At 71.9% G+C, this 57,671-nt stretch carries 44 protein-coding genes and 2 tRNA genes (1 of these 46 running past the window's edge); 8 read left to right on the top strand and 38 right to left on the bottom strand.

What is annotated here, in order from left to right:
• Together A3Q37_RS17885 and A3Q37_RS17880 are read right to left on the bottom strand one after the other, a co-directional pair.
• Positions 1–1,220 carry the 5' portion of an ATP-binding SpoIIE family protein phosphatase gene (locus A3Q37_RS17885; RefSeq protein ID WP_065485620.1) on the bottom strand. 802 nt of this gene lie to the left of the window's left edge, so 1,220 of the gene's 2,022 nt are visible here — the first part of the coding sequence; the start codon lies at positions 1,218–1,220; its stop codon lies beyond the left edge, outside the window.
• A 138-nt stretch (positions 1,221–1,358) separates the two neighbouring features.
• Positions 1,359–1,847: a DedA family protein gene (locus A3Q37_RS17880; protein ID WP_065485868.1), complete on the bottom strand. Its 489-nt coding sequence runs from the start codon at positions 1,845–1,847 to the stop codon at positions 1,359–1,361.
• A gap of 251 nt (positions 1,848–2,098) precedes the next feature.
• On the opposite strand from A3Q37_RS17880, the gene A3Q37_RS17875 reads away from it, so the two are divergent.
• Entirely contained in the window at positions 2,099–3,367 is a 1,269-nt protein-coding gene (locus tag A3Q37_RS17875; RefSeq protein ID WP_065485618.1) for an MFS transporter, read from the top strand.
• Between the two features lie 185 nt (positions 3,368–3,552).
• Here the strand turns inward: A3Q37_RS17875 and A3Q37_RS17870 are convergent, their stop codons facing one another.
• Entirely contained in the window at positions 3,553–5,442 is a 1,890-nt protein-coding gene (locus tag A3Q37_RS17870) for a long-chain fatty acid--CoA ligase (RefSeq protein WP_065485617.1), read from the bottom strand.
• Between the two features lie 255 nt (positions 5,443–5,697).
• Complete coding sequence (gene lepA / locus A3Q37_RS17865) at positions 5,698–7,572, bottom strand: translation elongation factor 4 (protein WP_065485616.1); 1,875 nt, start codon at positions 7,570–7,572, stop codon at positions 5,698–5,700.
• Positions 7,573–7,800: 228 nt separating this feature from the next.
• On the opposite strand from lepA, the gene rpsT reads away from it, so the two are divergent.
• Positions 7,801–8,067, top strand: coding sequence for a 30S ribosomal protein S20 (gene rpsT, locus A3Q37_RS17860; RefSeq protein WP_065485615.1), 267 nt, complete (start codon positions 7,801–7,803; stop codon positions 8,065–8,067).
• 576 nt (positions 8,068–8,643) lie between these two features.
• Here rpsT and holA read toward each other — a convergent pair.
• A complete protein-coding gene (gene holA, locus A3Q37_RS17855; RefSeq protein WP_065485614.1) occupies positions 8,644–9,630 on the bottom strand; it encodes a DNA polymerase III subunit delta in 987 nt (328 codons plus the stop codon).
• A 92-nt stretch (positions 9,631–9,722) separates the two neighbouring features.
• On the opposite strand from holA, the gene A3Q37_RS17850 reads away from it, so the two are divergent.
• Positions 9,723–9,968 (top strand): hypothetical protein, encoded by a 246-nt coding sequence (locus tag A3Q37_RS17850; RefSeq protein WP_065485613.1) that lies wholly within the window; start codon positions 9,723–9,725, stop codon positions 9,966–9,968.
• Between the two features lie 27 nt (positions 9,969–9,995).
• Here A3Q37_RS17850 and A3Q37_RS17845 read toward each other — a convergent pair whose 3' ends face one another.
• Complete coding sequence (locus tag A3Q37_RS17845) at positions 9,996–10,877, bottom strand: YceI family protein (RefSeq protein WP_065485611.1); 882 nt, start codon at positions 10,875–10,877, stop codon at positions 9,996–9,998.
• A gap of 244 nt (positions 10,878–11,121) precedes the next feature.
• On the opposite strand from A3Q37_RS17845, the gene A3Q37_RS17840 reads away from it, so the two are divergent.
• The gene (locus A3Q37_RS17840; RefSeq protein ID WP_065485866.1) at positions 11,122–11,583 is read left to right on the top strand and encodes a pyridoxamine 5'-phosphate oxidase family protein; all 462 of its coding nucleotides are present in this window, start codon (positions 11,122–11,124) and stop codon (positions 11,581–11,583) included.
• An 87-nt stretch (positions 11,584–11,670) separates the two neighbouring features.
• On the opposite strand, the gene A3Q37_RS17835 is transcribed toward A3Q37_RS17840, so the two are convergent.
• The 5 genes from A3Q37_RS17835 to leuS form a co-directional block, all read right to left on the bottom strand.
• Positions 11,671–14,427, bottom strand: coding sequence for a ComEC/Rec2 family competence protein (locus A3Q37_RS17835; RefSeq protein ID WP_255311844.1), 2,757 nt, complete (start codon positions 14,425–14,427; stop codon positions 11,671–11,673).
• Positions 14,424–15,560, bottom strand: a complete 1,137-nt coding sequence (locus tag A3Q37_RS37845; protein ID WP_255311843.1) for a ComEA family DNA-binding protein — start codon at positions 15,558–15,560, stop codon at positions 14,424–14,426. The genes A3Q37_RS17835 and A3Q37_RS37845 overlap by 4 nt, the downstream gene beginning before the upstream one ends.
• A gap of 101 nt (positions 15,561–15,661) precedes the next feature.
• The gene (locus A3Q37_RS17825) at positions 15,662–16,507 is read right to left on the bottom strand and encodes a DegV family protein (RefSeq protein ID WP_065485605.1); all 846 of its coding nucleotides are present in this window, start codon (positions 16,505–16,507) and stop codon (positions 15,662–15,664) included.
• Between the two features lie 111 nt (positions 16,508–16,618).
• The gene (locus A3Q37_RS17820; RefSeq protein WP_065485602.1) at positions 16,619–17,404 is read right to left on the bottom strand and encodes a hypothetical protein; all 786 of its coding nucleotides are present in this window, start codon (positions 17,402–17,404) and stop codon (positions 16,619–16,621) included.
• 150 nt (positions 17,405–17,554) lie between these two features.
• Positions 17,555–20,422 (bottom strand): leucine--tRNA ligase, encoded by a 2,868-nt coding sequence (gene leuS / locus A3Q37_RS17815; protein ID WP_065485600.1) that lies wholly within the window; start codon positions 20,420–20,422, stop codon positions 17,555–17,557.
• A 533-nt stretch (positions 20,423–20,955) separates the two neighbouring features.
• Here leuS and A3Q37_RS17810 point away from each other — a divergent pair.
• Positions 20,956–22,524, top strand: coding sequence for a hypothetical protein (locus A3Q37_RS17810; RefSeq protein ID WP_065485596.1), 1,569 nt, complete (start codon positions 20,956–20,958; stop codon positions 22,522–22,524).
• A complete protein-coding gene (locus A3Q37_RS17805) occupies positions 22,524–24,104 on the top strand; it encodes an NADH-quinone oxidoreductase subunit NuoF family protein (RefSeq protein ID WP_065485594.1) in 1,581 nt (526 codons plus the stop codon). The genes A3Q37_RS17810 and A3Q37_RS17805 overlap by 1 nt, the downstream gene beginning before the upstream one ends.
• Positions 24,105–24,155: 51 nt before the next feature.
• Here the strand turns inward: A3Q37_RS17805 and A3Q37_RS17800 are convergent.
• From A3Q37_RS17800 to A3Q37_RS37265, 9 genes are all read right to left on the bottom strand, one after another.
• Positions 24,156–24,228: transfer RNA gene (locus A3Q37_RS17800), tRNA-Ala, on the bottom strand.
• A gap of 168 nt (positions 24,229–24,396) precedes the next feature.
• Positions 24,397–24,630, bottom strand: coding sequence for a hypothetical protein (locus A3Q37_RS17795; RefSeq protein ID WP_003969224.1), 234 nt, complete (start codon positions 24,628–24,630; stop codon positions 24,397–24,399).
• Between the two features lie 333 nt (positions 24,631–24,963).
• A tRNA-Ala gene (locus A3Q37_RS17790) sits at positions 24,964–25,036 on the bottom strand.
• 149 nt (positions 25,037–25,185) lie between these two features.
• A complete protein-coding gene (locus tag A3Q37_RS17785; RefSeq protein ID WP_065485592.1) occupies positions 25,186–25,839 on the bottom strand; it encodes a histidine phosphatase family protein in 654 nt (217 codons plus the stop codon).
• Positions 25,836–26,267, bottom strand: coding sequence for a ribosome silencing factor (gene rsfS / locus A3Q37_RS17780; RefSeq protein ID WP_010062919.1), 432 nt, complete (start codon positions 26,265–26,267; stop codon positions 25,836–25,838). Before rsfS ends, A3Q37_RS17785 begins: the two co-directional genes overlap by 4 nt.
• A gap of 141 nt (positions 26,268–26,408) precedes the next feature.
• Positions 26,409–28,217 carry an LCP family protein gene (locus A3Q37_RS17775; protein WP_065485589.1) on the bottom strand — a complete coding sequence of 603 codons (1,809 nt, stop codon included), beginning with the start codon at positions 28,215–28,217 and terminating at the stop codon, positions 26,409–26,411.
• A 19-nt stretch (positions 28,218–28,236) separates the two neighbouring features.
• Positions 28,237–28,854, bottom strand: coding sequence for a nicotinate-nucleotide adenylyltransferase (nadD, locus tag A3Q37_RS17770; RefSeq protein ID WP_026291102.1), 618 nt, complete (start codon positions 28,852–28,854; stop codon positions 28,237–28,239).
• Between the two features lie 38 nt (positions 28,855–28,892).
• Positions 28,893–29,054: a hypothetical protein gene (locus tag A3Q37_RS37270; protein WP_010062923.1), complete on the bottom strand. Its 162-nt coding sequence runs from the start codon at positions 29,052–29,054 to the stop codon at positions 28,893–28,895.
• 84 nt (positions 29,055–29,138) lie between these two features.
• A complete protein-coding gene (locus A3Q37_RS37265; RefSeq protein WP_176711446.1) occupies positions 29,139–29,291 on the bottom strand; it encodes a hypothetical protein in 153 nt (50 codons plus the stop codon).
• Positions 29,292–29,402: 111 nt separating this feature from the next.
• Between A3Q37_RS37265 and A3Q37_RS17765 the strand changes: the two genes are divergently transcribed.
• The gene (locus A3Q37_RS17765; RefSeq protein ID WP_065485588.1) at positions 29,403–30,512 is read left to right on the top strand and encodes a M48 family metallopeptidase; all 1,110 of its coding nucleotides are present in this window, start codon (positions 29,403–29,405) and stop codon (positions 30,510–30,512) included.
• Here the strand turns inward: A3Q37_RS17765 and A3Q37_RS17760 are convergent.
• The 12 genes from A3Q37_RS17760 to rplU all read right to left on the bottom strand — a co-directional run bounded on the left by A3Q37_RS17760 (position 30,439) and on the right by rplU (position 46,757).
• Complete coding sequence (locus tag A3Q37_RS17760; RefSeq protein ID WP_065485586.1) at positions 30,439–31,575, bottom strand: hypothetical protein; 1,137 nt, start codon at positions 31,573–31,575, stop codon at positions 30,439–30,441. The two genes, A3Q37_RS17765 and A3Q37_RS17760, sit on opposite strands and share 74 nt — an antisense overlap.
• Before the next feature lie 262 nt (positions 31,576–31,837).
• Positions 31,838–32,419, bottom strand: coding sequence for a hypothetical protein (locus tag A3Q37_RS17755; RefSeq protein WP_065485585.1), 582 nt, complete (start codon positions 32,417–32,419; stop codon positions 31,838–31,840).
• A 292-nt stretch (positions 32,420–32,711) separates the two neighbouring features.
• Complete coding sequence (locus A3Q37_RS17750; RefSeq protein WP_065485583.1) at positions 32,712–33,995, bottom strand: glutamate-5-semialdehyde dehydrogenase; 1,284 nt, start codon at positions 33,993–33,995, stop codon at positions 32,712–32,714.
• Between the two features lie 104 nt (positions 33,996–34,099).
• A complete protein-coding gene (locus A3Q37_RS17745) occupies positions 34,100–34,591 on the bottom strand; it encodes a hypothetical protein (RefSeq protein ID WP_065485582.1) in 492 nt (163 codons plus the stop codon).
• Between the two features lie 127 nt (positions 34,592–34,718).
• Entirely contained in the window at positions 34,719–35,873 is a 1,155-nt protein-coding gene (gene proB, locus A3Q37_RS17740; protein WP_176711445.1) for a glutamate 5-kinase, read from the bottom strand.
• Positions 35,874–36,069: 196 nt separating this feature from the next.
• Entirely contained in the window at positions 36,070–38,838 is a 2,769-nt protein-coding gene (locus A3Q37_RS17735) for a CDP-glycerol glycerophosphotransferase family protein (protein ID WP_065485580.1), read from the bottom strand.
• Positions 38,839–39,023: 185 nt separating this feature from the next.
• Positions 39,024–40,262, bottom strand: coding sequence for a glycosyltransferase family 2 protein (locus tag A3Q37_RS17730; protein WP_065485578.1), 1,239 nt, complete (start codon positions 40,260–40,262; stop codon positions 39,024–39,026).
• A gap of 161 nt (positions 40,263–40,423) precedes the next feature.
• Positions 40,424–42,529 carry a hypothetical protein gene (locus A3Q37_RS17725; RefSeq protein ID WP_255311842.1) on the bottom strand — a complete coding sequence of 702 codons (2,106 nt, stop codon included), beginning with the start codon at positions 42,527–42,529 and terminating at the stop codon, positions 40,424–40,426.
• Positions 42,530–42,757: 228 nt separating this feature from the next.
• Complete coding sequence (locus A3Q37_RS17720; protein ID WP_065485574.1) at positions 42,758–44,257, bottom strand: bifunctional cytidylyltransferase/SDR family oxidoreductase; 1,500 nt, start codon at positions 44,255–44,257, stop codon at positions 42,758–42,760.
• A gap of 311 nt (positions 44,258–44,568) precedes the next feature.
• Positions 44,569–46,005: a GTPase ObgE gene (gene obgE, locus A3Q37_RS17715; protein ID WP_065485572.1), complete on the bottom strand. Its 1,437-nt coding sequence runs from the start codon at positions 46,003–46,005 to the stop codon at positions 44,569–44,571.
• Positions 46,006–46,164: 159 nt separating this feature from the next.
• Positions 46,165–46,422: a 50S ribosomal protein L27 gene (rpmA, locus tag A3Q37_RS17710; protein ID WP_006124388.1), complete on the bottom strand. Its 258-nt coding sequence runs from the start codon at positions 46,420–46,422 to the stop codon at positions 46,165–46,167.
• A gap of 14 nt (positions 46,423–46,436) precedes the next feature.
• Positions 46,437–46,757 carry a 50S ribosomal protein L21 gene (rplU, locus tag A3Q37_RS17705; RefSeq protein WP_006124389.1) on the bottom strand — a complete coding sequence of 107 codons (321 nt, stop codon included), beginning with the start codon at positions 46,755–46,757 and terminating at the stop codon, positions 46,437–46,439.
• 247 nt (positions 46,758–47,004) lie between these two features.
• Between rplU and A3Q37_RS17700 the strand changes: the two genes are divergently transcribed.
• Positions 47,005–47,622 carry an acyltransferase gene (locus tag A3Q37_RS17700; protein ID WP_065485566.1) on the top strand — a complete coding sequence of 206 codons (618 nt, stop codon included), beginning with the start codon at positions 47,005–47,007 and terminating at the stop codon, positions 47,620–47,622.
• Between the two features lie 18 nt (positions 47,623–47,640).
• Here the strand turns inward: A3Q37_RS17700 and A3Q37_RS17695 are convergent, their stop codons facing one another.
• The 6 genes from A3Q37_RS17695 to A3Q37_RS17670 form a co-directional block, all read right to left on the bottom strand.
• On the bottom strand, positions 47,641–48,924 hold the full coding sequence (locus tag A3Q37_RS17695; protein ID WP_065485564.1) for a nucleotide sugar dehydrogenase: 1,284 nt from the start codon (positions 48,922–48,924) through the stop codon (positions 47,641–47,643).
• Positions 48,921–50,594 (bottom strand): glycosyltransferase family 2 protein, encoded by a 1,674-nt coding sequence (locus A3Q37_RS17690; protein ID WP_079137851.1) that lies wholly within the window; start codon positions 50,592–50,594, stop codon positions 48,921–48,923. Before A3Q37_RS17690 ends, A3Q37_RS17695 begins: the two co-directional genes overlap by 4 nt.
• Positions 50,591–52,114, bottom strand: a complete 1,524-nt coding sequence (locus tag A3Q37_RS17685) for a glycosyltransferase family 4 protein (RefSeq protein ID WP_065485858.1) — start codon at positions 52,112–52,114, stop codon at positions 50,591–50,593. The genes A3Q37_RS17690 and A3Q37_RS17685 overlap by 4 nt, the downstream gene beginning before the upstream one ends.
• A 76-nt stretch (positions 52,115–52,190) precedes the next feature.
• Positions 52,191–53,210: a Gfo/Idh/MocA family protein gene (locus A3Q37_RS17680; protein WP_079137849.1), complete on the bottom strand. Its 1,020-nt coding sequence runs from the start codon at positions 53,208–53,210 to the stop codon at positions 52,191–52,193.
• Positions 53,207–54,325 (bottom strand): DegT/DnrJ/EryC1/StrS aminotransferase family protein, encoded by a 1,119-nt coding sequence (locus A3Q37_RS17675; protein ID WP_065485562.1) that lies wholly within the window; start codon positions 54,323–54,325, stop codon positions 53,207–53,209. The genes A3Q37_RS17680 and A3Q37_RS17675 overlap by 4 nt, the downstream gene beginning before the upstream one ends.
• Positions 54,326–54,528: 203 nt before the next feature.
• Positions 54,529–57,671 (bottom strand): ribonuclease E/G (locus A3Q37_RS17670; RefSeq protein ID WP_065485559.1); only part of this gene is annotated, 3,143 nt, incomplete at its 5' end.

The raw sequence follows: 57,671 nt of genomic DNA, 5'->3' as shown, positions 1-57,671 counted from the left end.
GCGCGGGCGGCGCCGACGGCGAGGCCGAGGCGGCGGACGAAGTCCTCGATCAGCGAGGAGACGGCCTCGGGCACCTGGGTGACGCCCTCGCGGCCGACGAGAACGGTCCCGAGCGCCCGGCCCCCGGCGGTGATCCGGAACGCGAGCGCGGCCCCGTCGCGACTGCCGGGGTGCGGGGCGTGTTGGCTGTGCGAGGCGTCCTGCTGGGTGTCTTGCGGGGCGTGTTCGGTGTGCGGGCCTCCGTCTTCGGTCTGCGGGGCGTGGTGCGCCGGCCACGGTACGGGTACGGGGACGGGTCCCGAGCCGACGTCGGCGGGAAGGCGGAAGGGTTCCCGCTCCAGGGCCGTACGCAGCGGCTCGGTGCCGGTCTCGTCGCTGTGCCAGACCCGGGCGAGCCGGGGTTCGGCGCCCGGTCCCCCGCTCTCCGCCTCCAGCCAGATCGCGCACCAGTCCGCGAGCCGAGGTACCAGCAGCTGGCCCGCTATCGCCGCCACCAGGTCCTCGTCGAGCTGCCCGGCGAGGAGGTCGGAGGCCTCGGCGAGGAAGGCCGGGGCGCCCCGGCTGTCCCAGACCGCGTCGTCGCGTTCGGTGCGCCGGGCGGCGGGGGCGAGGATCTCGGCGGCGCGCAGGCCGCGCCGGAGGGCCTCCCCGTCGGGCGGGGCGGGCGGGGCGCTCCAGTCGTCGACGGGGAGGCGGGCCCAGACGGTCTTGAGGCCGGTGCGGTAGGTGATGCCCCAGGAGTCGGCGAGGGTGGCGACGAGCTGGAGGCCCCGGCCGTACTCGGCGGGGTCCGGCAGCTCCCCGGCGACCGCCCGGCCCGGTTCGGGGGCGGGCTCCGGCTCGTCGCCGCTGACCGGGCGGGCCGGGTGGTGGTCGGTGACCTCCAGGACGAGGGCGGCGGACGGCTCGTCGCCGCCCTCCTCCTCCAGCCTGAGGACCAGGTCGACGGTGGTGCCGGCGTGCACGACGGCGTTGGTGACCAGCTCGTTGGTGACGGTCACGGCGTCGTCGGCCAGCCGGTCGCTGAAGCCCACGGCGGCGGGCACCCCGAGCCCGGTCCACTCCGCGAGCGCGGCCCGCACGAACCGCCGGGCGGCGGACGGGGCGAGCGGTATCCCGGGCAGGCTGGTGCGGCTGGCCAGGCGCGGGCCGTGCGCGCCCCCGGCACGGGTGGTGCCGGGGCGCTGCACGGTGTCCCGCTGCAAGGGAATGGGCGCCACGGGGCGGCTCCTACGGTCGGACGACACCGACAGAGTGACAGACCGGCCGCATCCATAAGCACCGAGTTACGGAAGTGAGCAGAAAATCGAGCGGATTCGAACGCGCGGGACGGGTTGGGGGACGCGCTGCGGGACGGTTTACGCCTTGTCGGAAGCGGCGTCACCGGAGGACGGGACGGCCACCGCGCGCCGTCTGCGGTACACCAGCGCCCCGCCGGCCGCGAGCAGGAGGACGACCACGGCGGAGACCCCGTAGGCCGGCTGCTCGGCGAAGAGCCGCCCCAGCCCCTTGAGGACGCCGAAGCCGGCGGTCGCGTAGATCAGCGCCCAGGCGGCTCCGCCGACGAACAGGGCGGGGAGGTAGCGGGACAGGGGCATACGCATGCTGCCCGCGAGGAAGTTGGCGGCGGTCTGGAACCCGACCGTCAGGAAGGAGACGGCCACCACCGGCGCGCCCCACCGCTGGATCGCCCGCTCGGCGCGCCGGAACTTCGCCGAGGAGGTCCGCGCGGCGAACCTGCTGCGCCGGGCGCCGGCTCCGGCGAGCCATCCGACGGCGAACGTCCCGCCGGCGCGCAGCAGGACGATGACGTACAGGGCTCCGGCCGCGAGCGCGATCTTATCCACGACGCCCCGCCCCGGGCGCACGTCGGGCAGGAGCCCGGTCACCGTCTCTCACCTGCGCCCCGCCTCTGACTGTTCCGTATGCCCGGATACCACACCAGGCAAGGTCAGCCTAACCGGACGCGCATGCGGTGGACAGCGGCCCCCCTGGTCCGGTGGACAGCGCCCCCCTGGTCATCGACGCGCCGGCGGGGGACGACCCGGGCCGCCAGAAGGAGTGTACGTTCGTACGCTCTGGGGTTAGGGTCACCCGCATGACCGTCGACACCGAGACACGGCCTCTCCTCGCCGCGCGCCACGCGCGGGCCGCCGTAGCCGTCCTGTTCTTCACGAACGGGGCCCTGTTCGCCAACCTGCTGCCGAGGTATCCGCAGATCAAGGAGGACCTGGCGATCGGCAACGGCGCCTACGGCCTCGCGGTCGCCGCGTTCCCGGCGGGGGCGGTCACGGCCGGCCTGGCGGCGGGGGTGCTCGTCCGCCGGATGGGCTCGGCGCGGGTCGCGGTGCTCGGGACCCTGCTGACGGGTGCGGGGATCCTGGCCGCCGGTGTGGCCCCGTCGGTCGCCCTGTTCGCGACGGCCCTGTTCCTGGCCGGGGCGATGGACGCGCTCACGGACGTCGCGCAGAACGCGCACGGGCTTCGGGTACAGCGGCTCTATGGACGGTCCATTCTGAATTCCTTCCACGCCATCTGGTCGATCGGTGCGGTCACCGGTGGGCTGATGGCGGCGGGGGCGATGTCGCTGGACCTGTCGCTCGGCGTCCACCTCACGGTCTCGGCGGTCGTCCTCGTCGCCGCCGCGGTGGCCGCGCTGCGCTTCTGTCTTCCGGGCCCGGACAGCGAACCGGAGGAGGCAGGGCCGGAGCGGAGCGAGGCGGAGGGGGCACGGGGTACGGAGAGGGCACCCGGTGCGGAAGAAGCGCGGCGCGCAGAGAGGGCACTCGGTGCGGAAGGGGCGCGGGGCACCTCGCGCGTCGGGTTCGTGCTGGCGGCCCTCGTCCTGATCGCCACGGCCGGGACGCTCGTGGAGGACGCGGGGAACTCCTGGGCCGCCCTCTATCTGGGCGACGCGCTGCACGCCTCCGCGGCCCTCGCCGCCTGGGGCTTCATCGCCCTGGTGGGCGCCCAGTTCATCGGGCGCATCATCGGGGACCGCCTCGTCGACCGTTTCGGGCAGCGTGCCGTGGCCCGGTCCGGCGGACTGATCACCGCGGTCGGCATGGGCCTTGCCCTGGCGGTGCCGACGCTGCCCGGCACCGTCCTGGGCTTCGCCCTGGCCGGGTTCGGGGTGGCGACCCTGGTACCCGCGGCGATGCACGAGGCCGACGCACTGCCCGGTCTCAAGCCCGGCTCGGGTCTGACGCTCGTCTCCTGGCTCATGCGCCTGGGCTTCCTGCTGTCGCCGCCGATCGTCGGCCAGGTCGCCGACGCGGCCGGCCTGCGCACGGGCCTGCTGGTGATCCCCGCCGCCGGGGTGCTGGTGGTACTGCTCGCGGGGGTCCTGCGGGCCCGGCGCGGCTGATACGGCGGGGGGGGCGGGCTCGCGGTCCTGCCCCCGCCGCGACGCGACGCAAACAAACGGGCGGGGAGCCCGGGCCCGTGAGGGTCCGTACTCCCCGCCCGTGCCCGTCCGGGGCCGAGCCCCCGGACGGGTTCACGCGCGCAGCCGCTGAGCCTCGCGCGAGCCTGCGTACATCTCGTCGTGCATCAGGCCTCTCGCGAGCCTGCGTACATCTCGTCGATCAGCCCCTGGTACTCGCGCTCGACGACCGGCCGCTTCAGCTTGAGGCTGGGGGTCAGCTCGCCGTGCTCGACGTCCAGGTCGCGCGGCAGAAGGCGGAACTTCTTGATGGTCTGCCAGCGCTGAAGGCCCTCGTTGAGGCGCGTGACGTATCCGTCGATCAGCTCGACGGTCTGCGGGGCGGCGACGACCTCCGCGTACGACTTGCCCTCCAGGCCGTTCTCGGCGGCCCAGCCGAGGATGGTGGGCTCGTCGAGGGCGATGAGCGCGGTGCAGAAGTTACGGTCCGCGCCGTGCACCAGGATGTTGGAGACGAACGGGCAGACCGCCTTGAACTGGCCCTCGACCTCCGCCGGGGCGACGTACTTGCCGCCCGACGTCTTGATCAGGTCCTTCTTGCGGTCGGTGATGCGCAGATAGCCGTCGGCCGACAGCTCGCCGATGTCGCCGGTGTGGAACCAGCCGTCCGACTCCAGGACCTCCTCGGTCTTGTCGGGCAGCTTGTGGTAGCCCTCCATGATGCCGGGGCCGCGCAGCAGGATCTCGCCGTCGTCCGCGATGCGCACCTCGGTGCCGGGGAGCGGCTTGCCGACGGTGCCGGTGCGGTAGGCCTCGCCCGGGTTGACGAAGGAGGCGGCGCTGCTCTCGGTGAGGCCGTAGCCCTCCAGGATGTGGACCCCGGCGCCGGCGAAGAAGTAGCCGATGTCGGGGGCGAGGGCGGCGGAGCCGGAGACGCAGGCGCGCAGCCGGCCGCCGAAGGCCTCACGGATCTTGGAGAAGACGAGCGCGTCGGCGACCTTGTGCTTGGCGCCGAGGGCGAAGGGGACGGACGCCTTGCCGGTGCGCCGGAAGTTGTCCTGGGAGACCTTGGCGTACTCGCGGGCCACCCCCGCCGCCCACTGGAAGATCTTGTACTTGGCGCCGCCGCCCGCACGCGCCTTCGAGGCGACCCCGTTGTAGACCTTCTCGAAGATCCGGGGGACGGCGGCCATGTAGGTCGGCTGGACGACCGGCAGATTCTCGATGATCTTGTCGATGCGGCCGTCGATCGCGGTGACGTGGCCGACCTCGATCTGGCCCGAGGTGAGGACCTTGCCGAAGACGTGGGCGAGCGGCAGCCAGAGGTACTGCACGTCGTCGGCGTTGATGAGGCCGGTGGAGACGGTGGCCTTGGCCATGTACGACCAGTTGTCGTGCGGCAGCCGTACGCCCTTGGGCCGGCCGGTGGTGCCGGAGGTGTAGATGAGGGTGGCGAGCTGGTCGGCGGTGATGGCGGCGACCCGCTCGGTGACCGCGTCCGGGGTCTTGGCGAGCAGCTCGTTGCCCCGGGCCTCCAGCTCCGCGAGGGTGATGATCCAGCCCTCGGGGTCGCCCTCGGCGGGCTCGGCGCCGGCCGGGTCGATGACGACGACATGGGCGAGGTCGGGCAGCTCGGCGCGGCGCTCACGGGCCTTGGCCAGCTGCTCGGCGTCCTCCGCGATGAGGATGCGGCTCTCGGAGTCGGCCAGGATGAAGGCGGACTCCTCGGCGTTCGTGGAGGGGTAGATCGTCGTGGTCGCGGCGCCCGCGCACATCACCCCGAGGTCGATGAGGATCCACTCCACCCGGGTGGCCGAGGAGAGGGCGACCCGCTCCTCCGGCTGCACGCCGAGCGCGATCAGCCCGGCGGCGATCCCGTAGACCCGCTCCGAGGCCTGGGCCCAGCTCAGCGACTTCCAGTCGTCGGGACCCTCGCCCGAGGCCGACGGCACCGGATAGCGGTACGCCTCCCCGTCCGGGGTCGCCGCCACGCGGTCGATGAAGAGGGACGCCACGGAGGGCGGCCGGTTATCGATCAAGGTCTGTGTGTCGCTCACGACGTCCTCCGGGCCTGCGGCATTGCTACGACCGGCTTCTTTGATACTGCGACGACTGCTGCTGTCCTGCTGCGCAACCTGCTTGTTCGGCTTGTTTAACTGGCGAGTAACCATCGATGCGTGATCAGAGTAGAGCGCACGCGCGCGCCACGTAAGAGGCAACGGGCCGCCGCTTTCATAACGAAAGGGCCCTCACGCCGCACGTTACTGCGGCGTGAGGGCCCTTCGCGCCGTTCACCGGCGGAGGCGAGGGGGTTACTTCTTGCCCTTGCCCTCCCCCGCGGACTCGTCGGTCGACAGGACGGAGATGAAGGCGTCCTGCGGAACCTCCACGTTGCCGACCATCTTCATCCGCTTCTTGCCTTCCTTCTGCTTCTCCAGCAGCTTCCGCTTACGGGAGATGTCACCGCCGTAACACTTGGCGAGGACGTCCTTGCGGATGGCGCGGACGGTCTCACGGGCGATGACCCGGGCGCCGATGGCGGCCTGGATCGGCACCTCGAAGTTCTGCCGGGGGATGAGCTTCTGGAGCTTGGCGACGAGCCGTACGCCGTACGCGTACGCCTTGTCCTTGTGCGTGACCGCGGAGAACGCGTCCACCTTGTCGCCGTGCAGCAGGATGTCGACCTTGACGAGGTTGGCCGTCTGCTCGCCGGTGGGCTCGTAGTCGAGGGAGGCGTAACCCCGGGTCTTGGACTTCAGCTGGTCGAAGAAGTCGAAGACGATCTCCGCGAGCGGCAGGGTGTAGCGGATCTCGACCCGGTCCTCGGAGAGGTAGTCCATGCCGAGCAGGGTGCCGCGCCGGCCCTGGCACAGCTCCATGATCGCGCCGATGAACTCGCTCGGGGCCAGCACCGTGGCGCGGACGACCGGCTCGTGCACCTTGTCGATCTTCCCCTCGGGGAACTCGCTCGGGTTGGTGACGATGTGCTCGGTGCCGTCCTCCATCTCGACGCGGTAGACCACGTTGGGGGCGGTGGCGATCAGGTCGAGCCCGAACTCGCGCTCCAGCCGCTCGCGGACCACGTCCAGGTGGAGCAGGCCGAGGAAGCCGACGCGGAAGCCGAAGCCGAGCGCGGCGGAGGTCTCCGGCTCGTAGACCAGGGCGGCGTCGTTGAGCTGGAGCTTGTCGAGCGCCTCGCGCAGGTCCGGGTAGTCGGAGCCGTCCAGCGGGTAGAGCCCGGAGAACACCATCGGCTTCGGGTCCTTGTAGCCGCCGAGCGGCTCGGTCGCCCCGTTGCTCAGGGAGGTGATCGTGTCACCGACCTTGGACTGCCGGACGTCCTTCACCCCGGTGATGATGTAGCCGACCTCGCCCACGCCGATGCCGTCGGCCGGGGTCATCTCCGGGGAGGACACCCCGATCTCCAGCAGCTCGTGGGTGGCGCCGGTCGACATCATCCGGATGCGCTCGCGCTTGTTGAGCTGACCGTCGACGACACGGACGTAGGTGACGACACCGCGGTACGAGTCGTAGACCGAGTCGAAGATCATCGCGCGGGCGGGGGCGTCCGCGACGCCGACCGGGGCCGGCACGTCGCGCACGACCCGGTCGAGCAGCGCGTCCACGCCGACGCCGGTCTTGGCGGAGACCTTGAGCACGTCCTCGGGCTGGCAGCCGATGAGGTTGGCCAGCTCCTCGGAGAACTTCTCCGGCTGGGCGGCGGGCAGGTCGATCTTGTTGAGCACCGGGACGATAGTGAGGTCGTTCTCCATCGCCAGGTAGAGGTTGGCCAGCGTCTGGGCCTCGATGCCCTGCGCCGCGTCGACCAGCAGGATCGTGCCCTCGCAGGCGGCGAGCGAACGGGAGACCTCGTAGGTGAAGTCCACGTGGCCCGGGGTGTCGATCATGTTGAGGACATGGGTCAGCCCCTTGTCCTCGCCCTCGGTGGGCGCCCAGGGCAGCCGGACCGCCTGGGACTTGATGGTGATGCCGCGCTCGCGCTCGATGTCCATCCGGTCGAGGTACTGAGCACGCATCTGCCGCTGGTCGACCACCCCGGTCAGCTGGAGCATCCGGTCGGCAAGGGTCGACTTGCCGTGGTCGATGTGCGCGATGATGCAGAAATTGCGGATCAGCGCCGGGTCGGTACGGCTCGGCTCGGGCACGTTGGAAGGAGTCGCGGGCACGCAGGGTCCTGATTCTTGAGACGCCGAACGCCGTGTCTCGGGTCGATGTCGGGTCGGTCGGATCGTCGGTCGGATCGATACGTAGGCTCCATCGTCCCACGCCTGCGGGGCAGCGACCGGTTTGGGCCGGTCGGAGGGTGACTGCTACCGTGGACAGCTGTGCTCAGTGGCTCCTGTGGACCGATGGGCACGTCTAGTAGATCCAATCGAACCTGAAAAGGCTCTTTCGTGGCGAACATCAAGTCCCAGATCAAGCGGAACAAGACCAACGAGAAGGCGCGCCTGCGCAACAAGGCCGTCAAGTCGTCGCTCAAGACCGCGATCCGCAAGGCCCGCGAGGCCGTCGCCGCCGGTGACGTCGAGAAGGCCACCACGGCCGCTCGCGACGCTTCCCGTCAGCTCGACAAGGCTGTCTCGAAGGGTGTCATCCACAAGAACGCCGCCGCCAACAAGAAGTCGGCGCTGGCGTCCAAGGTTGCCTCCCTGTCGGCCTGAGCTTCTTCCCGAAGCTCACTGATGTGACATAGCCGGAACGGACCAGCGGGCCCTCTCTCCCGCCCCTGCCCGGCCCCCGCGCCGCACACCGAACCTGCGTTCGCCACGCGGGTGCGGCGCACCAAGCGCGACCCGGAAGCCCCGGCCATCGATCTCCCCAGATCGACGACCGGGGCTTCCGTGCGTATGGGGGCACGCTCCAGCCCCCGCCCAAGGGGGCTAGACGTATGGGGGGCACGCTCCAGCCCCCCCCCCCCGGCCCAGGGGGCTTCCAGCCCACCCAGGAGGCTTCCCAGACCGTCCGGGGGGCCTTTCCAGACCGTCCGGCGTTTGAGGACGGAACCGGCGATCACACGAGGGCCCGCACCTCCTGGCACGACGCTGAGGCGTTCCCTGCCGGTCCGGGCGCACCACCCAGCCCGTCCGGCGCTTGAGGACGGAACCGGTGATCACACAAGGCCCCGCACCCTGTCGGCGCGACGCCGAGGCAATCCCAGCCCGTCCGGCGCTTGAGGACAAAACCGGTCACCCCCAGGCCCCGCACGCCGCGGCGACCCACCCCACCCCCGAGAGGAACTACCGCCCAGCCCGCGCCGCCCGCGCAACAACGACGACGGCCTTCTCCAGGGCGTACTCGGGATCGTCCCCCCCACCCTTCACCCCCGCATCCGCCGCAGCCACGGCCCGCAGGGCCAGAGCCACCCCGTCCGGCGTCCACCCCCGCATCTGCTGCCGCACCCGGTCGATCTTCCACGGCGGCATCCCCAGCTCCCGGGCAAGATCGGCCGGCCGACCACCCCGAGCTGAGGACAGCTTCCCGATCGCCCGCACCCCCTGCGCCAGCGCACTGGTGATCAGCACGGGCGGAACCCCGGTCGACAACGACCACCGCAACGCCTCCAGCGCCTCCGCCGCCCGCCCCTCGACCGCCCGGTCGGCGACGGTGAACGAAGACGCCTCGGCCCGCCCGGTGTAATAGCGCCCGACGACCGCCTCGTCGATCGTCCCCTCGACGTCCGCGATCAGCTGCGACACCGCACTGGCCAGCTCCCGCAGATCGCTGCCGATGGAGTCGACCAGCGCCTGGCATGCCTCCGGCGTCGCGGACCGCCCATGCGTCCGGAACTCCGACCGTACGAACGAGAGCCGCTCGGCCGGCTTGGTCGTCTTCGGGCAGGCCACCTCGCGCGCTCCCGCCTTGCGCGCCGCGTCCAGCAGCCCCTTGCCCTTGGCCCCGCCCGCATGCAGCAGGACGAGCGTGATCTCCTCGACCGGCGCGCCGAGATACGCCTTGACGTCCTTGACCGAGTCGGCCGAGAGGTCCTGCGCACTGCGCACGATCACGACCTTGCGCTCGGCGAAGAGCGAAGGGCTGGTGAGCTCGGCGAGCGTGCCGGGCTGCAACTGGTCGGACGTCAGATCGCGTACGTCCGTGTCGGCGTCGGCAGCACGCGCGGCCGCCACCACCTGCTGCACCGCACGGTCCAGGAGGAGGTCCTCCTGGCCCACGGCGACGGTGACGGGGGCGAGCGGATCGTCGGTGGAATTCTTCCTGGTGGCCATCGCATTCCAGCATCCCACGCCCCACTGACAGCCAGGCACGGCCCAGGCAGCCCGGGGCACGGGCCCCGGCCCCCGTACCGGAGAATGTCCGGGTGAGCGACGTGAGACATGTACTGGTGCTGCCCGACCGCGACGCCGCCGAGGAGGTGGCCGAGGAGCTGGCCGACCGCTTCGGGGTCGCCGAGGAGCCCCAGCTCGTACGGGACGCGCTGGCCGGCGAGGACGACGCCGAGGACGCCCAGTGGCTGGTGGTCGTGGAGGACGAGACCGGCCGCCTCGACCCGGCCGCGCTCGACGAGTTCGCCGCCGAGTACGAAGGCTGGCTGGAGAAGCCGTAACCGGCCCGACGCCCCAGCCCGCCCGGCTCAGCCCCGGGGAACGATCTGGATGTCCAGGTCGACGCTGATGCTGGGCCCGACCACCGCGATCCCACGCGCCAGCATCGTCTGCCAGGTGAGGGTGAAGTCCTCGCGGTGCAGCTCGGTGGTGGCCCGGCAGGCGGCGCGCGTCTCGCCCTCCAGGCCGTTGCCGAGACCGAGGTACTGGGTGTCCAGCGTCACCGTACGGCTGACGCCGTGCAGGGTCAGCGCACCGGTGACACCCCACCGGTTACCGCCCCGGTGGACGAAGCGCTCGCTGTAGAACTCCAGCGTCGGATAGCGGCCGACGTCGAGGAAGTCGCCGGAGCGCAGATGGTCGTCGCGCATCTGCACATTGGTGTCGATCGACGCCGCGTCGATGATCACGTGCATGGCGGAGTCCTCCATGCGGTCGGCGATCCGGACCGCCCCGGCGAAGGTGTTGAACCTGCCGTGGATGCGGGCCAGCCCGATGTGCCGGGCGGTGAAGCCGATCTGCGAGTGGTTCGGCTCGATGTCCCAGTCGCCGGGGTCGGGCAGCTGCGGGGGCTGTGCCACCTGGAGGGTCACATCGCCCAGGGTGGCGTGCGCCCCCGCGCTCACCGTCGCCGCCCCGTGGAACGGGGTGAACCCCTCGGCCTTGACCGCCAGCCGGTAGTCCCCGGCCGGGACCGTGGCGAGAAGGCTGCCGAAGGGGTCCGTCTCACCGGCGGTCACCTTGCGGCCGACGCTGTCGGTCACGACGAACTCGGCCTGCTGCACCGGTTCGCTGACCGGGTCCAGCACCCGGCAGCTGAGCACGCCCGCGGTACGGGGTACCTGGATTCCGGCGAGGGCCCCACCGCGCCCACCCGCCTGGCCTCTGTTTCCCAGCCAACGGCCGAACATCTCTTACGTACCCCCAGGGGCGCTTCGCACTTCGGGACCCTGACAGCTGGACGTCTTTGTCGGATCAGCGGCCCGCCGACGAGCATGCATTCGATCACTGATGCGGCGTTCGAGGCAAACGGAGGACCTCGGAAGGAGTTGTACGGAGGTGTTACCGAAGGTCCGTTTTTGAGAGCCCTAGGACTTCTGCCCGAGGCCCCTGGCCCGAGGCGCGAAGGCGTGACCACCCCCTAGCGTGTCGATCATGACCGAGTACGAGCCCCCGCGCAGCCGGGAACAGCGCAGGCAGGACGTCCTGGACCGCCTGCGGCAGGACGAGGACGCGTGGGTGGCGACGGCGTCCCCGGACGGCGTCCCCACCCTGGTGCCGCTGTCGTTCCTCTGGGAGGACGGCACCGGCACGCTGGTGATGGCCACCCGGCGGACCAACCCGACGGCCGTCAACGTGACTCCCGACGGGCCGATCCGGGTCACCGTGGGCCACACCCGCGACGTGGTGCTGATCGAGGGCGATGCGAGGATCGTGGAGGCGGCGGACCTCCCCACCGCGACACGGGACGCCTTCGCCGCGAAACTCCGGGGCTGGAGCCCTCGCGGCCCCCGCTGGGTGTTCCTGCGCATCACCCCCCACACCGTGCGCGCCTGGCGCGAGGAAAACGAACTCGCCGACCGCGACCTGATGCACGCAGGCACCTGGCTGCCCTGACGAGCAGGCTCCGCCCCCGGGCCGAAGCAAGGCCCGGACCGCGGAGGTCGGCGAGGTCGGCGAACGCTCGGAACCGGCCCCGCGATGTCACGACCGGCCCACCGCCCGCAGCTCCTTCCCCTCGCCCGCCACCGCGATCGGGCCGTCGGTGTCCGTGCGCAGGACCCGGGCCCCGGCCGCCCCGAGCGCGGCCAGCGTGCGGGGCGACGGATGGCCGTACGGGTTGTCCGCGCCGCAGGAGATGAGCGCCAGCCTCGGCCGTACACTGTGGAGCAGCCCGGCGTCCTGGAAGGCCGAGCCGTGGTGGGCCACCTTGAGGACGTCCACCGGGCCCGGCGCCTCCGGCCCGCGCAGCAACTCCCGCTGGGCCGGGGGTTCGAGGTCCCCGAGGAGCAGCAGCGTCAGCCCTCCGGCCGCCCGTACCCGCAGGGTGACGCTGGAGTCGTTCGCCTCCCGCACCATCGCCTGCCCCGCTCCCCCGGGCCCGGGACGGGGCCAGAGGACCCGCCACTCGACCGGGCCCGACCGGCGCTGCTCACCGGCCACGGCCCGCACCGTCGGAACCCGTGCCGCGGCCGCCGTCCTCCGTACGAACGCGGCCTGTTCGGGCGGCTCTTCGAGGCTCGTCGTCTGGATCGCGCCCACCGCCCTGCCCCGGAGCACCCCCGGCAGCCCGCGCACATGGTCGGCGTGGAAGTGGGTGAGGACCACGAGCGGAACCCGGGTCACCGCCAGATCCCGTAAACACCGGTCGACCGCCCGGGGATCGGGTCCGGCGTCGACGACCACCCCCGTGCCCTCCCCCGCCGCGAGGACCATCGCATCGCCCTGTCCCACGTCGCAGAGGGCGAACGACCAGTCGGGCGGCGGCCATCCGGTCATGATCCGGGTCAGCGGAACCGGCCGCAGCACCGCCAGCACCAGAAGCAGCCCGACAGCCGCACAGATCCAGGCGTGCCGGGCCAGCCTCGGGGCCAGAAGTACCAGCAGGACCGTGCAACCGGCCAGCAGCGCGGCGCCGGACCACCCTCCGGGCCACTGCGCCTCGGCCCCGGGAAAGCCCGCCCCCGTCCGAGCGACCTTGGCGATCCACCCGACCGGCCAGCTCGCGACCCACGCCAGCAGCTCGGCCGCCGGCGGCGCGACCGGGGCGACGGCGATGGCCGCGAACCCGAGCACCGTCGCCGGTGCCACCGCGAACTCCGCCAGCAGATTGCACGGGACCGCCACCAGGCTGACCCGCGAGGCCATGACCACCACGACGGGCGCGCACACGGCCTGCGCGGCCGCCGCCGCGGCCAGCACCTCGGCCAGCCTTCCGGGCACCCGCCGTGCCCGCAGTGCGGCACTCCACCGCGGCGCGAGCGTCAGCAGCGCACCGGTGGCCAGGACCGACAGCAGGAACCCGTAACTCCGGGCGAGCCAGGGGTCGTAGAGCACCAGGAGGACGACAGCGCCCGCCAGGGCGGGGATCAGGGATCTCCGGCGGCCCGTCCCGATCGCGAGGAGCGTGATCAGCCCGCAGGCCGCCGCACGGAGCACGCTCGGTTCCGGGCGGCACACGACGATGAACGCGAGGGTCAGCACACCGCCGATCACCGCGGTCCCGCGCAGAGAGAGCCCCAACAGAGGTGCCAGACCGCGTCGTTCCGCGCTCGACGCCGATCCCGGCGGCCCGACGAGAAGGAAGAGCAACACGGACAAATTAGCGCCGGAAACGCTGAGCAAGTGTGTCAGGTCGGTCGCTTTGAAGGCGTCGTGGAGTTCGGGCGGGACCCTGGAGGTGTCCCCGACCACCAGCCCCGGCAACAGCGCACGCGCATCCGCGTCCAGGCCGTCCGTCGCCTCCCGCAACCCGGCGCGCAGGTTTCCCGCCGCACGCTGGATCCACGTCGGGGGCCCGGTGATCCGGGGCTGCCCCGCGTCGTCCACCCGCAGGATCGCGGCGAGCCGTTCACCGTCGTGTGCGGGAGGCGAGAGCCGGCCGGCGAGCCGGAGCCGGGTGGACGGGAGCAGCTTCTGCCAGTCCGCCCGGTGGTCGCCCGCCGCGACCATGAGCAGCACCGGCGTACTGCCCCGGGTGCTCGTCCCGTCCGGCGCTCGCACCTCCATGACCTCGGCACCGATCAGGAGAAGGACCGGGGCGCTGTGGTTGCCCCGTACCGCCGGGCGGGTCGTCCGGGGATCCGAGGTCACCCGCACCTCCGCGTCGATCCGCGCATGCTCCCGAGCCAGCCCGGGCACGGGCCCGCGCCGCACATCGGCCCCATGAAGCCCGGCCACAGCCGCACCCGCCGCCGCACAGAGCAACACCGCTCCCCCAGCAGCAAGCACCTGCGCCCGCCCAACACCCCTCCGCACCCGGAACTCCCCGGCTGCCCTCCCGGCCCGGGGCACTTCCTCGTCCCTCCCGGCCCGGGGCACTCCGGTCGCCCTCCCGACCCGGGAGTCTCCGGCCGACCTCTCGGCCCGGGGCCCTCTCTCGGCCCGCCCGACCCCAGGCTCCCCGCCAGTTACCCCAGCCCGGGACTCACCAATCTCCCTCCCCCGCCGAGCAGTGCGCGAGGCCGCCATCAGCAGAGCCAGCGCCGGAACCGAGCAGGCGACGGCCACAATCACCGCCCACCGCCCCGGAAGGCCCAGCGTCGCCGCCGCGGTCGCCCAGACCGCCAGGGCCGGCGGAACCAGCCGCAGGTCCGTGGGCTCCTCCTGCCGCGAGCCCTCCCCCGTCGCCGCGCCCGCATCCCCCTCCCCGCCCGCGCATCCGGTGCTGCCCCTGTCCACGACCCGGGAATCGGGCCGGGAATCAGGCAGGCAGTCGAGCCCGGCCTCACGGCTGCTCATGGCCGTACAAGCGGCTGGAGGTCGGCGAAGCGGCGGTCGCCGATGCCGTTGACCTGGCGGAGTTCGTCGACGGATCGGAATCCGTTGTTCTCCGTGCGGTAGTCGATCATGTGCTGGGCCAGCACGGGCCCGACCCCCGGCAGGGTTTCGAGCTGCTCCGCGGTCGCCGTGTTCAGGCTCAGCAGCGCCGAGGGCCCCGCCCCGCCCGGCGCACCGGCCGGCCCGGGCCCGGCCCCGCCGCCCCCGGTCGCCCCCGTGACCGGCAGGTCGGGCACAAGACCCACCGCGACCTGCTCACCGTCCACCAGGACCCGTGCCCGGTTGATTCCCGTGAGATCCGTGCCGGCGCGTACACCGCCCGCCGCCTCAAGTGCGTCCTCCACCCGTGACCCCGCCGGAAGCCGACGGACGCCCGGCCTGCGCACCTTGCCGCTCACATCGACGACAATCTGTCCGCTCCCGCTCGGCGGCTCTCCGGCGGCCGGGCGGGGAGCCGGATCGGGGGCGCCGGACCGTAACGGATCCGGCGGCAGCGCGGGCGCCGCCGCTTCGTCCGCGACCGGTTCCGGCGCACGCACGGCCTGGGGCCGTACGGACCAGAAGTGCACAGCGGCGACGGCCACGGCGGCGAGCAGCACCAGACCGAGCACCACCGGCGTACGCGGGGCCATCCCGCAGCGGAGCCGCACCCACAACGGCAGCCGCTCCCGGACCGCCGACACGAGACGGCGCACCCTCGACGTATCGACGGGCACCTCCCCCACACTCTCGGGTCGAGGTGGTGGCGGTGCGGGCTCGGCCGCGTGACTCCCCGCCGGCTCATGTACCGCCACGGGCGCCGCATCGCTCGCGAGGCCGGAGGAGGCGCCCGCCATCAGCGCGTCCGCCCGGCGACGCGCGGCCGCCGACGCGAGGGCGGACCGCCCGCGCACGGACCGCCGCCCGCCGTGGCGCACACCGGGACGGGCCCCGGGGCGCACCCCCGCCCGGCCGCTCGGGCGAGTACCGGATCCGTGCCGCAGCCGAGCAGGCGTGGACGTGGACGTGGAATCAGACGAATCAGAAGAGTCGGACGAGGACACAGAAGCGTACGGAGCGTCGGGAGCCGACGCCCGAGAAGATCGAAGGGCCATGCCTCACGACGTTAGGCACATCCGCCGAAACCCGCTGAGCAGCCCCGATTCCTGTGGACAGCCCGGCAGTTGTGGAAAACTCGGCCACCCGGCGGAGTGAATCACCGCAAGGAGATCACCGCGCCGAGCAGCCCCGGCCCCGTGTGCGCCCCGATCACCGCGCCGACCTCGCTGACGTGGAGATCGACGAGACCGGGGACACGTTCGCGCAGCCTCTCCGCCAGGCGGTCCGCGCGCTCCTGGGCGGCGAGGTGGTGGACGGCGATGTCCACCTGGGCCGTACCCGCCCGCTCGGCGACGATCTCCTCCAGGCGGGCGATCGCCTTGGACGCCGTCCGTACCTTCTCCAGCATCTCGATCCGGCCCCCGTCGAGCTCCAGGATCGGCTTCACCGCCAGCGCGGATCCCAGCAGGGCCTGTGCCGTGCCGATGCGACCGCCCCGGCGCAGATAGTCGAGCGTGTCGACATAGAAATACGCCGAGGTGCCCGCGGCCCGCTTCTCCGCCGCCGACACCGCCTCGTCCAGGCCGCCGCCCGCCTCGGCGGCCTCCGCCGCGGCGAGGGCGCAGAACCCGAGGGCCATGGCGACCATGCCGGTGTCCACCACACGGACCGGAACGGGGGCGTCCTTCGCCGCGAGCCGCGCGGCGTCGTACGTGCCCGAGAACTCCGACGACAGATGCAGCGACACCACCGCGTCCGCTCCGGCGTCGGCCGCCGCCCGGTAGGCCGCGGCGAAGACATCGGGGCTGGGCCGGGACGTGGTCACGGAGTGGCGTTTCTGTAGAGCCAGGGCGAGCGAGCGGGCGGAGATCTCCGTGCCCTCCTCCAGCGCCTGGTCGCCCAGGACGACGGTCAGCGGCACCGCGGTGATGCCGTGCCGTTCCATCGTCGGGCGCGGCAGGTAGGCCGTGGAATCGGTGACGATAGCGACATGGCGGGACATGAGCCGGAGGTTACCTGGCGTGGTGGGAGTGCGGCAGCCCGGCCCCGGCCCCCTGATCATTCGTGGCCGCTTCGGAACACATCCGTTCGGGCCTGAACCGGCCCGCGCGCGTCAGTTCGTCGTTTCCGGCCGGGTGGACTTCTGCCAGGGGTACGTCGTGCGCGGCCGCGGGTCCGGTGCGGTGATCGCCTGCGGGCTCTCCTCGCGGGCCGGTCCTGACCACGCCTCGTCGGCCGTGCTGCTACCGGCCGAGGGGTCTGCCGAGGCCGCCGGCTCCGGCCAGTCCGTCCCGGGACCCCGGCCCGGTGTCGTGGCGGAGGCGCCCGCGCCGGACGCCCGCGACGACGGCTCGTCCACGGTCCAGTGCCGCAGCGCGCCGGCCTCGATGTCGATCTGCGCGTTCAGCGCGTCCAGGTCGTCGTCGGCGAACTGCCGTGCCCGGTCCCGCGCCGCCCAGCGCAGCGACTCCGCGGAGTGCGTGATCCGCTGCGTGCGTTCCCGCAGCTTGGGCAGCAGGCCCGCGACCGTCGCCCGGTCCGGCTCGCGCTCCAGCCGCTTCAGCTCGTCGTCCAGCTCCAGACCGTGGGCGCTCAGCCGCCGGAACAGGGCCACCGACTCCGCCAGGGACGCGTCCTCGGCGACACCGGCGTGCAGGGCGTCCTGCGTGGCCCGCATCGAGGTGCGCAGGGAGAGCCGGAGCTGGGCGAGCTCGCCCGCGACGCCCACCTGCCCGAAGCTCTTGGCCCGGAGCGTGGTGTCCTCCACCGTGCGTCGGGCCTGCGTGATCGTGCGGTCCACACCCCGCTTGGCGGCGCCGACGGCCTTCACGGTCGCGTAGACACCCAGCGCGACGAACGCGACCAGGAGCAGCGCCAGGATCGTGATCGCGGCTTCCATGAATGCCCCTCGGTGTCTCGATGCGGCCGCCGGTGCCGGTCGCCCCCTCCACCGTAAACGGAACGGGCAGGCCGAGGGTTCCTTCGGAACCCCCAACCTGCCCGTAGGGGATGGCCCTAACCGTTCACCGCGAACGGCGGCGGACGGCCGTCACGCGGGGACGATGTTCACCAGCTTCGGCGCCCGCACGATCACCTTGCGGATGCCCGCCCCGCCCAGCGCCGCGACGACCGCGTCGTCGGCCAGGGCCAGCGCCTCCAGCTCCTCGTCCGTGATGGCGGGCGAGATCTCCAGGCGGGCCCGGACCTTGCCCTTGATCTGGACGACACACGTGACGGTCTCGTCGACCACGTACGCCGGGTCGGCCACCGGGAAGTCCTGGTGGACGACGGAGTCGGTGTGGCCCAGCCGGCGCCACAGCTCCTCCGCGATGTGCGGGGCCAGCGGGGCGATCAGCAGGACCAGCCGCTCGGCGACCGAGCGCGACAGCGGGCCGCCGGCCTTGGTCAGGTGGTTGTTCAGCTCGGTGACCTTGGCGATGGCGGTGTTGAACCGCATCCCCGCCATGTCCTGGCCGACCCCGTCGATCGCCTTGTGCAGGGCGCGCAGCGTGTCCTCGCCGGGCTCCGTGTCGACGACGGTGACCTCGCCGGTCTCCTCGTCGACGACGTTGCGCCACAGCCGCTGCAACAGCCGGTACTGGCCGACCACGGCACGCGTGTCCCAGGGGCGCGACACGTCCAGCGGGCCCATCGCCATCTCGTACAGGCGCAGGGTGTCCGCGCCGTACTCCGCGCAGATCTTGTCCGGCGTGATCGCGTTCTTCAGGGACTTGCCCATCTTGCCCAGGACGCGGCTGACCTTTTCGCCCGCGTAGTAGAACGCGTCGTCGCGCTCCTCCACCTCGGCGGCGGGGACGGGGATGCCCCGGCTGTCGTGGTAGACGAAGGCCTGGATCATGCCCTGGTTGTACAGCTTGTGGAACGGCTCGGCCGAGGAGATGTGGCCCAGGTCGTGCAGCACCTTGGACCAGAAACGCGCGTACAGCAGGTGCAGCACGGCGTGCTCGGCGCCGCCGACGTACAGGTCGACGCCGCCGGTCGGCTGCCCCTCGCGCGGGCCCATCCAGTACTGCTCGATCGACGGGTCGACCAGCTGACGGTCGTTGTTCGGGTCCAGGTAGCGCAGCTCGTACCAGCAGGAACCGGCCCAGTTGGGCATGGTGTTGGTCTCGCGACGGTATTTCTTGGGGCCGTCGCCCAGGTCCAGCGTCACGTTCACCCAGTCGGCGTTGCGCGACAGCGGGGTCTCGGGCTGAGCGGACGCGTCCTCCGGGTCGAAGGTGCGCGGCGAGTAGTCCTCGACCTCGGGCAGCTCCAGCGGCAGCATCGACTCGGGCAGCGGGTGGGCGATGCCGTCCTCGTCGTACACGATCGGGAAGGGCTCGCCCCAGTAGCGCTGCCGGCTGAACAGCCAGTCGCGCAGCCGGAAGTTGACGGTGCCCTCGCCGACGCCGTGCTCCCCCAGCCACTCGGTGATCTTCGCCTTGGCCTCGACGACGCCCAGGCCGTCCAGCGAGATCTCGTCGTTGGCGGAGTTGACCAGCTTCGCGTCGTACGAGCTGAAGGCGTCGTCCCAGGTGGCGGGGTCGGTGCCGCGGTCGTCGGAGGGCTGGACGACACAGCGCATCGGCAGCTCGAAGGCGCGCGCGAAGGCGAAGTCGCGCGCGTCGTGCGCCGGTACGGCCATGATCGCGCCGGTGCCGTAGCCCATCAGGACGTAGTCGGCGATGAAGACGGGGACCTTTTCGCCGCTGACGGGGTTGGTGGCGTACGCGCCGGTGAAGACACCGGTCTTGTCCTTGGCCTCGGCCTGCCGCTCGACGTCCGACTTGGCGGCGGCCTGCTTGCGGTACGCGGTGACGGCCTCGGCCGGGCTCGCGTGGCCGCCGGTCCACACCGGGTGGGTGCCCTCGGGCCAGGCGGCCGGAATGATCCGCTCCACCATGTCGTGCTCGGGCGCCAGCACCATGTACGTGGCGCCGAACAGGGTGTCCTGGCGGGTGGTGAAGACGGTGATGCCGCCCGCGGTGTCCACCGGGAACTCGACCCGGGCGCCCTCGGAGCGGCCGATCCAGTTGCGCTGCTGCAACTTGATGGCCTCGGGCCAGTCCAGCCCGTCCAGGTCGTTCAGCAGCCGGTCGGCGTAGGCGGTGATGCGCATGTTCCACTGGCGCAGCTTGGCCTTGAAGACGGGGAAGTTGCCGCGCTCGGAACGGCCGTCGGCGGTGACCTCCTCGTTGGCCAGCACGGTGCCCAGGCCGGGCGACCAGTTCACCGGGGCGTCGGAGGCGTACGCCAGTCGGTACTCGCCCAGCAGGTCGGCGCGCTCGGTGGCGCTCAGCGCGCTCCACTCACGGCCGTCGGGAGTCGCGCGCGTCCCGCTCTCGAACTGCTCGACCAGCTCGGCGATCGGGCGGGCCCGGTCGGCCTCGGTGTCGTACCAGGAGTTGAAGATCTGGAGGAAGATCCACTGCGTCCACTTGTAGTACTCGGCGTCGATCGTCGCGAAGGAGCGGCGGTTGTCGTGGCCCAGTCCCAGCCGGCGCAGCTGGACCTTCATGTTCTCCATGTTGGCCTCGGTGGAGACCCGGGGGTGGGTGCCCGTCTGCACCGCGTACTGCTCGGCGGGCAGGCCGAACGCGTCGAAGCCCAGGGTGTGCAGCACGTTGTGGCCGGTCATCCGCTGGTGGCGGGCGTAGACATCGGTGGCGATGTAGCCCAGCGGGTGTCCGACGTGCAGACCCGAACCCGAGGGGTACGGGAACATGTCCATGATGAACTTCTTCGGCTTGGCGGCCAGCTCCGGGTCGCCCGCCAGGTCACCGGTGGGGTTCGGCGCCTCGTACGTCCCCTCGGCGTCCCAGAAGTCCTGCCAGCGTGCCTCGATGTCGGCGGCCATCGCCGCCGTGTAGCGGTGCGGCGCGGCCGTCTCGGCAGCGGAATTCGTCTCGCTCATGATCCTCAAAGCTCCATCGATCGTCATCTGCCGGGAAACGAAAAATCCCCTCGCACAGGAGGGGACGCCGCGCTGACTCCGACCAGGCGTTCTCACCGGTCGGGACTCTTCAGCGCGGCTCGCTAAGCAGAAGGCGTACGGCACGCATGGCGTCAGGGTACCGCACGGGCCCGGAGGGCAGCGGGGAGTAACCGGAGGGCGGACATCACACGCACGTGCCCGAACCCCCACCACCCCGGGCACCACTCTCCGTAGTCGGAACATGGTGTTCCCGTGTCTGTGGGGTGTGTGCGGTGCGCGCTTCCCATGAGGTTTTCGCGGAGTCCTGGGGCGACCCCGGGGGCCGGGAGAACGCCCGGGAAGCAGGGGTTACTCCGCGTACCGACCTCTATCGGGGCAACCGAGCAAACCTCGTACTGGTTGGTATGGGGCGTCCTAGCATGCGGCAACGGGACCGCTTTGCCGAACTATTCGGAGTCGCCCCCATGAACCCTCATCGCAAGATCCGCGTATCCCCCAGCATGAGCCCCGCAATGAGTCGGCCGGTACAGGGCGGCCTGACTGTCGCCGCGTTGGTCTTCGTCCCTCTGTTCGCCGTCGCAGGGAGCGACGAGCTGCGCGCCACCCTCGATTTCACCACCGGCGTCCTGTCGCTGGTGTCGCTCAGCGCCGCCGTCGCCTGGGGCCTGCTGGCCACGGACCGGCTGTTCCTCTCCACCCGTCAGCGCATCGTCTGCCAGGGCATCCACCGGGCCACCGCCATAGCCTCGCTCGGCTTCCTGCTGCTGCACGGAACCGTGAAGGTCGCCCTCGGGCATGTGGCGCTGATCGGCGCCCTCATACCCTTCAGCCTCGGCGTGACCGGTGCGTCGGGGCTGATCGGTTTCGGTTCGCTGGCCGGGCTGCTGATGGTCGTCACGGCGGCGACCGGAGCCCTGCGCAGCGCCTTCGCGCAGCCCTCCCCCAAGGCCGCCCGGCTCGGGCAGTCGCTGGGGTCGCCCCGGGACACGGGCGGGATCGCGGGCCGGTGGCGCGCCGTGCACGCGCTGGCGTATCCGGCGTGGTGCGCCGCGCTGATCCACGGCCTGTACGCGGGGCGTGCGCCTGCCACCTGGGTGGTCGTGATGTACGGGCTCTGTCTCGCCGGAGTCGCCGGGGCGCTGTGCCTGCGGCTGCTGCCGCGCCCGACGAAGCGGCGGATCGCCGACCGGGTCGCCGAACTGCTGGGCCAGGGGCCCCCGGCCGCCCCCGATCCGGTCCTGCGGGAGTCCTCCTCGTCCGCCGGGGAGCCCTGGTCCGATCCGGCCGCCTGGAGCGAGCCGGACCGGGACGTACGGGGCACGCCCGTGCGCCCGCGCACGCTCTCGGCGCCGATGCCCCCGACCGCGCCCCCTCCCACGGCGATCCCCGGCGCGCTGCACGAAGCGCCGACGGAAACGCTGTACGGCGGCCGGTCACCTCTGTACGAGTCGCCGCCCAACGAATCCCCTCTGTACGAGCCCCCGCTGAACGAGTCCCGTCCGAACGAGTCCCCGCTGTACGAGCCGCCGCCCCGCAGCGCCGACCGCATCGCCTTCGGCCCGCCGGAGGGGCTGTCGAACCCGGGGCGGAGCAAGGCGGGGCCGGGGCCCGGGACAGGCATAACAGCCGGGTACCGCGCCGTCTCGCTGGGCGGCGGCCCGTCGGCCCCGCCGGAGCCCCGCTGGCCCTCACCGTCCCCCGCCCCGCCCGGGCAGGCGCACCACGGTCCGGACCGGCAGAACCCACCGGCGTACAGCACGCAGGAGCACGCGTACGCGACGTCCCCCTACGAAACACCGGAGCACGGCACACCGAGGTACGGCACCCCGGAACGCGCCGCACCGGAATCCGGCGGACCCGAACCCGGCACACCCGAAGCCGGCGCACCGACGTACGTGACATCGGAGTACGCCGGCGCACCGACCGCGTACGACACCCCGGCGTACGACACCACCGCATCCGCTCCCATCACCTCGCCCTCACCCTCACCCTTCCCCGCGCCCCGGGCCGAACCGGAGCCCGGGCCGTTCACCGCGCCCCCGGCCGGCGAACCCTGGCACGCACCCGCAGGAGACCGATAGTGAACGTCCCCCTCCCCGATGTGCCCGAGGTCCGCGTCGTCGGACTGCCGCAACTGACCACCGGCTTCGACCTGGTGGAGCGGCTCGACCTCGCCATGCACCTCAAGGTGCACGGGCCGCTGGAGCCGATGACCGGTGAGCGGCTGGCCGAACTGGCCGAAACGATCTCTCTGCGCGGAAGGGGAGGCGCCGGTTTCCCGTTCGGCAAGAAGCTGCGAGCGGTGGCGAAGGCGTCCATCCGGCGCGGGGTGCGGCCCGTCGTGGTGATCAACGGCAGCGAGGGCGAACCCGCCTGCCGCAAGGACACCGTCCTGCTCAACCGCGCCCCGCACCTGATCCTGGACGGTGCGCTGCTGGCCGCGGAGGCGCTCGGCGCGCGCACCCTGGTCGTCGCCGTCACCCGCAACTCCACGGAGATCTCCGTACGGGCCGCCCTCGCCGAACGCGGCCTCTCCGACCGGCGCGGCCAGCAGCTGCGCGCCCGCGTGATCCGCACCCCGGAACGCATGGTCTCGGGCGAGGCGTCCTCGGTGATCCGGGCGGCGAACGGCGGGCCCGCCCTGCCGCCGGGCCGGCGCGAGCGGGCGGCGGAGACCGGGGTGGGCGGCGCGCCGACGCTGCTGTCGAACGCGGAGACGTACGCCCAGCTCGCCGTCGCCGCCCGGATCGGCCCCCGCCGCTACGGGCACACCGGGCTGCCGAACGAACCTGGCACCGTCCTGCTCACCGTCTCGGGCGCCGTGGCGAGGCCCATGGTCGTCGAGGTGCCGACCGGGGTGCCGCTGCGGTACGTCCTGGAGCTGGCCGGGGCCCCGCCGCTCCCCCAGGGCGTGCTGACCGGCGGCTACCACGGCAACTGGATCGACGCGGTCTCCTCGCACAACGCCGTGGTCTCCCGCGAGTCCCTGGCCACCGTGGGGGGCGCCCTCGGCGCGGGGGCCATCCTGCCGATCGGCCCGGACACCTGCCCGCTCGGCGAGTCCCTCCGGATAGCCAACTGGCTGGCCGCCGAGACCGCCGGACAGTGCGGCCCGTGCAAGCTGGGGCTCCCCGCCGCCGCGGGCGGGCTCTCCGACGTGCTGAACGGCGGCGGGCCCGCCGCCCTGGAGGCCCTGCGCGAGGTCACGCAGGCCGTGAAGGGCCGCGGGGCGTGCAAACACCCGGACGGCTCGGCCCGGTTCCTGCTCTCGACCCTGTCGGCATTCACGGACGACCTCGCCGCACACGTTCTGGACGGCGGCTGCGGCCGCGAGACGGTCGGGGTGCTGCCGCTGCCCGCACCGGGCTACCAGGATCTGGAGGAGTCGATTCCGAGCGGCGAGAAGCTCGCGGTCGACTGGACGCTCTGCCAGGGCCACGGCCTGTGCGCGGACATCGCCCCCGAGCTCATCCGGCTGGGCGCGGACGGCTATCCGGCGGTGGCGGACGCCGCCGTTCCGATGCATCTGCGCGGGCGTGCCCAGCGGGCCGTACGGCGCTGCCCCGCCCTGGCGCTCCGTATCGAGCAACCGCCGGCCGAACAGCGTCCCGCCCTGCCGACCGCCCCTCATCGGCGCGCATTGGGCAGTGGGCGCGGCTGAAACAGAAGAAGCGGGCCACCCGATCCGGGTGGCCCGCTTCTGTCGATCCTGTGGAGCTAAGGAGAATTGAACTCCTGACCTCCTGCATGCCATGCAGGCGCTCTACCAACTGAGCTATAGCCCCTTGCTGCTTGCCGCCCGGTTTCCCTGGCGACATCGAGAACATTACACGGTCCCCCCGGTGCTTCACCAAATCGTTTCCGGTCTGCACCGATACGCCCGAATCATCCAGGGCGTTCGCCCCTCAGCCGCAGGTCAGACGGCTACAGGTCGCGAGCCGTACGGTCCTGGATCAGGCGGTCGCGAAGGAGTAGAAGCGCTTCAGGGTGCAGTGCTCCTCCAGGAGCCGCCCGTAGATCGGCTCCCCCTCCAGTTCCCGGTAGGTCTCGATGGGGTCGCCTTTTATGATCAGCGCCCGTGCGCATTCCTCGCACCAGTACTGGTACTCCGCGTTGACCGGGTCCATGTCCCTGACGATGGGCGTACCGCTGCCGCACCAGTCGCATTTACGCCTGTGTGCACCCATCAGTCAGCTCCAGCTGTGGCCGCAGGCCGTGCACACGTAGGAGACCCCTCCGTTGTCACCCAGGACCTGGGCGACATGGGACGAACCGCAGGACGGACAGCCGAGACGGGATCGAACGTCGGACGTTACGGGGCCGGGGGGCGAGGCGGCGACAAGGCGCTGGTCGGGGACGTGTTCGCGACTCGCAGGCATCGCGCTCCCTCCCGATCGGTACGTCGCCCCCTCCGGCGTTCCGATTCTGCCATGGCCCCGCAAGAGGGGCAGCCCGCTCGGCGCCCTCCGTCCCCTCCATGCAGAAGATCCCGCCCCCTGATGGGGACGGGATCCTGATTGTGGAGCTAAGGAGAATTGAACTCCTGACCTCCTGCATGCCATGCAGGCGCTCTACCAACTGAGCTATAGCCCCGCTGTTCGCTGTGTTTCCCTGCGTTTCCGCGCTGCGAACAAGATGAACTTTAGCCTGCGACCGGCCGGAAAGTGAAATCCGGCCGGGGCCGCCCGGGGACGGCCCGCGAACGGCCTCCCGACGGCCGCCGAACGGCCGCCCGGCAGGCCCTAGTCGTCGTCGCCGAGCACCGGCTCCGGGAGCGTGCCGGCGTTGTGCTCCAGCAGGCGCCAGCCGCGCGCGCCCTCCCCGAGGACGGACCAGCAGCAGTTGGACAGCCCGCCGAGCGACTCCCAGTGGTGCGCCTCCAGGCCCAGCAGCCGGCCGATCGTCGTCCTGATCGTGCCGCCGTGGCTGACGACGACGAGCGTGCCGTCGTCCGGAAGCTTCTCGGCGTGCTCCAGAACGACCGGAGCCGCCCGGTCGGCGACCTCGGTCTCCAGCTCGCCGCCGCCCCGGCGCACGGGCTCGCCGCGCTTCCAGGCGGCGTACTGCTCGCCGTGGCGCTCGACGATCTCCTGGTGCGTCAGCCCCTGCCACTCGCCCGCGTACGTCTCACGGAGTGCCGCGTCGTGGGCGACGGTGAGGCCGCTGACGGCGGAGAGCTCGGCGGCCGTGGCCGCCGCCCGCCGGAGGTCGGAGGCCACGATGGCGTCCGGCTTCAGCGAGGCGAGCAGCCGGGCGGCGCGGCGGGCCTGCTGGACGCCGGCCTCGGTCAGCTCGATGTCCGTGGAGCCCTGGAAGCGGCGCTCCAGGTTCCACGCCGTCTGGCCGTGCCGCCAGAGGACGATTCTGCGGCCCTTGCCGCTCTTGCTGCCGTTCAGCTCTGGTCACCTTCCGTGCCGCCGTTGAGCTGTGCGTGCTCCTCGGCCTTGCCGCGGGTCTTGATCGCGTCCTCGGGGAGGGCGATCTCCGGGCAGTCCTTCCACAGGCGCTCCAGCGCGTAGAAGACGCGCTCCTCGCTGTGCTGGACGTGGATGACGATGTCGACGTAGTCGAGGAGGATCCAGCGGGCGTCGCGGTCGCCCTCGCGGCGCACCGGCTTGGCGCCGAGCTCCTTCTGGAGCCGCTCCTCGATCTCGTCGACGATCGACTTGACCTGGCGGTCGTTGGGGGCCGAGGCCAGCAGGAAGGCGTCGGTGATCGACAGCACATCGCTGACGTCGTAGGCGATGATGTCGTGCGCGAGCCGGTCGGCGGCCGCCTGGGCGGCGGCGTTGATGAGCTCGATGGAGCGGTCCGTGGCGGTCACATGCAGGCTTTCGTCGGCGGTCGGATACGACCTCTAGGGTCTCACGGACCGCCGACAGCGCCTTACTGCGTTTCGCCGCCCGGGGCCGCGGGCCGCCGCCGGCCGCCGCCTCGGGGCCGCCGGTCGGCGGCCCCGGGCGGGCTACTGGACCTTGTAGTCCTGGCCGAGGACCGCGGACACGTCGGCGTTGGCGGCCGGCTCGCCCTTCTTCACGTCGCCCGCGGCAAGACCCAGGGTCTTGGCCACCTCGACGGCCTTCTCCTTGTCCTCCGCGGACCGGTAGAGCACGACGGACGACGCCTCTGCCGCGGCCTTGCCGCTGTCCACGAAGGCGTAACCGCCGTTGACCAGCTGGACCCGGGCGGCCTCCGCGGCGTTCTGGTTGCCGGTGGCGTTGCGGACGGCGACCCGGAGCGGAGCGCCCTCCTCGGGGGCCTTCACCGTGCCGCCGAGGATGTCCTTGACGACGCCGCGGGTGTCCGCCTCGGTGAGCGTGCCGTCCTCCTGGGCCGGCAGCAGGACCGTCTTGTAGTCGCCGACCTTGGCCCGCGAGGCCAGCTTGGCGAGCGAGGCCCCGAGGTCCTTCTCGGGCAGCGACGGGTCGAGCACCTGGAGCAGCGTCTCGATGGTGACGGTGGCGGCCTTGGGGTCCTCGGAGATCTTGCGCAGCGTGGCCCGCATGACCTCGCCGAAGCGGGCCAGCTGCTTGGCCTCGGGCTCGCCCTGCGCGCGGTAGGTGGCGTACGCGACGGCCATCGGGCCGCTGAGGGTCTGGGCCTCGCCCTTGTTCACCAGGGCCGATTCGCCCTTCTTCGCGGCGGGCACCTCGGTGTCGGTGTCGACCTCGATGTTGCCGACCAGCTCGACGAGGTTCTCCAGGTACGGGGTGTCCAGCCGCCAGGTGCCGGTGATCCGGGTGCCCAGGAGGGTGTCGATCGACTCCCGGGTGCCGGTCCTGCCGTCGTCCTCGACGGACTTGCCGAGCGTGGTGGTGGTCCCGTCGTCGCCCGCGACGGCGAGGGAGTTGGGCAGCAGGACGGTGGTGCCCTGCTTGGTGGTGGCGTTGTCGACGAGCAGCGCCGTCGAGGTGCCGCCCTTCTTTGTGTCGTGCAGATGCACCACGATCATGTCGCGCTGCTGGGCCCCGGCGGCGACGGCCTTCTTCTCGTCCGGTCCGGACAGGCCCGGAATCATGTCGGCGGACCACAGATAGCCGGCCCCGCCGACGACGACGAGAACGGCGACGACTATCAGGGCGACCATGCGGTTGCGGCCCTTGCGCCGGGCCTCCTCGCGCCGCTCGCTGCGGCTCTCGGTGAACTTCAGCCAGTCGATGACGTCTTCGGAGTCCTCGTCGGGCTCCTCGATGAACGAGAACTGCTCGGTGCGGTAGTCGGGGGCGGGCTTGCGCTGCCCGGGAAGCCCGGCATCGGCCTCCGCCTCCGGCCCGGCCTCCTGCGGCGAGTGCTGTACGGGTGACTGCTGTACGGGGTTCTGCCGCGGGGCCTGTTCCGGTGCGGGGGCGGCGCCCTGCTGCGGGATGCTCCAGTGCTCGCCGGTGTCGACCGCGGCGGGCTGCTGCCCGGTGGCGTAGCCGTAGTCGGTGTACGAGCCGTAGCCGTACCCCTGGCCGCCGCCCTGGCCCTGCGGCGCCTGGCCCTGCTGGTGGCCTTGCTGCTGACCCTGCTGACCGGTGGCGTACGGGTCGTAGCCCTGCTGCTGGGGGTTGCCGTACGCGTCGTAGCCGTAGCCGTAACCGGTCGTGTCCTGGGTCTGGTGGCCCTGGCCCTGCTGGGCGGCGTAGGGGTCGTGGCCCTGGCCCTGCTGGTCGTACGGCTGGTAGCTCTGCTGCTGCCCCTGCTGCTGGTAGACCGGCTGCCCGTACGCGTCGTAGCCGACGATCTGCGGCTCCTGGTAGTACGGGTCGTACGGGTTCTGTCGGTCGTTCACCGGTGCCCCTTTCCGTGGCTCATTCGCCGCGGTACAGCTGGCGCTTGTCGATGTAGCGGACCACGCCGTCCGGCACCAGGTACCAGACCGGCTCCCCCTGCGCGACCCTCTCACGGCAGTCCGTGGACGAGATCGCCAGCGCGGGCACCTCCACGAGGGAGACACCGCCCTCGGGCAGTCCGTCGTCCGTGAGCACGTGACCCGGGCGGGTCACACCGATGAAGTGGGAGAGCGAGAACAGCTCCTCCGCGTCGCGCCAGGTGAGGATCTGGGACAACGCGTCGGCGCCGGTGATGAAGAAGAGGTCCGCGTCGCCGTGGACCTCACGCAGGTCCCGCAGCGTATCGATGGTGTACGTCGGTCCGCCACGGTCGATGTCACTGCGGCTGACGGAGAACTGCGGGTTGGACGCGGTGGCGATGACCGTCATCAGATAACGGTCCTCGGCCGGGGAGACCTTCTTGTGGCTCTTCTGCCACGGCTGCCCGGTCGGGACGAAGACGACCTCGTCCAGATGGAACTGGGCGGCCACTTCACTGGCCGCCACCAGGTGTCCATGGTGGATCGGGTCGAATGTCCCGCCCATCACGCCGATACGGCGCTTGCCGGGGCCGGTAGGCACTTCCTGCTCTCCCATGCGTGCAGAGCCTACTGGCACAGCTGTACGCCCCCGGCTCAGCGGTCGCGGTTGAAGCTGATGGTGATGAACAGGAGGAGCATCAGCGCGACGAAGGCCCCGGCGCCGACGAAGTAGGGATTGAGGCTTTCGTGGTTGCCGCCGCCCTCGCCGCCGGAGGCGAGAGTGACCAGCTGGTGAGTGGTGCTCGTGAGGCTCATCTTCGGCAGGACCTATCGATCGTGAGTCGGAAGGAAGACGTCGGGGCCATCGTATGCGGGAGCCTCGGGCACGCTCACGGCGACTCAGTCGTTGTTGTCGTCGTTGCGGTATCCACGCAGCAGGAACCAGGCGAGCAGCACCGCTCCGAGGATCGAGACGAGCAGCACGATCCGGAGGGTGGCGCCCGGTCCCTGCTCCTGGGACGCGGCGGCGAGCAGTACGGCGGTGTGCGGCATTTCGGGCGCTCCTCAAAGTTATCCACAGCCCCCCGCACACCGTAGCGCCAGCGCATACGCTGGCATGTGTCCGGGGGACGAGCAACGTCTCGTACGAACAGGGGGCCATCCATGACCGACAACAGTCACGAGAACGTGCCGAGCAGGCAGCGCCGGCGATTCCCCGGGATCTCCTCCCGGGCCTATGAGCACCCCGCCGACCGCTCGGCCCTGGTCGCCCTGCGCAAGCTGACCGGGTTCGACACCGTGTTCAAGGCGCTCAGCGGGCTGCTCCCGGAGCGGAGCCTGCGGCTGCTCTTCCTCTCCGATTCCGTCCGGGTGAGCGACGCGCAGTTCGCCCATCTCAACGACATGCTGCGCGACGCGTGTTACATCCTGGACCTGGAGAAGGTCCCGCCGATGTACGTGAAGCAGGACCCGCAGCCCAACGCCATGTGCATCGGGATGGACGAGCCGATCATCGTGGTCACCACGGGCCTGGTCGAGCTGCTCGACGAGGAGGAGATGCGGGCGGTGGTGGGCCACGAGGTGGGCCACGCGCTCTCCGGTCACTCGGTGTACCGGACGATACTGCTCTTCCTGACCAGCCTCGCCGTGAAGGTCGCCTGGATCCCGCTCGGCAATGTGGCGATCATGGCGATCGTGACGGCGCTGCGCGAGTGGTTCCGCAAGTCGGAGCTGTCCGCGGACCGGGCCGGGCTGCTGGTGGGCCAGGACACCCAGGCCTCGATGCGCGGTCTGATGAAGATCGCGGGCGGCAACCACCTCCACGAGATGAATGTGGACGCCTTCCTGGCTCAGGCCGACGAGTACGAGAAGAGCGGCGACCTCCGCGACTCCGTCCTCAAGATCCTCAATGTGCTGCCCCGGACGCACCCGTTCACCGCCGTGCGGGCCGCTGAGCTGAAGAAGTGGTCGGAGACCCGCGAGTTCCAGCGGATCATGGACGGCCACTACCCCCGGCGCGACGAGGACAAGGACACCTCGGTGACCGACTCGTTCCGGGAGTCCGCGTCGCACTACGCGGACACGGTGCGCACCAGCAAGGACCCGCTGATGAAGCTGGTCGGTGACATCGCCGGGGGCGCGGGAGACCTGGGCGGCAAGCTGCGCGACAAGTTCACCGGCGGCTCCGGCGGCGGTTCCGCTACGGGCGGGGGCGGGACGTCCGGTCGGCCCCAGGACCCGGAGGAGGGGAGCTCGGGGCCGTCGAAGGGCTGACGGCCGCCAGGGTCCCGCACAGGGCCGCCGTGGGCGGGCCCGAGGCGTACGGGTCGGTGACGGCGGGGCCGCGGGTGTCCGCCTTCTCCCCGGCCAGGAGGGGGCGGAGCATTCCGGTCGCGTCGGCCGAGCAGGACTGCGGCCCGGCCTGGACATGGGCGGTGCGCACCTCCAGGCGGTGCAGCCGCAGGTCCTCGCGGTCGAAGCGGAAGTGCAGCTCGCGCCGCACGGTGAACAGGGACGCGCCGCCCTCGCGCGGGGGTTTGTCCGCAGGGCGCAGGGCGTAGGTGAAGGTGTGGTCCGAGACGACGCCGAGGACGCCGGCCGCCTCCTCCTCGTAGCGGAGGGTGCCCTGGACCCGGATCTGCGGGTCCGCGAGCTCCACCCGCTCCGGGTCGAAGCGGACCAGCCAGCCGGTGGCGGCGTGGCTCCCGTCGTCCGCCGGGTCGCTCAGGCTCTGTTCGAACTGGGGGCGCTGGTCCGGGTCGAGGAGGTGCTCGACGGGCCGGCGTACGGAGCCGGTGAGGACGTCGGGGTTCAGGGAGGACTCCACCAGGTAGTCCTTGACCGTGGCGAGCGCGGCGGTGATCTGGCTGTCGGAGAAGTTCTGGGTGCGCTTCACGGCGGGGAAGTTGATGCCCTCCGCGCCGGTGCGGAATCCGGAGACCGGTTCGGTGCGGTACAGCTGCTCGGGTGATCCGCCCGGTACGGCGCCCCGGGGGGCCAGGGGGATGACGGTGGTCCGCAGGGGTTCGGCGCGCCGGGGGGCCGGCTGGGGGTACGGACTGCGGAAGCCGATGTAGACGGCCACGGCGAAGGCCAGGGCGATGAGGACGACCAGGGCTATGGCGGCCCGGGAGCCGCCCGGGCCGCGGGCGGGTGGCTGCTCCTCGGGCAGGGTGCGGACGGCGCGGGCGTGGTCGCCCATCCGTTCCTGCGCCGAGTACTCCCGCATCCGGGCAGCCTGGATGAACGATTCGTCGAAGACGAGCGAGCGGTATTCGTCCTCGCCGCCCGCGGAGTTCTCGGGCGGGCCGTCCGGCGGTTCTGAGCGGCCTGTCATGACTTCTCTCCCGATCTCCACACCGGTCGGTTCGGTGCGCAACGGTCTGCTTCGGCCGAGCGGGGCGTGCGGCAGCGAGAAGCCCCCCTGGGAACGAGGGGTCACATCTTCAGGGTAGGTCGATTGCCGTCCGCGTAAACGCGGAGACCGCCGGGAACTGCGGAGGCGACCGGGGCCGCCGTCGGCGAACGGGTGACGGGAGGAGCCGGAGCCCTCGGGGGCCGCCCGCTCGGCGCCCGCCTCAGGGCACCCGGGCTCGGCCTCAGGGCACCCGGGGCTCGGCGGAGGCCACGGGGCGGGAGTAGTCCGCGGAGGCGGACGGGGCGGCTCCGGGCTTGTCGACGCCGCTGCTGGCGGGCGGCGGCACCTGGTCCTGGCGGTTGTTCGACGCGCCCCGGTAGACCGCGGTGAAGGCGAGGGAGACCATGCCGACGCCCATCACCACGGCGAGCAGCCAGGCGACCGGCCGGTGCCAGCGGGCGGAGTTGCGGTAGGGGCGCAGGGAGCCGCCGTGGCGGCCGTAGGGCCCGGGGCCGTCGCCGTCGTCCCCGAAGCGGTCGTCCGGGTCGTAGTCGAGGTCCTGGGGGTCGTGGTAGCCCCGGGAGCCGCCGTAGCCGTATTCGTCGTCCGTGCGGCGGGTGCGGCGGGCGCGGGCGGCGTCGGCCTCGGCACGGGCCTCGGCGGCGGCGAGCAGGCGCTCCACGGCGGTGGGTTCATGGACGGGCGCCGACCGGACGAAGTCCTCGTCGAACACCACGGAGGCGAAGTCCTCGTCCGCGCCCCCGCGGTCGTCGTCGGGCTCCCAGCCGTCAGGAAACGGCTTGCCCCCCACGTCGTCCGGCACGGTTTCAGCGTAGCCGGGCCGGGACCTTTTGGGCAGGGACCCCGCAAACTCCCCCGGATCGATGCGGACTCCCCCGGACCGATCCGGAGGGGACACGCGGTCGGCCCCCTCCCCCGCGGAGGAGGCCGACCGGCGAGGCCTAGGGCATGTCCGGTGGATCTTGACCGGGTCCGCGACGCCTGGCCGCGTTGCCGAAACGCCCGAATCGCTCCGCGATGAGGACGTTCCAGCGCCTTGCGATGCACCGCACCAGACGCCGCGGCCTGTCCGGTCCTGATCCACCGGACACGCCCTAGCGGGTGTGGCCGTCGCCCGTGACGATGTACTTCGTCGAGGTCAGCTCGGGCAGGCCCATCGGGCCTCGGGCGTGCAGCTTCTGGGTGGAGATGCCGATCTCGGCGCCGAAGCCGAACTGTCCGCCGTCCGTGAAGCGGGTGGAGGCGTTCACGGCGACCGTGGTCGAATCGACCAATTGGGTGAACCGGCGGGCGGCGGCCTGCGAGGTGGTGACGATCGCCTCGGTGTGGCCGGAGGACCAGAGCCGGATGTGGGCGACCGCCGCGTCCAGGGAGTCGACGACCGCCGCGGCGATGTCGTAGGAGAGGTATTCGGTCTCCCAGTCCTCCGTCGTCGCCGGGACCACGGTGGCCTTGGAGCCCTCGGCGCGCTCCAGGACCTGTTCGTCGCCGTGGACGGTGACCCCGGCCTCGGCCAGCGCGTCCAGGGCGAGCGGCAGGAAGTCGTCCGCCACGTCCTTGTGGACGAGCAGGGTCTCGGCCGCGTTGCAGACGCTGGGGCGCTGGGCCTTGGAGTTGACCAGGATGTCGACGGCCATGGCCAGGTCGGTCTGCGCATCGACGTAGACGTGGCAGTTGCCGGTGCCCGTCTCGATGACGGGGACCGTGGACTGCTCGACGACCGTGCGGATCAGCGAGGCGCCGCCGCGCGGGATGAGGACGTCGACGAGGCCGCGGGCCCGCATCAGCTCCGTCACGGAGTCACGGCTCTCGCCGGGGACGAGCTGCACCGCGTCGGCGGGGAGGCCGGAGCCGCCGACGGCGTCGCGCAGGACGCGGACGAGCGCGGTGTTGGAGGCGTAGGCGGAGGAGGAGCCGCGCAGCAGGACCGCGTTGCCGGACTTCAGGCAGAGGGCGGCGGCGTCGACGGTGACGTTGGGCCGGGCCTCGTAGATGATGCCGACCACGCCGAGGGGGACCCGGACCTGGCGGAGGTCGATGCCGTTGGGCAGGGTCGAGCCGCGCACCACTTCGCCGACCGGGTCGGGGAGGGCCGCGACGTCCCGTACGTCGGCGGCGATGGCGCGGATGCGGTCCGGGGTGAGGGTGAGGCGGTCGATGATGCCTTCGCTCGTCCCGGCCTCGCGGGCGCGCTCGACGTCCTCCGCGTTGGCCTCGACGATCTCGGCGGTCCGCACTTCCAGGGCGTCGGCGATGGCCAGCAGCGCGTCGTCCTTGGCCGCGCGCGGCAGGGGCGCGATGTCGGCGGCGGCGGCGCGGGCCCGGTAGGCGGCCTGCGTGACCGGGGAGAGGTTGTCGTAGGGCGAGAGCGTGGTCATGCCCGCAGAGTAATGCGCGCTCTGCGGGCATCCGTCACGTATCCCGTGATGCGAGACGGTCGACCGCGGGCCGGACGCCTCCCCCGGGACCTCCGGGCGGGACGTCAGTAGGGGTGGACGCCCACGGGGGAGGCGGGCGGCGGCCCGTAGCCCTCGGCGACCCGCAGATGGTAGGTCTCGCGGTCGATGACTTCGAGGCCGACGATCTCCCAGGGCGGGAGCCGGGCGCTGGAGCGGTGCTCGCCCCACAGCCGCAGCGCGACGGCGGCCGCGTCGTGCAGGTCGCGGGCCTCTTCCCAGTAGCGGATCTCCGCGTGGTCGCCCGCGTAGCGGCTGGTCAGCAGGAAGGGGTGGTCGTGCGCGAGCTGTTCCAGGCCGCGTCTGACCTCCGCCAGCGGAGTCTCGGCGCCCGACACGCTGAGGGTGATGTGCCAGAGTCTCGACTGCGGGGACTCCTCCTTCGCCGTCGTGACCGGCTCCCGTTCGGCGGTGTCCGACGGCAGGGGATTCCGGTCGAAATCCGCCCCCGCTCCGACACTCGTCAGGGCGCGGCTGGCCGTGCCTCGGGGCGGCGCCCCCGGGCGCGCTCGTCTCACCGGCGGCCTCCTGTGGTGTGTTGCTGTGCGGTCCCCTGTTTCCCCACTACAAAGTGGACCAGTCCACAGCCGGGCGTGGGGTGGTTTTGGTGAAGGTCCCCGCCGAAGAGCCGGACTTTCAGCCGTTTCAGGGGGTGAGGCGCGGCGTGAGAATGACCAGATCGTCCCTGTGTACGACCTCGCGCTCGTAGGCGGGGCCCAGTTCACGGGCGAGGTCCCGGGTGGAGCGGCCGAGCAGCTGGGGGATCTCCTTGGCGTCGAAGTTGACGAGGCCGCGGGCGATCGGGGTGCCGTGGGGATCGCGGAGTTCGACCGGGTCGCCGGCGCTGAACTCGCCCTCGACGGCGGAGATTCCGGCGGGCAGCAGCGAGGTGCGCCGTTCCACGACGGCCCGGACGGCGCCGTCGTCGAGGGTGAGCCCGCCCTGCGGGGTGGAGGCGTGGGCGAGCCAGAGGAGCCGGTCGGCGGAGCGGCGGCCGGTGCGGTGGAAGTACGTGCCGGTGTCGCGGCCCGCGAGGGCGTCGGCGGCGCGGCTGGCGGAGGTGAGGACGACGGGGACGCCTGCGGCGGTGGCGATGTTGGCGGCCTCGACCTTGGTGACCATGCCGCCGGTGCCCACGCCCGCCTTGCCCGCGCTGCCGATGGTGACGCCCGCGAGGTCGCCGGGGCCGGTGACCTCGGCGATCCGGGAGGCGCCGGGGGTGCCGGGCGGTCCGTCGTAGAGGCCGTCGACGTCGGAGAGCAGGACGAGGAGGTCGGCGTGGACGAGGTGGGCGACGAGGGCGGCGAGCCGGTCGTTGTCGCCGAAGCGGATCTCGTCGGTGGCCACGGTGTCGTTCTCGTTGACGACGGGGACGGCGCCCATCTCCAGGAGCTTGTCCAGGGTGCTGTAGGCGTTGCGGTAGTGGCCGCGGCGGCTGGTGTCGTCGGCGGTGAGGAGCACCTGTCCGACGCGGACGCCGTAACGCGCGAACGAAGCGGTGTAGCGGGCCACGAGGAGGCCCTGTCCGACGCTGGCGGCGGCCTGCTGGCGGGCCAGGTCCTTGGGCCGGCGGACGAGGCCGAGGGGGGCGAGTCCGGCGGCGATGGCTCCGCTGGAGACGAGGACGACCTCGCGTTCGCCGCCGTCCCTGACCTTGGCCAGGACGTCGACGAGGGCGTCGACCCGGTCGGCGTCGAGGCCGCCGGAGGCCGTGGTGAGCGAGGAGGAGCCGACCTTGACGACGACTCTGCGGGCGCCGGTCACCGCCGTCTCGCGGTGCGACGGCCTCTGCTCTGCCACGTGCTTCCTCGCTCTGGATCGCCCCGGTGTCCGATGGGGGCGTCTGGAGCCTGTCGGCCGGTGCCGCCCCCGGCACGTCACAGTACGCGAGCGGCCGCCTCCGCCGCCTGCCCGTTCCGCCCGGTGGACGTCCGGCGAGGTGCCGGGGACGTCCCGTGGGCGGGGTGCGGGCGGGCGGCCGGGGCGGCCGGTGGGCTCAGCCCCGCAGCTCGTCGTTGACGGCGAGCATCCGGTCGACGACCCGGGCGGCGGCGCGGCCGTCGGAGGGCTCGCAGAAGTCGACCCGGAACTGGGCGTACTTCTCCTTGTACTCCTCGCTGACCGCGTCGATGTTCCGGATCGCGGAGACCAGGTCCTCGGAGGTCTTGATCAGCGGGCCGGGGGCGCGGGAGGTGAAGTCGAAGTAGAAGCCGCGCAGGGTGTCGCGGTAGTGCTCCAGGTCGTACGTGAAGAAGAGCATCGGACGCCCGGAGTGCGCGAAGTCGAACAGCACCGAGGAGTAGTCCGTGATCATCACGTCGGCGATCAGGTAGAGGTCGGCGATGTCCGGGTAGTACGTGACGTCGTAGACGAAGCCCTGTCCGGCGCCGGGGATGGAGTCGAGGACCTTGTGGTGCTTGCGGTAGAGCAGCACGTGGTCCTCGCCGAGCTCGCGCTGGGCGGCCTCGACGTCGATCCGGTTGTCCAGCTTGAAGCGGCGTCCGCCGTAGCGCTGGTCGTCGCGCCAGGTGGGGGCGTACAGGATGACCTTCTTGTCCGCGGGGATGCCGAGCTTCTCGCGTACGGCCGCGGCGCGCTTGACGCGGTCGGGGGCGTGGAAGACGTCGTTGCGCGGGTAGCCCGCCTCCAGGACCTCGCACTGGAGGCGGAAGGCGTTGGTCATGATCGGGGTGGAGAAGCCGTTGGGCGTGATGAAGAGGTTGTACTGGCGCGAGCGCTGGGGAAGGCTCGCGATGTAGGCGAGGTTCGCCTTCGGCGTGCCCAGCAGGTCGGCGCCGATGCGCTTGAGCGGGGTGCCGTGCCAGGTCTGGACGACGACCTGGTCCTCGCGGCGGACGAACCAGTCCTTGATGCCGCCGTTGGTGATGACGTAACGGCTGCGGGCGAGTGCCTCGTACCACTCGGCGCTGCCCCACTCCACGCCCCGGACGCCGGGCGGCAGGATGACCTGGTCGTCCCGGACCATGACGATGTGCTCCAGGTCCGAGTCCCGGCGCACCAGCTCCTCGTAGATCGCGCGGGGCGAGTCGGAGAACTGCTTGCCGCCGAAGCTGTTGTAGAGCACGGCGTTCCACAGCGGCCGCTTGCGCAGCTCCGGGGTGGTCACCTCGCTCATCTGGCGCTGGTGGTAGGCGGAGCGCAGCTCGGGGGCGAGGACGGGGCCCGAGTCGACGAAGATCCGGTCGTAGTCCAGGCGTTCCACCCGGTACACGCGGTTCGCTCCCCGGTGGACGACCGGCAGGGTGTCGACCAGGTCGGGCCGGATGCGGACCGGGATGTCGCGGGTGTGGTCCCACTCGTCGGTGGCGCGGAGCCGGGGCAGCCAGCGTCCCTGGCGGAGCGGGAGCGGTCCATCGTAGGAGGGCATGCGGTCCGGGGTGAGCCGGGCGGTGAAGCGTCCGTCCGCGAACTCGACCGGCAGTGGGCGGTCCTCGTGGCGGGTGGTGTGGCGCAGGACCATCTTCATCCCGTCAGCGGACCCGGTGTACACACCGCTGAGCACCAGTTCGCCGTCGTCGCTCCAGCGGACCTCGTCGACGAGCGGCATGTTGACGCGGATCTGCGGGGTGAAGTTGCCGACGCCGTCGGTCACCACGGCGAACTCCCGGCCCTCGGGCAGCGGGTGCACGCCGGTTTCGAGCTTCTGGCCCATGGTGGCCCGGCGGGTGGTTCCGTCGGCGAACAGGATCTCGACGTGGTACTTCACGGAGTGGCCGGGCACGATCCGGTCCACGGGGATGTCGGCGAAGGCCAGCCGGGCGGTGTGCCGGAGCCAGCCGTCGGCGCCGGTCCCGTTCTGCTGGAGCGGCAGCTCGTGGGCGAAGTCGCTGGAGGCGTGCGAGATCCGGAGCCCGGTGGGGTACTTGCCCGCGGGGGCGGTGACGCGGGACCGCAGCGTGACGGTGAGGTTCTCGCCGTCGGACTCGTGGCCGACGACCTCGGCGGGCACCACGTCGACCGTGACTCTCAAGCGGTTGCGGTGGAAGCCCGCGACGAGGCGTACGCCGTCGTCGAGGAAGCGGGTCAGGCTGTGTCCGGCGGCGCCGGCGCTGTTCTTGGTGACGCTGCCGATGGACATGCCGCCGGGGCGGGGGATGCCGATGCCGAGCCGCCAGGTGGCCGGCTGCCATTTGCCCTGTACCCGCAGCCGGCTCGGGTCGATGGCCAGCTCGAAGCCCGACCAGTCGTAGTTGTGCAGCGCTCCCTTGGCGGCGGCGGTGGCGCGCGGCTCCCGGACCGTACGCAGACGCAGCGGCAGGGTGCTCCGGCTGCCCAGGCGCCGCAGGGCGGCGACGCGCAGAGAGCGCTTGCCCGTCGCGGAGGGAGCGTTGGGGATGTAGGCGTAGCCGCCCACGACGAGCTTGCCGTCCCGCCAGGCGAGCTTCAGGAGCTTGCTGTGCACCGGCAGCTCGCTGCGGGTGAAGTTGCGCACCGAGGGGGGCAGCGAGTCGCTCTCCACGCCCGGCAGTTCGATGCGGGCGCGTGTCAGCCCCCGTACGGAGAAGGCGCCCGGGTTCTCCCGTTCGTAATGGAGGAGTTCGCGCAGTTCGTCCCCGCGGCCGCTGGCGGCCAGGTGCCACTTGACGCGGGCCATCGGCGAGAACTGGCGCACCAGCTTGGGCGCGGCCTGGGACAGGAAGCTCTCGGCCGCGCGATGGAAGGCGGGGCGATCCTCGACCGGGGTCTCGGGGAAGTACTTCATGAGCCGACTGAGCTCTTCGGGGATCGCGTCGAGGGGCGCCACGGGAGAGTGCCTTTCCGGGGGGACATGCTGATGGTGAACCCCAGGGAACCGGGGCGTAAATGAGACGGATACAACGGTCTCATGGTTGCCCAACAGTACGGCGTGACGCCAATCACAAGGTCACGGCCTCGGCCCCCGCGTCCGGTGCGTCACCGGGGCGGGGGCAAGGGCCGTGTGGAGTGGTCTCAGACGCGGTGCGCCCGGGGTGTGCGGAAGGCGGAGCGCGCGGTCCGGCGGACCTTGCGGACGACCCGGCGGGCGAACGAGACGTAGGGCTTCGGCGGTGAGGGGTCGACGCGGTGGCCGCCGACCCATTCCGTCACGGTCACCTCGTAGGCGGAGTCGGGGATCGGCTTGCGCTCCCCGAAGTGCGGATACGCCAGGTGGAGCGTGGGCGGATTCCCCCGGTGGACCTTTGCGGGCTCTTTGCCGGCCTTCATGAAGCGCAGGAGGTCGAGCAGGAGGTCGAGCCGGTTCTCGGCGATGTACATCAGCCGGAGCCGTTCGTTCACCTTGACCCGGCGGGCGAGGCCGGGGGTCCAGTAGGACTCCACGAGCGGGGCGGCGAGCGCCATCTTCCGCGCGCGGACGGCCTCCTTCTGCTTCAGCAGTCCGGGGCCGAACTGCGGCAGCAGGGTGATGGCGAAGGGGCGCACCATCAGCGCGTCGCGCCGGGGTCCGGCGGGCACGAGGTCGGCGATGAGCCCCATGAGCGCCCGGGCCGAGTCGAAGCGGCGCGTGTAGTCGCCCTTCTTCGTCATCTGATTGCGGTCCTCGCGGCCCACCAGGTAGTAGCAGGTGTAGTCGGCGACCACGGAGACGCCGTTGCCGCGGAGGTAGGCCTCCATGGTGAACAGGGCGTCCTCGCCGGTCCGCAGTTTCTCGTCGAAGGACATGCCGAGCCGTACGAGGAGGTCGCGCCGGAACAGCTTCTGGGCGCTGAGCGTGAACTTGATGTTGGAGTCGAAGAGGTCGGCCCGCTCGACCGTCTCCTTCCACATCGACTTCGCCGCGCCCCGGTTGACGCCCACGATCTTGCCGAGGACGACGTCCGTGCCGGCCCGGTCCCCCATGGCGACCAGCCGCTCCAGGGCCTCCTCGCCGAAGTAGTCGTCGGCGTCCAGGAAGAAGACGTACCGTCCGCGGGCCATGCCCAGACCGACGTTACGAGGGCCGCTCGGGCCGCCGGAGTTCGCCTGGTGGACGACTCTCATGGGGATGGCGGTGCGGGCGGCGAACTCCTTCAGATACTCCCCGCTGCCGTCCGTGGAGCCGTCGTCGACCGCGACGATCTCCATCCGTCCCGCGCCGATGGTCTGCGCCTCCACGGACTCCAGGCAGCGGACCAGGTAGGGCATCGCTTCATACACCCCGATGATCACACTGACATCGGGCTCATCACTTTTCTGCGGCATGTCGGCCATCTACACCTGTCGATTGATCCGGAGAAGGAAGATTGCCCGACTATGCACTTTTTATGCATTAATACGACGGACGACCCGTACATCCCTCCCTGGGGAGAGACGGACGGGTCGTCATCGGGGTTGCTTCGTTTCCGGACAGGTGATCTCCGGCCACCGGCCGGTCAGCCCAGGCGGGAGGCCTCCTCGCCGGTGGCCGGCTTCCGGTCGGACGCGCCGACCGCGTCCGGGTCCGCCGCGGCCGCCGCCTCGTCGGACAGCTCCTGCTCGCCGTTGCCGGAACCGCTGGAGGAGTCCTCCGGGTCGGGCCCGGCCGACACCACCGGCTGACCGGAGGCGCGCTGGGCGACGCCCGCGTTGCGCGCCTCGGCCTTGGCCGCGAGAGCATGCAGCGCCGCGTTGAACTGCTCCATGGACGTCGGCTCGTCCGGGCCCAGCAGATAGCTCTTCAGCTCGTGGCGCGCCTCGGCCAGGGTGTCCGCCGCGGGATCCGCCACGGCCGCCAGCAGCTCGTCGAGCTCGCCTGCGCCGTTGGAGAGGATGACGGCGGCCCGCACCGCGGTGTTCTGCCTCCTGAACTCCTCCACGCCCAGGGCGGCGGAGTCGGTCACGGCGTAGGGCTTGCCGCTCGCGATGAAGTCGGACACCACGCTGGAGATGTCCGAGACCATCGCGTCGGCCTCGTTGAAGCAGTCGTACAGCCGGGGCTGCGGCCCGGTGACCGTACGGTGCTCCCACCAGCCGAAGGACCGCCAGTAGGCGTCGTTCCACGCGGACCGCAGGGCCGTCGTCTCGGCCTCCCGCGCGGGGTCGGCGAGCGAGACCCGCGACAGCTCGGCCGCGTCCCCGCCGGAGCGGCCCGACGACTCCAGCTCCGCCAGCCGGGCCTCGATGCGCGCGAGCTCGGCCCGGGCCTCGCGCTGTCCGGCCGCGGCTTCCGAGGCCTCGGCGGCCCAGCGCGGCTCGGCGGCGCGCCGGGTGGCGGCGGCCTCCAGCATGGCGATGATCCTGGCGTTGACGGCCTTGGCCTGCGCGCTGCGGATGCCGGTGAAGGGGTGCGGCTTGTAGATGACCCGGACCGGCGGGTCGGCGGCGAGCAGCCGGCGCACGATGTTCTCGCCGGCCAGCAGCAGCGACGTGTTGCCGGGGTTGTCGTCCCAGCCCTCCCAGGTGGGGGCGTAGAGGACGGTGGCGATGGGGTTGCGGAGGGAGCCCGTCCAGCTCTGGATGGGCTCCAGCTGCGGGCGCCCGACCTCGACGATGTCCTCGTCGCGGACCCCCACATCGGCCAGCGCGTACCGGTCGCGGCCGGCCCGGCCCGCCGTCCACACCTCGTCGTAGACCTTGGAGTACGGGTTCACGCTGGCGAGCTTGTCGCTGTCGCCGTGGCCGATGAAGACGTGCTTCATGGTCGGGACGCGCAGGATGTGGATGTTCTTGCCGACGTTCGCCGGGTAGAGGCAGACCCGGACCGTGGAGAGGTCCATGTTCATCAGGTGGGTCCCCGCCGGGACGCAGATCACCGGGACCGAGGTCTCGGCGAGCTGCGGGACGAGACCGCGCTCCCGCATGATGATCAGCGGCCGCCCCTCGATCCGGCTCATGGTCTCCAGCCACATGTTGCCCTGGTAGGCGGACTCGTTGGAGCCGGAGAAGTAGAGCACCACGGTCGGCTGGTACGCGCGGAGCCAGGTGTCCACGGCGGCGAGCACCGCGGGCGCCGGGGGGACGAGCCGGCTGCGCCGCGCGAAGGGGGCGAGCCCGATCAGGTAGAGCAGCGCCAGCAGCAGCGTGAGGGCGGCGCCCCCGTAGCCGATCCCGTCCACGCCCGTACCGGCCGCGATCAGCACACCGACGACCGCAGGGATGTCCAGGTGGAGCATCTTCTCGGCGGACCGGCGCATCAGCAGCTGGGGCGGGGCGTCGGGGATGCGGACGGTGCTCAGGTCGACGTTGCGCGTGACGACCGGCATCGTGCGGCGCAGCCGGATCAGCGTGGTGAGCGCCCCGTGCGGAGCCTGGAGCGCGTAGAAGAGCAGGAATCCGGCGACCGCCGCGTAGAACAGCGGCTCTTCCGCGAGATCCAGTCGCGCGAGAAGCAGGATCACCATCAACTGGCGGAGCAGAAAGCGGATCGACAGGCCGGCGCGCACTTTGCCGAGCCGGTTGATCAGGTAACTCCCCCGCTGGTGCAGATACCAGTCCGCGATATACGTGACGGCCGCGGCCGCCACGAAGAACCAGATGTTGGGGAGAAGCGCGGCGAGCATGACACAGGGGTAGCCCAACCCCATCAGCAACGCTGCCGCCAGCTCAGACCTGTTGCCCACACGGGCCAGGCGAATGGCTGTCGAAATCACGAAGAACCTGCTCCAGAGAGGGGTGCCGGTTAATTCACCTATAGCGGGAAATAAAAGGATGCGTTCTCACGCAGTCGGGCCTCTGTGCTCACGGAAAGGTGATCACAGAGGCCCGAAAAGCTCATTTGTCAAGAATTATTACACATCTGACTGACGGTCCAGCACCGAGGCCAGGGCCTGCTCGAAGCCGGAGGACTCGGCGGCGCCGGCCGTCGGGTCCTGCTGCCGTACGTCGATGACGTGGCCGGTCAGCTCGGAGAGCAGGACGTCCAGCGAGGTGCGCGCGACGGCCTCCGAGGAGAGCAGCGAGCCCTCGGGCTCCTGGCCGAACGCCTTGGTCCGCATCGGGGTCGCGGTGCGCTCCGGGTTCACACAGTTGACCCGGATGCCCTCGCCCGCCCACTCGTCGGCGAGCGCCTGGGTGAGGTTGACCATGGCGGCCTTGGTGGAGGAGTACAGGCTGTACTCGGCGCGGCCCCGGGTGTAGCTGCTGGAGGTGTAGAGCAGCAGCTGGCCCTGGGTCTCCGCCAGGTACTTGTACGAGGCGCGGGCGATCTGCACGGGGGCCAGGTAGTTGACGTTCAGCGCTTCCTGGATGGTCGTGTTGTCGGTCTCGGCCAGCTTGCCGATCCGCAGCACGCCCGCGGTGTTGATGACGTAGTCGACCCGGCCGGTCTCGGCGTACGCCTTGGAGAGCGCGTCGTCCACGTGCTCCGGGTTCTCCACGTGGGTCCCAGTGGTGGAGCGGCCCAGCGCGTAGACCTTCGCGCCGTAGCTCTCGGCGAGGGCCGCGATGTCGGCGCCGATGCCGTACGAACCGCCGAAGACGACGAGGGTCTTGCCCGTGAGCAGCTCGCGGTAGGCGGTCTCGTCGGCCTGGCGGGGGGCGGCGGTGGAGGCCAGCTGGAAGAGCTTGTCGGTGATGAAGACATCGACCGGCTGGGTGACCTTCATGTTGTACTCGTCGCCCGCGACCACGTAGATCGGCACGTCGGGGAGGTACTTGAGGACCACCGAACAGTCGTCGGTGGCCTGGAAGTTGGGGTCGCCCGCCGCGACCTCGTAGGCCTTGCGGATCGTGGAGAGCTTGAAGGCCTGCGGCGTCTGGCCGCGGCGCAGCCGGGAGCGGTCGGGCACGTCGGTGATGAACTCGCCGTCCTCACCGTGCGTACGGGTCACGATGATCGTGTCCGCGGACGGGATGGCGACGTCGACGGCCTGGTAGCGCTCCAGCGCGTCGACACAGTCCTTGATCACACGCTGTGACAGCAGGGGGCGGACCGCGTCATGGAAGAGGACGTTGCGGTCCTCGCCCTCGGCCAGGCCCTCGCCGAGGGCCGCGATGGCGCGCTCGGTGGTCTCGTTGCGGGTGTTGCCGCCCTCGATGATCCGAGTGACCTTGGCCAGTCCGGCCTTCGCGACGATCTTCTCGACGTCGGGGACGAAACCGGGCGCCATCAGCACGATGACGTCGTCGATGCCCTCGGCGTTCTCGAAGATGGTCAGCGTGTGCTCGATGACGGCCTTGCCGGCGATCTTCAGCAACTGCTTGGGGATCGACAGGCCGACGCGCTGGCCGGTCCCACCGGCGAGCACGACCGCTGTGGTCCGGGGCTTGGCTTCATGCGGCACAGACACAGACGACCTACCTTGCTATGACAGGGGGAACAGTGTGATGGTCGCACTCTCCGTGACCGTCTCGCAAGGTGGACGTCGCCCGTCACTCGCCCTGCGGATGCCCTCAGTTCACCCTCTGGCCAGGGAGGTTGGGCGCTCCGGGGGTGTTGCGCGGGGTGACCGACCCCACAGATGTGTTGCGTAATCGGCACATGAGCAGCACGTGCACCCGGTGTGACCGGCGAGAACGACCGGAGGTGGCCCGGGGCCGCCGGACGGCCCGCCTCCGGGAAGACGGGCCGTTTGCCGGGGAGGCGGGCCGGGGGCGCGCCCTAGAAGGGGTCGAACTCGTCGTATTCCTTCTGCGCGTCGTCGCGTTCGGCCTCGCGGTCCTTGCGGCGCTGCGCGGCGGGGCGCGGGGCCTCCATGCGGTGGTCCTCGCCGCGGCGGCCGAGCATCTCCGCACCGGCCTGCATGGTCGGCTCCCAGTCGAAGACGACCGCGTTGTCCTCGGGGCCGATCGCGACACCGTCACCGGCCCGGGCGCCCGCCTTGACCAGTTCGTCCTCGACGCCGAGGCGGTTGAGCCGGTCGGCGAGGTAGCCGACGGCCTCGTCGTTGTTGAAGTCGGTCTGGCGCACCCAGCGCTCGGGCTTCTCGCCGCGCACCCGGTAGAGGTCCTCGCCCTCGGCGGTGACCGTGAAGCCCGCGTCGTCGACGGCCTTGGGGCGGATGACGATGCGGGTCGCCTCCTCCTTCGGCTTGGTGGCGCGCGCCTCGGCGATGATCCCGGCGAGCGCGTAGCTCAGTTCGTTGAGGCCCTTGTGGGCGATCGCGGAGACCTCGAAGACGCGGTAGCCGCGGGCCTCCAGGTCGGGGCGGATCATGTCGGCGAGGTCCTGGCCGTCGGGGATGTCGACCTTGTTGAGGGCGACGATGCGGGGCCGGTCCTCCAGACCGCCGTACTGGCGCAGCTCCTCCTCGATGATGTCGAGGTCGGAGACGGGGTCGCGGTCGGACTCCAGGGTGGCGGTGTCCAGGACGTGCACGAGCACCGAGCAGCGCTCGACGTGCCGCAGGAACTCCAGGCCGAGGCCCTTGCCCTGGCTGGCGCCGGGGATGAGCCCGGGGACGTCGGCGATGGTGTAGACGGTCGAACCGGCGGTGACGACGCCCAGGTTCGGTACGAGGGTGGTGAACGGGTAGTCCGCGATCTTCGGCTTGGCCGCGGAGAGCACCGAGATCAGCGAGGACTTGCCCGCGCTGGGGTAGCCGACGAGGGCCACGTCGGCGACGGTCTTGAGCTCCAGGACGATGTCCCGGCTCTCGCCCGGCTCGCCGAGCAGCGCGAAGCCGGGGGCCTTGCGGCGGGCGGAGGCCAGCGCGGCGTTGCCGAGGCCGCCACGGCCGCCCTGACCGGCCACGAAGGTGGTGCCCTGGCCGATGAGGTCGGCGAGGACGTTCCCGGCCTTGTCGAGGACGACGGTGCCGTCGGGGACGGGCAGGACCAGGTCCTGGCCGTCCTTGCCGGAGCGGTTGTCGCCGGCGCCGGGCTGGCCGTTGGTGGCCTTGCGGTGGGGGTGGTGGTGGTAGTCGAGCAGCGTGGTCACGGACTGCTCGACGACGAGGATCACGTCGCCGCCGCGTCCGCCGTTGCCCCCGTCGGGGCCGCCCAGCGGCTTGAACTTCTCACGGTGTACGGAGGCGCAGCCGTGGCCTCCGTTACCCGCGGCGGCATGCAGCTCGACGCGGTCCACGAAGGTGGTCATGGTGGGTGCCTCCAGATAACAGGTGCAGGTACAGCGGAAAAAGCGGAATTGTCTCTGTCGTAACACGCCGAGGGCGGACCCGCTTCCCCGTTGTTCGCCGGGAAAGCTGAGATCCGCCCTCGGAAGGTGCTGTGTGCCGTTCTGCGCGCGTCGAGAGACTCAGACGGCGAGCGGAACGATGTTCACGACCTTGCGGCCGCGGTGCGTGCCGAACTCCACCGCACCGGCGGTCAGCGCGAACAGCGTGTCGTCGCCGCCACGGCCGACGCCCGCGCCGGGGTGGAAGTGGGTGCCGCGCTGGCGGACCAGGATCTCACCGGCGTTGACGGCCTGACCGCCGAAGCGCTTCACGCCGAGCCGCTGAGCATTGGAATCGCGCCCGTTCCGAGTGGACGATGCGCCCTTCTTGTGTGCCATGTGTTCTCAGTCCCTTACTTCGCAGCCGTGGGGATACCGGTGACCTTGATCGCCGTGTACTGCTGGCGGTGACCCTGGCGGCGGCGGTAGCCGGTCTTGTTCTTGTAGCGAAGGATGTCGATCTTCGCGCCCTTGTGGTGGTCCACGATCTCGGCCGTGACCTTGATGCCGTCCAGCACCCACGGGTCGCTGGTGACCGAGTCACCGTCGACAACGAGCAGGGTCGAGAGCTCGACCGTGTCGCCAACCTTGGCAGTGGAAATCTTGTCAACCTCAACGATGTCGCCGACAGCAACCTTGTGCTGGCGACCACCGCTGCGCACGATGGCGTACACGCGGATCTCTCTCTCGCTCGGAACGGAACCCCTGATGCCAGCCGCCCGCACGGGCCGGGGCCCGTGTCGATCCGGAAGGATGAGCGGCCTCTCCTGGCGGACGGCGCGAACACCGACCGTTACCGGGAGGGATGTGCTCAGGGGTAGGCGCGTTAAGGAAACACACCGAGGGACAAGGTTACGGGGCCGGGGTGTGGGGGTCAAACCGTAGGGTTTCGCGGAGAACCCTCTCCGGAAGGCGTCGAACGTGGACTACCGAGTGCAGCCGACCGCCCAGGTCGACGAGAGTGCCGTCGTCGGAGCCGGCAGCAGCGTCTGGGAGCTGGCCCAGATCCGTGAGGGGGCACGGCTCGGCGAGCACTGCGTGGTCGGCCGGGGGGCCTACGTCGGCGCCGGCGTACGGATCGGCGACAACGTGAAGCTCCAGAACTTCGCCCTCGTCTACGAGCCGGCCGAGCTGGCGGACGGGGTCTTCGTGGGCCCTGCGGTGGTGCTCACCAACGACCACAACCCGCGGTCGGTCGATCCCGACGGCCGGCAGCGGCGCGGCGGCGACTGGGAGCCGGTGGGGGTCACGGTCGCGGAGGGCGCGTCGCTCGGGGCCCGGGCGGTCTGTGTCGCCCCGCTGCGGATCGGCCGGTGGGCGATGGTCGCGGCCGGGGCCGTCGTGACCCGGGACGTCCCGGACTTCGCGCTGGTGGCGGGGGTGCCGGCCCGCCGGATCGGCTGGGTCGGACGGTCCGGCGTACGGCTGGTCGCCCGGGAGGACGCCCCGGGCCCCGGCCGGTGGGAGTGCCCGGCGACCGGGGCCCGCTACACGGAGGCGGACGGGGTGCTCACGGAGTACGACGAGCACGAGGGGTGAGGACCGGCCGCCGCCGGCTCACCCGCCGATGACGATCCGCCGCACCCCCGGCCAGCGGGCCGGGTCGGTCGTCCGGCGTCCGTCGACCAGGACGCGTACGTCCGGCAGGGCGTCGGCGGACAGCTCGCGGTACTCGGGGTGGTCGGCCTGGACGATCGCGGCGGTGACGGTCTGGCCCTCGTGCGGGACCAGCCCCTGGGCCCGCAGCTCGTCGGGGCCGTACAGCGGGTCCGAAACGAACGGCACCGCACCGCGCTCGCGCAGCGCCTCGACCACACCGAAGACGCCCGAGAACGCGGTCTCCTTGACGCCGCCCCGGTAGGCGGCGCCCAGGACCAGCACCCCGACGCCGTTCAGGTCGCCGTAGGCGGCCGCCAGCAGGTCGACGGCGTACGCGGGCATCGCGGCGTTGGCCTCCCGGGCGGCGCGGACCACCGTCGCCTCCGGGTCGTTCCACAGGTACATCCGCGGGTAGACCGGGATGCAGTGTCCGCCGACGGCGATGCCCGGCCGGTGGATGTGGCTGTAGGGCTGGCTGTTGCACGCCTCGATGACCTGCTCGACGTCGATGTCGTTGCGGTCGGCGAAGCGGGCGAACTGGTTGGCCAGGGCGATGTTGACGTCCCGGTAGGTCGTCTCGGCGAGCTTCGCCAGCTCGGAGGCCTCCGCCGAGCCCAGGTCCCAGACGCCGTTGGGGCGGGGCAGGTCGTCGCGGTCGTCGAAGTCGAGCACGGACGCGTAGAAGGCGGCGCCGCGCCGGCCGGACTCCTCGTCGATGCCGCCGACCAGCTTGGGGTAGCGGCGCAGATCGGCGAAGACCCGGCCGGTGAACACCCGCTCCGGCGAGAAGACCAGGGGGAAGTCCGCGCCGGCGCGGAGCCCGGAGCCCTCGGCCAGCATCGGCGCCCAGCGGCCGCGGGTGGTGCCCACGGGCAGGGTGGTCTCGTAGCTGACCAGGGTGCCGGGCCGCAGCCCGGCGGCGACGGCTTTGGTGGCGGCGTCCATCCAGCCGAAGTCGGGGACGCCCTCGGCGTCCACGAACAGCGGGACGACGATCACGACGGCGTCGGACGCGGCGACGGCGGCCGTGGTGTCGGTGGTGGCGGAGAGCCGCCCCGACCCGACCGCATCCCGCAGCCGCTCGCCGAGCCCTTCCTCGCCGGGGAAGGACTCGGTGGCCGCGTTCACGAGGGCGACGACCCGCTCGTCGGTGTCCGCGCCGGTCACCGTGTGGCCCTTGGCGGCGAACTGCACGGCGAGCGGGAGCCCGATCTTGCCCAGGGCGACCACACAGATATTCATCCGCTCCGCTTCCTCTCGGATCCCAGTGATCCCAGCGATCCCAACGCTCTCCACAGCCGTGTCCCCCAGCCCCCGCGCTCCCGCAGCGGTCCCGTCGTGATCACGAGCCGGCCCTTGGTGTTGGGCCAGGCCGCGACCCGGTGGGGTTCGGCCTCGCCCCACCGGCGGGCCAGCGGCATGGGGCGCCCCTCGGTCCGCACCGGGATCTCGTAGGTCCGCCCCGCGACGTCGAGGTAGACCCGGACGCCCTTCTTGGCCTTGGCCGCGGGCACCGGGAGGCGGGCCACGACGCGAGTGCCGGTCCCGGCCGCCGCCGCCTCCGTCGCGGTGACGTCGCCGGGCGACGCGGGGCGCGGCTGCGTCGGCGGCAGCCTGCGGGCGCCGGGCCGGTCGGCGCTCTGCGGCATGGCGCCCTGGGCCAGGGCGACCGTCACGGAGGAGGTGTCGCCGGTGACGGCGAGGCGCAGCCGGACGGTGACCCCGAGGTCCTCGCCGTGCTGGTCCCAGTCGGCCGAGTCGAACGCGGTGCCCGTCGCGAGCCGGCCCGCGACGGATTCGCCGAGCACCTCGTAGTAGCGGTCGTCCAGCCCGACGGCGGGGTCCCGGAACCCCGGGTAGACGGCGAAGGCCCGGTCGCCCTCCAGCAGGAAGGGCGGGGCGCCCTGCCGGGTCTCCTCCGCGATGGCCCGGCTCAGCGCTTCCACGGCCCCCTGGCGGGCCAGCCCGAACCGGACCCGCCTGCGCACCCCCGTACCGTCGCGCAGGGCGTCCGTGTAATAGGCGTCCAGCAGCTCCGCGATCCCCTCGCACAGGCTCTTCCGGGTCACCGCGGGCAGATCGGGGAAGTCGGCCAGCAGGAGCTTGGAGAGCTCCCAGGTGAAGTGCCGGGACAGGAGGGCGTCCCGCCGGGGGCCCGGCTCCACGAGCCCGGCGGCGTGCGCCATGATGCGGGCGGTGCACCGCAGCCGGGAGAGGTGGTCGGCCCGGTAGGTGATGTTGCTCGCGTCGCCCCGCTTGACCGCGTAGTAGCAGATGTAGTCGGCGAGCACGGAGATCCGGCGGGCCCGGACGCAGGCCTCGATGGTGAAGGGCTGGTCGCTGCCGACCGGCAGGTCCTCGGGGAAGCGCAGGCCGTGTTCCTCGACCAGCGAGCGCCGGAAGAGCTTGGTGTTGGCCAGCGTGAACGGCAGGGGCGAGTCGTAGAGGCTGATGTCGGGGGCGTTGCGCTCGTACAGCTTCTGGTGGACGTACCGCCCGTTGACCCCGACCGCCCGGCCGACGACGATGTCCGACCCGTGCTCGTCGGCGTACGCCACCAGCCGCTCCAGGGCCTCCGGCCCCAGCCGGTCGTCGGAGCCGACGAAGAAGACGAACCGGCCGGTCGCCCGCTCCAGGCCGCGGTTGCTGGGCGCGGCGGGGCCGCCGGAGTTGGCCTGGTGCAGCACCGTGACCGTGTCCGGGTACGTCGCGGCGAACCGGTCGAGTTCCGGCCCGCTGCCGTCCGTCGAGCCGTCGTCGACCGCGATGACCTCCAGCCGGTCCGGCCCGATGCTCTGGGCCATCAGGGAGTTCAGGCACTCCGTGAGGTAGGGCATCGTGTTGTAGACGGCCACGATCACGGTGACATCGGGCGGTCGTCGGGCCCCGGTGGCGTCGGCCGGTCCGGTCACGGAGCGACCCGGGTCATCCGTCGCGCGGCGGGGGCCGGGGGGCCTTCGACGAGCCGGGCGTACACGCGGTCCAGGACGGCCGCCTGCGCCTCCCAGGTCCACTCCCCGAGCAGGTCGCCCCGTGTGTAGGCGTCGCGGTAGCGCCCGGGGTCGGCGAGGACCGCCGTCACCGCGCGTACGTAGTCCTCGACGTCCTCGGCTGTGAACACCTCGCCCTGGCCGGTGGCGGCGACCGTCTCCCCCATCGTCCGGACATCGCTGACGACCAGCGGCAGCCCGGCGTGCGAGTACTCGAAGAACTTGGTGATCAGGGCGATCTCGTGGTTCGGCCAGTGGTGGATCGGAATGACCCCGACGTCGGCGGCGGCCAGATGGCGGACCACCTGGTCGTGCGGGACGTACGGCAGGATGTGCACCCGGTCGCGGACGCCGAGCACCGTCGCCCGGGCCTTGAGCGACTGCATGTAGGGCGAGTTGGCGCGGGGGACGATGTACGCCACATGGGATCCGGGCAGCCGGGGCAGCGCCTCGACCATGATGTCCAGCCCCCGCTGCGGGGCCGCCGAACCGCTGTAGACGGCGAGCGGCACCTCCGGTCCGATGCCGCACAGGGCCCGCAGGTCGGGCACCGGCTCGGCGGCCCGGTCGGCGGGGATCACCGTGTCGGGGGCGTTGAGCACGACCTCCGGGAGGTCCTTCAGCCCGTGGTGCTCGGCCAGCATCTCGGCGAGGGAGGCCGAGACGGTCGTGACGGCGTCGGCGTATTTGGCGTGCTCCCGCTCGTGCGCGCACTGGGCGATGTGCCAGCGCGGGTGCGGGCTCCAGGGCTTGATGCCGGGCAGGAACTCGTGCGCGTCCCAGACGAGCCGGACGGTGCGCCCCTTGGCCTCGGCCCGCAGCTTGGCCCGCGCGCCGACCCCGAGCATCCGGAAGTCGTTCGCGTGGATCAGGTCGGGTTCCAGGGCGTCGATGACCTTCCCGTAGGCCAGCTCCAGGTCCCACAGCCCGGGGTCGAGCCGCCGCCAGGCCCGTTCGCCCATCGCCCGCACCCAGAAGGCGGTGGTGAAGCGGTCGAGCGGGGTGTCCATGTCCTTGCGGCGCCGCTCCAGCGCGGCGGTGTGCCGGGCGCGCAGCCGGACCCAGCGGCCCATGCCCCGGGAGAGCACCCGGGCCGGCAGCAGGCGTGTCGCGGCGGCCCCGGAGCCGTTGCGCCCCGCCTCGATGACCCGCAGGTTCAGTTCGGCCCGCCACGCCTTCATCCGCTGCTTGCGGTATTCGGCCAGCGGGCCCGGAGGGTAGGCGAGCGGCGCGCGGAGGACCGCCCGGCGGTATTCGTGCCGGCGGCGGTGCAGCGGTGTCGCGACGGGCAGCAGCCGGACCCGGGCCTCCCCCAGCTGCCAGTTCTGCGCCTTCTTGTTCGGCGACTTGCCGAGGAGGACGACGTCCCAGCCGGCCGCGGCGGCGGACCGGGCCTCCTTCTGGACCCGGGAGTCGCCCTTCACGGCGTTGTCGACCAGCATGACGATCTTCCCGCGCGACCGGCCGGCGGAGGCGGGAACCGGGGCGGGGGCCGGCGCGGGGGCCGGGGACTGAGGGTCAAACACCACGTGGGATCGTTTCCTCCCGCTCGAAGACGACGGTGCGGCCGGTCCTGGCCGAGTCGAGCAGGGAGGCGGCCACCTCCACGGTGCGCAGCCCCTGCCGCAGGGTGCAGATGTCGGCGGAGAGGCCCTGCACGGCGTCCCGGAAGAGTTCGTGTTCGACGAGCAGCGGCTCGCGCTTGGGGATGGCGTAGCGGATCATGTCGCCCTCGGAGACCCCGCGGAACGCGCGCAGGGCCTCCCACTCGGTGGCGACGGAGGCGTTCGAGTAGAACGTCAGGTCGGCCGTCAGCGTGTCGGCGATGAGGCAGCCGCGCTCGCCGGTGACGGAGGTGAACCGTTCCTTGAGCGGGCTCAGCCAGTTGACCAGGTGGTTGACCATGGTCCCGTCGGAGAGCCGGCCCACCGCGCTGACCATGTCCTCGTAGGGGCGGCCGGACTTCGACACGGTGTGCGCCGCGATCGACACATAGCTCCGGCCGGTCATCCACGCGGTCAGGTCGATGTCGTGGGTGGCCAGGTCCTTGACCACGCCGACGTCGGCGATGCGGTGCGGGAAGGGGCCCTGACGGCGGGTCACGATCTGGTACAGATCGCCGAGTTCGCCCTCCCGCAGCCGGTCCCGCAGCGAGCGCAGGGCGGGGTTGCAGCGTTCGATGTGCCCCACGCCCGCGACGAGGTTCCGCGACTCGAAGGCGTGCACGAGACGCAGGGCGCCCTCGACGGAGTCGGCGAGCGGCTTCTCGATCAGCACGCAGACGCCCGCGTCGGCCAGCCGCAGCCCGATCTCCTCGTGCAGTCCGGTCGGGCAGGCGACGACGGCGTAGTCGATGCCCAGGTCCAGCAGCTCCTCGACGTCCTTCAGCACGGGGGCGCCCTGGGCCCAGCCGTTCTTGTCGCCCAGCGGGTCGACGACGCCGACCAGGTCGACGCCCTCCAGGGCCATGAGCACCCGGGCGTGGTGGCGGCCCATGGAACCAAGGCCGATGAGCCCGGCCTTCAGTGCGGCGGTCACGGGTTCTCCCCCAGGGCGTTCACGGCGGTGACGACGCGCTCCAGGTCGCCCTCGGTGAGCGAGGGGTGGACGGGCAGGGACACGACCTCGGCGGCGGCCTTCTCGGTCTCCGGCAGATCCCAGCTGCGGCCCGCCTTCTGATCGGGCTCCCAGTAGGGCTTGAGGCGGTGGATCGGGGTCGGGTAGTAGACCGCGTTGCCGATGCCCGCCCCGGTGAGCCGCGCCATCGCGGCGTCCCGGTCGCCCCGGATCCGCACGGTGTACTGGTGGTAGACGTGCCGGGCGCCCTCGGCCACCGGCGGCACGGTGACGGCCGGTGCGGTGATGTGTTCGTCGAGGTACGCGGCGTTGGCGCGGCGCCGCTCGGTCCAGGCCGCCAGCCGGCCGAGCTGTACGCGGCCGACGGCGGCCGACACGTCGGTCATCCGCATGTTGGCGCCGACGATCTCGTTGGCGTACCGCTGCTCCATGCCCTGGTTGCGCAGCAGACGCACGGTGCGGGCCAGTTCGGGGTCGGCCGTGGTGACCATGCCGCCTTCGAGGGCGTGCATGTTCTTGGTCGGGTAGAAGCTGAAGGCCCCGCCCGCGCCGAACGCGCCGACCGGAGTGCCGTGCAGGGCCGCGGTGTGGGCCTGGCACGCGTCCTCGACGACCGCGAGCCCCCGCAGCTCGGCGATGGACATGAGGCGGTCCATCGCCGCCGGATGACCGTAGAGGTGTACGGGCATGATCGCGGCCGTACGCGGGGTGATCGCGGCCTCGACCGCCGCCGGGTCGAGTCCGAAGCCGTCCGGCTCGATATCGGCGAACACGACGTCGGCCCCGGTCAGGCGGACCGCGTTCGCGGAGGCGGCGAAGGAGAACGAGGGGACGACGACCTCGTCCCCCCGCCCGATGCCCAGGGCCAGGAGCAGCAGGTGGAGGGCGGAGGTGCCGGAGTTGACGGCGACGCAGATCCGCCCGTCCACCAGCGCGGAGAAACGCTCCTCGAAGGCGGCGACCTCGGGCCCCTGGACGACGCGTCCGCTGCGCAGCACCTGCACCACGGCGTCGATCTCGGCCTCTCCGATGACGGGTGAGGCCACCGGAACCTGCTGCTCGTTGATGCTCGTCATCGACGTCCTCCTCGGCGGGTGCACTGCCGGCAGCCCCGGCCCTGCCACCCCAGGGGTGCGTCAAATCATGACATATCGGTCGCCGGTCGGACGGGGTTTGGTCGCCGACCGGCCGGGACGCCACGGCCGGAAACGCGGACGTCCCGCCCCGAAGTGCTCGGGGCGGGACGTCTGCGTACGGACGGGAGGGTGTCGGCGGGCGGTCAGCCGGCCGAGGGCTCACCCTCTCCGGACCCGGTGGAGGCGGTCACCGAAGCCGACGGCTGCTCGGCGGCGACGGTCTTCTTCGTCGCCTTCTTCGCGGCCGTCTTCGCCGTCGTCTTCTTGGCTGCGGTCTTCTTCGCGGCGGTCTTCTTGGCCGCCGCCTTCTTCGCCGGGGCCTTCTTGGCGGCGGCCTTGCGGGCCGTCTTCTTCGCCGGGGCGGGCTCGGCGGGCTCGGACTCCGTCGCTCCGGCGTCCGTCGCTCCGGCCTCCGGGGCCTTCGCCTCGGACTCCTTCGCCTCGGGCCCCTTCGTCTCGGGCGCCGAAGCGACCACGACGATCTCCGCGTCGTCCGACCCGGTGGGCGAGCCGGCCGGAGCGGTGACCTTACGGGTCACCCGGCGGCGGGCACGCGGCGGGGCGGCCACGGGGGCCTCGGCCTCGGGGGCCTGCTCCGCCGGGGTCTCCTCGGGGGCCGGGGTCTCGGCGGCGGGCGCCTCGACGACCGGGTCCTCGACCGCGACCGGCTCCGCGCTGGGCTCGGCCGGCTGTACCGGCTCCGCCGCTTCGGCCTGCTTCGGCGAACCCGCCGGGGCGGTGGCCTTGCGGGTGGCCCGACGGCGCGTACGGCCCTGGGGCGCGGCCTCGGCCGGAGCCTCGGGGGTCTCCACGACCTCCGTGACCTCCGCGACGGGGGCCTCGGCGACGGGCGTCTCCACGACCGGGGCGGGTGCCTCGGCCTTCGGGGCGCCGGCCGGGGCCGACGCCTTGCGGGAGGCCCGGCGGCGGCCACGGCGCGAGGCGGCGGCCTCGGCCTCGGCGGGGCTGCCGTAGAACTCCTCGTCCGCGGTGACCTCGGGCTCCACGGCCACCGGGGCGGCGACCTCGGCGGCCAGTTCGGCCTCGGTCTCCGTCTCCACGGGCTCGGCGGCCACGTGGTCGTCGGAGCCGTGGTCGTGGGTGTGCTCGTGGTCGTGGCCGGCGCCGCCACGGCGCTTCTTGGACTTCTTGCCGCCGCCACCGCCGCCGACGGACGTCGGCTGCTCCATGTGGACGATGACACCGCGCCCGTTGCAGTGGACGCAGGTCTCGGAGAAGGACTCCAGCAGACCCTGGCCCACCCGCTTGCGGGTCATCTGGACCAGGCCCAGCGAGGTGACCTCGGCGACCTGGTGCTTGGTGCGGTCGCGGCCCAGGCACTCCAGGAGGCGTCGCAGCACGAGGTCCCGGTTGGACTCCAGCACCATGTCGATGAAGTCGACGACGACGATGCCGCCGAGGTCGCGCAGCCGCAGCTGGCGCACGATCTCCTCGGCCGCCTCCAGGTTGTTCCTGGTGACGGTCTCCTCCAGGTTGCCGCCCTGGCCGGTGAACTTGCCGGTGTTGACGTCGACGACGACCATCGCCTCGGTCTTGTCGATCACCAGCGAACCGCCGCTGGGCAGGTAGACCTTGCGGTCCAGCGCCTTCATCAGCTGCTCGTCGATGCGGTACGTCGCGAAGACGTCGACCTCGGAGGTCCAGCGCGAGAGCCGCTCGGTGAGGTCGGGCGCCACGTGCGAGACGTACCCGTGGATGGTCTCCCACGCATCGTCGCCGCTGACGATGACCTTGGAGAAGTCCTCGTTGAAGATGTCGCGGACGACCCGGACGGTCATGTCCGGCTCGCCGTAGAGCAGCGTCGGCGCGTTGGAGCCGCTGGTGCCCTTCGCCTTCTTCTGGATGTCCTCCCACTGCTGCTGGAGCCGCTCGACGTCACGGCGCAGCTCGTCCTCGCTCGCGCCCTCGGCGGCGGTGCGCACGATGACGCCCGCGTCCTCGGGGACGATCTTCTTGAGGATGGTCTTGAGGCGGGAGCGCTCGGTGTCGGGCAGCTTGCGGCTGATCCCGGTCATCGAGCCCTCGGGCACGTAGACCAGGTAGCGGCCGGGCAGCGAGACCTGGCTGGTGAGGCGCGCGCCCTTGTGGCCGATCGGGTCCTTGGTCACCTGGACCAGGACCGACTGGCCGGACTTGAGCGCGGTCTCGATGCGGCGCGGCCCGTGGGCCATGCCGAGCGCCTCGAAGTTGACCTCACCGGCGTACAGGACGGCGTTGCGGCCCTTGCCGATGTCGACGAAGGCGGCCTCCATGGACGGCAGGACGTTCTGGACCTTGCCCAGGTAGACGTTGCCGACGTAGCTGGTGGCCTGCTCCTTGTTGACGTAGTGCTCGACGAGCACGTTGTCCTCGAGGACGCCGATCTGGGTGCGCTCGCCGTTCTGGCGGACGACCATCACGCGCTCGACGGCCTCGCGGCGGGCCAGGAACTCCGCCTCGGTGATGATCGGGACCCGGCGGCGGCCCTGCTCGCGGCCCTCGCGGCGGCGCTGCTTCTTGGCCTCCATGCGGGTCGAGCCCTTGATGGACTGGACCTCGTCGAAGCCGGTGCCCGGCTCGCGCTCCTCCTTCTTGCGCGGCTCGCGGACCTTGACGACCGTACGCTCCGGGTCGTCGGAACCGTTGTCGGTGTCGACGGCGGCATCACCGCTGCGGCGACGGCGACGACGGCGACGACGGGAGCTGCTGCTCGAACCGGAGGGCGAGGAGTCCTCGTCCTCGTCGCTCTCCTCGGCGGCCTCCTGGGCCTGGCCGCGGCCGCCGTCCTGCTCGTCCTCGGAGCGGGGCTCCTCGGCGCGGGCGGGCGCGGGCGCGTCCTCGGTGGTCTGCTCGTCGTCCGTGTCGTTGGCCTCGCCACGGCGGCGGCGGCGGCCTCCACGGCGGCGACGGCGCGAGGGGCGGTCGCCGTACTCGTCGGTGTCCTCGCCCTCGTGCTCCTCCGCCTCGGCCTCGGGGGCCTCGTCGGCGGTCTGCTCGGCGGGCGCCTGCGCCGGGGCGGCGGGCTCGGCGGCCTGCTCGGTCGGCTCGGCCTCACCACGGCGGCGGCGACGGCGACGCGAACCACCCTGCGGCGCGGCCTCGGCGGGCGCGGCCCCCTGCCCCGCCCCCCCGGTCTGCCGCCCCCCCGCCCCGTCCCCCTCGCCGCACCGCCACCTGGGACCGGCCCCGGCGGCGCCGGCGGGCCCCGGGCTCCGGGGCGGGGTGAACCGGCCCGCGGCGACCCGGGGCCGGGCGCCACCGTCGGCCCGGGGCCGCGGCGCCCCGC

This window comes from Streptomyces sp. PTY087I2 (genome assembly GCF_001687325.1).
In the GTDB taxonomy this organism is placed as follows: Bacteria; Actinomycetota; Actinomycetes; order Streptomycetales; family Streptomycetaceae; genus Streptomyces.
Note: the sequence above shows the minus strand (reverse complement) of the source record. Positions and strands in the feature narration are given on the sequence as shown.

Bases quoted from the DNA above. Each gene is read 5' to 3' on its own strand.
- A3Q37_RS17875 (WP_065485618.1), top strand. From the start codon at position 2,099: ATGACCGTCGACACCGAGACACGGCCTCTCCTCGCCGCGCGCCACGCG.
- holA (WP_065485614.1), bottom strand. From the start codon at position 9,630: ATGGCCACCAGGAAGAATTCCACCGACGATCCGCTCGCCCCCGTCACC.
- A3Q37_RS17845 (WP_065485611.1), bottom strand. From the start codon at position 10,877: ATGTTCGGCCGTTGGCTGGGAAACAGAGGCCAGGCGGGTGGGCGCGGT.
- A3Q37_RS17840 (WP_065485866.1), top strand. From the start codon at position 11,122: ATGACCGAGTACGAGCCCCCGCGCAGCCGGGAACAGCGCAGGCAGGAC.
- A3Q37_RS17835 (WP_255311844.1), bottom strand. From the start codon at position 14,427: ATGAGCAGCCGTGAGGCCGGGCTCGACTGCCTGCCTGATTCCCGGCCC.
- A3Q37_RS37845 (WP_255311843.1), bottom strand. From the start codon at position 15,560: ATGGCCCTTCGATCTTCTCGGGCGTCGGCTCCCGACGCTCCGTACGCT.
- A3Q37_RS17825 (WP_065485605.1), bottom strand. From the start codon at position 16,507: ATGTCCCGCCATGTCGCTATCGTCACCGATTCCACGGCCTACCTGCCG.
- A3Q37_RS17820 (WP_065485602.1), bottom strand. From the start codon at position 17,404: ATGGAAGCCGCGATCACGATCCTGGCGCTGCTCCTGGTCGCGTTCGTC.
- leuS (WP_065485600.1), bottom strand. From the start codon at position 20,422: ATGAGCGAGACGAATTCCGCTGCCGAGACGGCCGCGCCGCACCGCTAC.
- A3Q37_RS17810 (WP_065485596.1), top strand. From the start codon at position 20,956: ATGAGTCGGCCGGTACAGGGCGGCCTGACTGTCGCCGCGTTGGTCTTC.
- A3Q37_RS17795 (WP_003969224.1), bottom strand. From the start codon at position 24,630: ATGGGTGCACACAGGCGTAAATGCGACTGGTGCGGCAGCGGTACGCCC.
- nadD (WP_026291102.1), bottom strand. From the start codon at position 28,854: ATGGGAGAGCAGGAAGTGCCTACCGGCCCCGGCAAGCGCCGTATCGGC.
- A3Q37_RS37270 (WP_010062923.1), bottom strand. From the start codon at position 29,054: ATGAGCCTCACGAGCACCACTCACCAGCTGGTCACTCTCGCCTCCGGC.
- A3Q37_RS37265 (WP_176711446.1), bottom strand. From the start codon at position 29,291: ATGCCGCACACCGCCGTACTGCTCGCCGCCGCGTCCCAGGAGCAGGGA.
- A3Q37_RS17765 (WP_065485588.1), top strand. From the start codon at position 29,403: ATGACCGACAACAGTCACGAGAACGTGCCGAGCAGGCAGCGCCGGCGA.
- A3Q37_RS17760 (WP_065485586.1), bottom strand. From the start codon at position 31,575: ATGACAGGCCGCTCAGAACCGCCGGACGGCCCGCCCGAGAACTCCGCG.
- A3Q37_RS17750 (WP_065485583.1), bottom strand. From the start codon at position 33,995: ATGACCACGCTCTCGCCCTACGACAACCTCTCCCCGGTCACGCAGGCC.
- A3Q37_RS17730 (WP_065485578.1), bottom strand. From the start codon at position 40,262: ATGGCCGACATGCCGCAGAAAAGTGATGAGCCCGATGTCAGTGTGATC.
- A3Q37_RS17725 (WP_255311842.1), bottom strand. From the start codon at position 42,529: ATGCTCGCCGCGCTTCTCCCCAACATCTGGTTCTTCGTGGCGGCCGCG.
- obgE (WP_065485572.1), bottom strand. From the start codon at position 46,005: ATGACCACCTTCGTGGACCGCGTCGAGCTGCATGCCGCCGCGGGTAAC.
- rpmA (WP_006124388.1), bottom strand. From the start codon at position 46,422: ATGGCACACAAGAAGGGCGCATCGTCCACTCGGAACGGGCGCGATTCC.
- A3Q37_RS17695 (WP_065485564.1), bottom strand. From the start codon at position 48,924: ATGAATATCTGTGTGGTCGCCCTGGGCAAGATCGGGCTCCCGCTCGCC.
- A3Q37_RS17685 (WP_065485858.1), bottom strand. From the start codon at position 52,114: ATGCTGGTCGACAACGCCGTGAAGGGCGACTCCCGGGTCCAGAAGGAG.
- A3Q37_RS17675 (WP_065485562.1), bottom strand. From the start codon at position 54,325: ATGACGAGCATCAACGAGCAGCAGGTTCCGGTGGCCTCACCCGTCATC.